General features: G+C 37.9%; 51 protein-coding genes, 1 tRNA gene and 1 pseudogene (1 of these 53 only partly in view). 38 read left to right on the forward strand and 15 right to left on the reverse strand.

The window, feature by feature from the left end; all coding sequences use genetic code 11:
• The 15 genes from C9E89_RS04170 to C9E89_RS04240 all read left to right on the forward strand — a co-directional run.
• On the forward strand, nucleotides 1–986 hold the 3' portion of the coding sequence (locus tag C9E89_RS04170; RefSeq protein ID WP_107008331.1) for an AMP-binding protein. 700 nt of this gene lie to the left of the window's left edge; the window shows 986 of its 1,686 coding nt (coding positions 701–1,686); its start codon lies beyond the left edge, outside the window; the stop codon is at nucleotides 984–986.
• A 9-nt stretch (nucleotides 987–995) separates the two neighbouring features.
• Nucleotides 996–1,745: a glycosyltransferase family 2 protein gene (locus C9E89_RS04175; RefSeq protein WP_107008332.1), complete on the forward strand. Its 750-nt coding sequence runs from the start codon at nucleotides 996–998 to the stop codon at nucleotides 1,743–1,745.
• Nucleotides 1,738–2,664 carry an LpxL/LpxP family acyltransferase gene (locus C9E89_RS04180; protein WP_107008333.1) on the forward strand — a complete coding sequence of 309 codons (927 nt, stop codon included), beginning with the start codon at nucleotides 1,738–1,740 and terminating at the stop codon, nucleotides 2,662–2,664. Before C9E89_RS04175 ends, C9E89_RS04180 begins: the two co-directional genes overlap by 8 nt.
• Before the next feature lie 15 nt (nucleotides 2,665–2,679).
• The gene (locus C9E89_RS04185) at nucleotides 2,680–4,230 is read left to right on the forward strand and encodes an HAL/PAL/TAL family ammonia-lyase (protein WP_107008334.1); all 1,551 of its coding nucleotides are present in this window, start codon (nucleotides 2,680–2,682) and stop codon (nucleotides 4,228–4,230) included.
• A gap of 3 nt (nucleotides 4,231–4,233) precedes the next feature.
• On the forward strand, nucleotides 4,234–4,653 hold the full coding sequence (locus C9E89_RS04190) for an acyl-CoA thioesterase (RefSeq protein WP_107008335.1): 420 nt from the start codon (nucleotides 4,234–4,236) through the stop codon (nucleotides 4,651–4,653).
• 121 nt (nucleotides 4,654–4,774) lie between these two features.
• Complete coding sequence (locus C9E89_RS04195) at nucleotides 4,775–5,371, forward strand: LolA family protein (RefSeq protein ID WP_228198980.1); 597 nt, start codon at nucleotides 4,775–4,777, stop codon at nucleotides 5,369–5,371.
• Complete coding sequence (locus C9E89_RS04200) at nucleotides 5,346–7,670, forward strand: MMPL family transporter (protein ID WP_107008336.1); 2,325 nt, start codon at nucleotides 5,346–5,348, stop codon at nucleotides 7,668–7,670. The genes C9E89_RS04195 and C9E89_RS04200 overlap by 26 nt, the downstream gene beginning before the upstream one ends.
• A 19-nt stretch (nucleotides 7,671–7,689) precedes the next feature.
• Nucleotides 7,690–8,979 (forward strand): NAD(P)/FAD-dependent oxidoreductase, encoded by a 1,290-nt coding sequence (locus C9E89_RS04205; RefSeq protein ID WP_107008337.1) that lies wholly within the window; start codon nucleotides 7,690–7,692, stop codon nucleotides 8,977–8,979.
• Entirely contained in the window at nucleotides 8,979–9,533 is a 555-nt protein-coding gene (locus C9E89_RS04210; RefSeq protein ID WP_107008338.1) for a DUF3261 domain-containing protein, read from the forward strand. The genes C9E89_RS04205 and C9E89_RS04210 overlap by 1 nt, the downstream gene beginning before the upstream one ends.
• A gap of 8 nt (nucleotides 9,534–9,541) precedes the next feature.
• The gene (locus C9E89_RS04215; RefSeq protein ID WP_107008339.1) at nucleotides 9,542–10,741 is read left to right on the forward strand and encodes a beta-ketoacyl-ACP synthase; all 1,200 of its coding nucleotides are present in this window, start codon (nucleotides 9,542–9,544) and stop codon (nucleotides 10,739–10,741) included.
• A 5-nt stretch (nucleotides 10,742–10,746) separates the two neighbouring features.
• Nucleotides 10,747–11,160 (forward strand): ApeP family dehydratase, encoded by a 414-nt coding sequence (locus tag C9E89_RS04220; RefSeq protein ID WP_378227165.1) that lies wholly within the window; start codon nucleotides 10,747–10,749, stop codon nucleotides 11,158–11,160.
• A 31-nt stretch (nucleotides 11,161–11,191) separates the two neighbouring features.
• On the forward strand, nucleotides 11,192–11,917 hold the full coding sequence (locus C9E89_RS04225) for a 3-ketoacyl-ACP reductase FabG2 (RefSeq protein WP_107008341.1): 726 nt from the start codon (nucleotides 11,192–11,194) through the stop codon (nucleotides 11,915–11,917).
• Entirely contained in the window at nucleotides 11,917–13,146 is a 1,230-nt protein-coding gene (locus C9E89_RS04230) for a beta-ketoacyl-ACP synthase (RefSeq protein WP_107008342.1), read from the forward strand. The genes C9E89_RS04225 and C9E89_RS04230 overlap by 1 nt, the downstream gene beginning before the upstream one ends.
• 10 nt (nucleotides 13,147–13,156) lie before the next feature.
• Entirely contained in the window at nucleotides 13,157–13,591 is a 435-nt protein-coding gene (locus C9E89_RS04235) for an excinuclease (RefSeq protein ID WP_107008343.1), read from the forward strand.
• 18 nt (nucleotides 13,592–13,609) lie between these two features.
• A complete protein-coding gene (locus C9E89_RS04240; RefSeq protein WP_107008344.1) occupies nucleotides 13,610–14,275 on the forward strand; it encodes a 4'-phosphopantetheinyl transferase family protein in 666 nt (221 codons plus the stop codon).
• 68 nt (nucleotides 14,276–14,343) lie between these two features.
• On the opposite strand, the gene secF is transcribed toward C9E89_RS04240, so the two are convergent.
• The 6 genes from secF to queA all read right to left on the reverse strand — a co-directional run bounded on the left by secF (nucleotide 14,344) and on the right by queA (nucleotide 21,645).
• On the reverse strand, nucleotides 14,344–15,327 hold the full coding sequence (secF, locus tag C9E89_RS04245) for a protein translocase subunit SecF (protein ID WP_107008345.1): 984 nt from the start codon (nucleotides 15,325–15,327) through the stop codon (nucleotides 14,344–14,346).
• A gap of 7 nt (nucleotides 15,328–15,334) precedes the next feature.
• Complete coding sequence (gene secD, locus C9E89_RS04250) at nucleotides 15,335–17,233, reverse strand: protein translocase subunit SecD (RefSeq protein WP_107008346.1); 1,899 nt, start codon at nucleotides 17,231–17,233, stop codon at nucleotides 15,335–15,337.
• 53 nt (nucleotides 17,234–17,286) lie between these two features.
• On the reverse strand, nucleotides 17,287–17,616 hold the full coding sequence (yajC, locus tag C9E89_RS04255; protein WP_107008347.1) for a preprotein translocase subunit YajC: 330 nt from the start codon (nucleotides 17,614–17,616) through the stop codon (nucleotides 17,287–17,289).
• Between the two features lie 128 nt (nucleotides 17,617–17,744).
• Nucleotides 17,745–18,875: a tRNA guanosine(34) transglycosylase Tgt gene (gene tgt, locus C9E89_RS04260; protein ID WP_107008348.1), complete on the reverse strand. Its 1,131-nt coding sequence runs from the start codon at nucleotides 18,873–18,875 to the stop codon at nucleotides 17,745–17,747.
• A 215-nt stretch (nucleotides 18,876–19,090) separates the two neighbouring features.
• Nucleotides 19,091–20,515 (reverse strand): SMI1/KNR4 family protein, encoded by a 1,425-nt coding sequence (locus C9E89_RS04265; RefSeq protein WP_171405073.1) that lies wholly within the window; start codon nucleotides 20,513–20,515, stop codon nucleotides 19,091–19,093.
• 92 nt (nucleotides 20,516–20,607) lie between these two features.
• The gene (gene queA / locus C9E89_RS04270; RefSeq protein ID WP_107008350.1) at nucleotides 20,608–21,645 is read right to left on the reverse strand and encodes a tRNA preQ1(34) S-adenosylmethionine ribosyltransferase-isomerase QueA; all 1,038 of its coding nucleotides are present in this window, start codon (nucleotides 21,643–21,645) and stop codon (nucleotides 20,608–20,610) included.
• 175 nt (nucleotides 21,646–21,820) lie between these two features.
• On the opposite strand from queA, the gene C9E89_RS04275 reads away from it, so the two are divergent.
• The 13 genes and pseudogenes from C9E89_RS04275 to C9E89_RS04335 all read left to right on the forward strand — a co-directional run bounded on the left by C9E89_RS04275 (nucleotide 21,821) and on the right by C9E89_RS04335 (nucleotide 32,694).
• A tRNA-Leu gene (locus C9E89_RS04275) sits at nucleotides 21,821–21,907 on the forward strand.
• A gap of 188 nt (nucleotides 21,908–22,095) precedes the next feature.
• The gene (locus C9E89_RS04280; RefSeq protein ID WP_107008351.1) at nucleotides 22,096–23,466 is read left to right on the forward strand and encodes a tyrosine-type recombinase/integrase; all 1,371 of its coding nucleotides are present in this window, start codon (nucleotides 22,096–22,098) and stop codon (nucleotides 23,464–23,466) included.
• 595 nt (nucleotides 23,467–24,061) lie between these two features.
• Nucleotides 24,062–24,874, forward strand: coding sequence for a hypothetical protein (locus C9E89_RS04285; protein WP_107008352.1), 813 nt, complete (start codon nucleotides 24,062–24,064; stop codon nucleotides 24,872–24,874).
• A 131-nt stretch (nucleotides 24,875–25,005) separates the two neighbouring features.
• Complete coding sequence (locus tag C9E89_RS04290) at nucleotides 25,006–25,242, forward strand: transcriptional regulator (protein ID WP_107008353.1); 237 nt, start codon at nucleotides 25,006–25,008, stop codon at nucleotides 25,240–25,242.
• Between the two features lie 14 nt (nucleotides 25,243–25,256).
• Nucleotides 25,257–25,574: a helix-turn-helix transcriptional regulator gene (locus C9E89_RS04295; protein ID WP_107008354.1), complete on the forward strand. Its 318-nt coding sequence runs from the start codon at nucleotides 25,257–25,259 to the stop codon at nucleotides 25,572–25,574.
• A complete protein-coding gene (locus C9E89_RS04300; protein WP_107008355.1) occupies nucleotides 25,571–26,215 on the forward strand; it encodes a hypothetical protein in 645 nt (214 codons plus the stop codon). The genes C9E89_RS04295 and C9E89_RS04300 overlap by 4 nt, the downstream gene beginning before the upstream one ends.
• A gap of 8 nt (nucleotides 26,216–26,223) precedes the next feature.
• Nucleotides 26,224–26,496 (forward strand): annotated as a pseudogene (locus C9E89_RS04305) (hypothetical protein); the annotation flags it as partial.
• A gap of 300 nt (nucleotides 26,497–26,796) precedes the next feature.
• Nucleotides 26,797–27,132, forward strand: coding sequence for a CHC2 zinc finger domain-containing protein (locus C9E89_RS04310; protein WP_107008356.1), 336 nt, complete (start codon nucleotides 26,797–26,799; stop codon nucleotides 27,130–27,132).
• Nucleotides 27,129–29,666, forward strand: coding sequence for a DUF927 domain-containing protein (locus C9E89_RS04315; RefSeq protein WP_107008357.1), 2,538 nt, complete (start codon nucleotides 27,129–27,131; stop codon nucleotides 29,664–29,666). The genes C9E89_RS04310 and C9E89_RS04315 overlap by 4 nt, the downstream gene beginning before the upstream one ends.
• A 62-nt stretch (nucleotides 29,667–29,728) precedes the next feature.
• Nucleotides 29,729–30,385 carry a hypothetical protein gene (locus tag C9E89_RS04320; protein ID WP_107008358.1) on the forward strand — a complete coding sequence of 219 codons (657 nt, stop codon included), beginning with the start codon at nucleotides 29,729–29,731 and terminating at the stop codon, nucleotides 30,383–30,385.
• A 696-nt stretch (nucleotides 30,386–31,081) separates the two neighbouring features.
• The gene (locus C9E89_RS04325; protein ID WP_171405074.1) at nucleotides 31,082–31,372 is read left to right on the forward strand and encodes a hypothetical protein; all 291 of its coding nucleotides are present in this window, start codon (nucleotides 31,082–31,084) and stop codon (nucleotides 31,370–31,372) included.
• An 83-nt stretch (nucleotides 31,373–31,455) separates the two neighbouring features.
• The gene (locus C9E89_RS04330) at nucleotides 31,456–31,953 is read left to right on the forward strand and encodes a hypothetical protein (protein WP_107008090.1); all 498 of its coding nucleotides are present in this window, start codon (nucleotides 31,456–31,458) and stop codon (nucleotides 31,951–31,953) included.
• A 144-nt stretch (nucleotides 31,954–32,097) separates the two neighbouring features.
• Nucleotides 32,098–32,694 carry a recombinase family protein gene (locus C9E89_RS04335; protein ID WP_107008085.1) on the forward strand — a complete coding sequence of 199 codons (597 nt, stop codon included), beginning with the start codon at nucleotides 32,098–32,100 and terminating at the stop codon, nucleotides 32,692–32,694.
• Between the two features lie 532 nt (nucleotides 32,695–33,226).
• On the opposite strand, the gene C9E89_RS04340 is transcribed toward C9E89_RS04335, so the two are convergent.
• Nucleotides 33,227–35,458 (reverse strand): NADP-dependent isocitrate dehydrogenase, encoded by a 2,232-nt coding sequence (locus C9E89_RS04340; protein WP_107008084.1) that lies wholly within the window; start codon nucleotides 35,456–35,458, stop codon nucleotides 33,227–33,229.
• Nucleotides 35,459–36,486: 1,028 nt separating this feature from the next.
• Between C9E89_RS04340 and C9E89_RS04345 the strand changes: the two genes are divergently transcribed.
• The 5 genes from C9E89_RS04345 (at nucleotide 36,487) to C9E89_RS04365 (ending at nucleotide 43,353) form a co-directional block, all read left to right on the forward strand.
• On the forward strand, nucleotides 36,487–37,761 hold the full coding sequence (locus tag C9E89_RS04345) for a sensor histidine kinase (RefSeq protein ID WP_107008083.1): 1,275 nt from the start codon (nucleotides 36,487–36,489) through the stop codon (nucleotides 37,759–37,761).
• A gap of 99 nt (nucleotides 37,762–37,860) precedes the next feature.
• Nucleotides 37,861–40,611 carry a bifunctional [glutamate--ammonia ligase]-adenylyl-L-tyrosine phosphorylase/[glutamate--ammonia-ligase] adenylyltransferase gene (gene glnE, locus C9E89_RS04350; RefSeq protein WP_107008082.1) on the forward strand — a complete coding sequence of 917 codons (2,751 nt, stop codon included), beginning with the start codon at nucleotides 37,861–37,863 and terminating at the stop codon, nucleotides 40,609–40,611.
• Between the two features lie 26 nt (nucleotides 40,612–40,637).
• Complete coding sequence (locus C9E89_RS04355; protein WP_107008081.1) at nucleotides 40,638–41,564, forward strand: branched-chain amino acid transaminase; 927 nt, start codon at nucleotides 40,638–40,640, stop codon at nucleotides 41,562–41,564.
• 79 nt (nucleotides 41,565–41,643) lie between these two features.
• Nucleotides 41,644–42,534 carry an ELM1/GtrOC1 family putative glycosyltransferase gene (locus C9E89_RS04360; protein WP_107008080.1) on the forward strand — a complete coding sequence of 297 codons (891 nt, stop codon included), beginning with the start codon at nucleotides 41,644–41,646 and terminating at the stop codon, nucleotides 42,532–42,534.
• Nucleotides 42,535–42,546: 12 nt separating this feature from the next.
• A complete protein-coding gene (locus C9E89_RS04365; RefSeq protein ID WP_107008089.1) occupies nucleotides 42,547–43,353 on the forward strand; it encodes a polysaccharide deacetylase family protein in 807 nt (268 codons plus the stop codon).
• Between the two features lie 13 nt (nucleotides 43,354–43,366).
• Here C9E89_RS04365 and C9E89_RS04370 read toward each other — a convergent pair whose 3' ends face one another.
• The 3 genes from C9E89_RS04370 to C9E89_RS04380 are packed head-to-tail and all read right to left on the reverse strand — an operon-like array spanning nucleotide 43,367 to nucleotide 45,849.
• On the reverse strand, nucleotides 43,367–44,164 hold the full coding sequence (locus tag C9E89_RS04370; protein ID WP_107008079.1) for a glycosyltransferase family 32 protein: 798 nt from the start codon (nucleotides 44,162–44,164) through the stop codon (nucleotides 43,367–43,369).
• 54 nt (nucleotides 44,165–44,218) lie between these two features.
• On the reverse strand, nucleotides 44,219–45,154 hold the full coding sequence (locus C9E89_RS04375; RefSeq protein WP_107008078.1) for a glycosyltransferase family 2 protein: 936 nt from the start codon (nucleotides 45,152–45,154) through the stop codon (nucleotides 44,219–44,221).
• Between the two features lie 2 nt (nucleotides 45,155–45,156).
• Nucleotides 45,157–45,849, reverse strand: coding sequence for a hypothetical protein (locus C9E89_RS04380; protein ID WP_107008077.1), 693 nt, complete (start codon nucleotides 45,847–45,849; stop codon nucleotides 45,157–45,159).
• Nucleotides 45,850–45,993: 144 nt separating this feature from the next.
• Between C9E89_RS04380 and C9E89_RS04385 the strand changes: the two genes are divergently transcribed.
• From C9E89_RS04385 to C9E89_RS04395, 3 genes are read left to right on the forward strand one after another with little or no spacing between them, the layout of a single operon-like run.
• Nucleotides 45,994–46,767: a glycosyltransferase family 25 protein gene (locus C9E89_RS04385; RefSeq protein ID WP_107008076.1), complete on the forward strand. Its 774-nt coding sequence runs from the start codon at nucleotides 45,994–45,996 to the stop codon at nucleotides 46,765–46,767.
• A gap of 9 nt (nucleotides 46,768–46,776) precedes the next feature.
• Nucleotides 46,777–47,619 carry a WlaTC/HtrL family glycosyltransferase gene (locus C9E89_RS04390; RefSeq protein ID WP_107008075.1) on the forward strand — a complete coding sequence of 281 codons (843 nt, stop codon included), beginning with the start codon at nucleotides 46,777–46,779 and terminating at the stop codon, nucleotides 47,617–47,619.
• Nucleotides 47,619–48,659, forward strand: coding sequence for a capsular polysaccharide synthesis protein (locus tag C9E89_RS04395; protein WP_107008074.1), 1,041 nt, complete (start codon nucleotides 47,619–47,621; stop codon nucleotides 48,657–48,659). Before C9E89_RS04390 ends, C9E89_RS04395 begins: the two co-directional genes overlap by 1 nt.
• A gap of 59 nt (nucleotides 48,660–48,718) precedes the next feature.
• Here C9E89_RS04395 and C9E89_RS04400 read toward each other — a convergent pair whose 3' ends face one another.
• From C9E89_RS04400 to C9E89_RS04415, 4 genes are all read right to left on the reverse strand, one after another.
• Entirely contained in the window at nucleotides 48,719–48,937 is a 219-nt protein-coding gene (locus C9E89_RS04400) for a hypothetical protein (RefSeq protein WP_107008073.1), read from the reverse strand.
• Between the two features lie 120 nt (nucleotides 48,938–49,057).
• The gene (locus tag C9E89_RS04405; protein ID WP_107008072.1) at nucleotides 49,058–49,933 is read right to left on the reverse strand and encodes a lysophospholipid acyltransferase family protein; all 876 of its coding nucleotides are present in this window, start codon (nucleotides 49,931–49,933) and stop codon (nucleotides 49,058–49,060) included.
• Between the two features lie 258 nt (nucleotides 49,934–50,191).
• Complete coding sequence (gene aspS, locus C9E89_RS04410; protein WP_107008071.1) at nucleotides 50,192–51,979, reverse strand: aspartate--tRNA ligase; 1,788 nt, start codon at nucleotides 51,977–51,979, stop codon at nucleotides 50,192–50,194.
• A 494-nt stretch (nucleotides 51,980–52,473) separates the two neighbouring features.
• Nucleotides 52,474–53,250 carry a DUF4184 family protein gene (locus tag C9E89_RS04415; RefSeq protein ID WP_107008088.1) on the reverse strand — a complete coding sequence of 259 codons (777 nt, stop codon included), beginning with the start codon at nucleotides 53,248–53,250 and terminating at the stop codon, nucleotides 52,474–52,476.
• A 132-nt stretch (nucleotides 53,251–53,382) separates the two neighbouring features.
• Between C9E89_RS04415 and znuD the strand changes: the two genes are divergently transcribed.
• Both znuD and C9E89_RS04425 read left to right on the forward strand, forming a co-directional pair.
• Complete coding sequence (gene znuD, locus C9E89_RS04420) at nucleotides 53,383–55,509, forward strand: zinc piracy TonB-dependent receptor ZnuD (protein ID WP_107008070.1); 2,127 nt, start codon at nucleotides 53,383–53,385, stop codon at nucleotides 55,507–55,509.
• Between the two features lie 84 nt (nucleotides 55,510–55,593).
• Nucleotides 55,594–57,057 carry a phospholipase D family protein gene (locus tag C9E89_RS04425; protein ID WP_107008069.1) on the forward strand — a complete coding sequence of 488 codons (1,464 nt, stop codon included), beginning with the start codon at nucleotides 55,594–55,596 and terminating at the stop codon, nucleotides 57,055–57,057.
• A 108-nt stretch (nucleotides 57,058–57,165) separates the two neighbouring features.
• Here the strand turns inward: C9E89_RS04425 and C9E89_RS04430 are convergent, their stop codons facing one another.
• The gene (locus C9E89_RS04430; protein WP_107008068.1) at nucleotides 57,166–57,618 is read right to left on the reverse strand and encodes a hypothetical protein; all 453 of its coding nucleotides are present in this window, start codon (nucleotides 57,616–57,618) and stop codon (nucleotides 57,166–57,168) included.
• Between the last annotated feature and the right edge of the window lie 53 nt (nucleotides 57,619–57,671).

The following is a 57,671-nucleotide window of genomic DNA, read 5'->3' on the forward strand; positions in this document are numbered from 1 at the left end:
AAGATTGTCAGTCTGTATATTCTTCGGGTGGAAAATTAGAGTCAGGCATACGTCCCCATCTGAATCGTCCTGTTGTTGAGGTTTTAGGCAGCTCTGAAACAGGTGGCATTGCCCATCGTCAGCAGGATGATGCCTTGTGGACACCCTTTGCCAATGTCAACATTCGTATGGCTGAACATGAAGAACTGGCAGTGCAAACAAATCACGCATTTACCGAAGACTGGATTTTAACGGGCGACCGTGTCAGTGTGCGTGATGCGACGTGTTTAAAAACCCTATTTCAATTGTCAGGGCGTTTGGATCGTTTAATTAAACTGGAAGAAAAACGCCTAAGTCTGGATGCGATTGAACATAAAATTTTGACTTTGGATGAGATCGCAGAATGTCATGTCCTTGTCACCCAAAAGGATCATCGGCAAATTTTAGCTTGTGTGGCTGTGTTGACGGCATCTGCTCAGCACGTTCTTATGCAGCAAAATAAAGCCCAATTTGTGGCAAAGCTCAAACAACAGTTGACTGAACAATTGGAAACGATTGCCATTCCAAGGCAGTGGCGCTTTTTATCACAGTTGCCACGTAACAGCCAATCCAAACTGAATAAACAGATGATGCAATCTTTGTTTCAGCCTTTATTAACCCCCGTTGTACTGAGTCAGACCTATACTGAAGAATCTGCACAATATTTATTGGAATTTCCACCTGAGTTGGCGTGTTTTAAAGGGCATTTTCCAAACTTGCCGATTTATGCAGGCGTGGGTCAAATTGGTTTTATTCAGCATTTTGCCAAACAACTTTGGACAGCGTTGGATTGGTGTAATGGCTATGAACAATTGAAGTTTCAGGACTTAATCAAGCCCTATGCTGTTGTGCAATTAAAACTGCAACGTCAGTTGCATAAAGTGCATTTTGAACTCTATACACAGGATAAAACGCTGGCTTCAGGGCGATTATTATTTATGCTTCAACAGCAAACAGATACGGTCTAGGGGATGGATATGGCGCAGTATGGATTTGTCATTCCTGTATATAATCATCCGCATTATATTCAGGCATTGCTTGAGCATCTGAATGTTTTTGCTTCGCCCATCATTGTGGTCAATGATGGCAGTGATGAACAGTGTACGCAGTTGCTTCAAGATTTAAAACATCAGTTTGCACAGATGATTTTGCTTGAACATGAAGTAAATCAAGGCAAGGGACAGGCAGTGATCACAGGGCTGAATCATGCATTTGAGCTGGGTTTAAGTCATGCCTTACAAATTGATTCAGATGGTCAGCATGATTGGCAGGATATCGCTAAGTTTTTACAGATCTCACAGCAGCACCCAAAAGCGATGGTGATCGGTCAGCCCATTTTTGATGAAACTGTACCGAAAAAGCGTTTATATGGACGTTATGCGACGCATATTTGGGTATGGATCAATAGCCTGTCTTTTGAAATTAAAGACAGTATGTGTGGCTTTCGGGTTTATCCATTGGCAGTCACCCATCGCATTTTAAATACTGCAAAATTTCAACCGCGCATGGGTTTTGACAGTGAAATTTTAGTCCGTTTAAAATGGGAAAATGTGTCTTTTATCAATGTTCCAACCCATGTGATTTATCCTGAACAGGGCATTTCACATTTTAATGTCTGGCGTGACAATGTCGGTATGAGTACAGCCCATTCGAGACTGTTTGCAGGAATGTTGCTGCGATTACCTAAGCTGTTAAAACAGAAATATACAGGTTCAACGGATGTCTGAGTCAACCCGTCCACAATGGAGTGAACTCAGAGAAAAAGGGGGAATGTTCCCCCTGATGCTGATGCTTTGGTTTTACCGTTTGGGTGGGCGTTTTTTATGCCGTATCGTCTTGTACTTTGTCATTATGTGGTATTGGTTATTTTCCAAAACTGCTAAACAAGCTTCTTTGCAATATCTCAGTAAGTTGCATCAATTTGCGGGCGAACAGTCACCTTTTCCCCATGCACCCACGCTTGCAAATAGTTATAGCCATCTCATGCAATTTGGGGAATGTCTGCTTGATAAAATTGAAGGATGGCTTGGGCATATTCCTGAACAAAAGTTGAACTTGCATGGACATGAACACTTTCGGGCACATTATCAAAAAGGTGCAATTATCATGGTATCGCACTTTGGTAATATCGAATTGTTACGTGCCATTAAGTCGGAACATGCCCAAAAAATTAATGTCTTGGTCTATCAGAAGCATGCCACCAAATTTAATGATTTTTTAAAAAAAATGAACGACAAGGCAGATGTTCATTTGATTTCTGTCGATGAACTGGGCATTGAAACAGCGATGTTGTTGCAAGATAAACTCGATCAGGGTGAGTGGGTGATTTTAGCCGCAGACCGAGTGCCTGTGCAGTCAGAACGAATACAGCAAGTTTGCTTTTTGGGAGAAGATGCGCCATGGCCACAAGGTGCATGGATTTTGGCAAGTTTACTGAAAGTCCCTTTATTGGCGGTGTTTTGTTACCGACAACACGATCATTTTGATGTGCACATTCATTTGCTGGCAGAAAAGTTACATCTGCCACGTGCTGATCGTTTGGCTGCCATGCAGGTCGTGACCCGAAAATATGTCGCCATTTTGGAGCAACATTGTCTGCGTGCCCCTTATCAATGGTTTAATTTTTATCAATTTTGGAACAAATAATTGGAAAATAATAAGATGCAAGTTTTAGTGATTGGGGAGCAGGCATTAACAATCGAACAGATTGTGGCTGTGGCGCAGTATCGTTGCCATGTGGCATTGCCTGCAACGGCAGAATGGCGTCAGTTGATTCAACATGGTGCTGATTTTCTGGATCAGTTGCTTGAAGATGAAGGCGTGATTTATGGCGTGACCACAGGTTATGGCGACTCGTGTCTGGTAGAAATTCCAACGCATCAGGTACACGAATTACCCCTGCATTTGTCACGCTTTCATGGCTGTGGTTTGGGGCAAAATCTTGATTTAATCACTGCACGTGCTGTGGTGGTAACACGTTTGTGTTCTTTGGCACGTGGTTATTCAGGTGTGTCTTTGGCATTGTTGGAACGTCTGGTTTGGATGCTCAATGAAAATATTATTCCTGTGATTCCATCTGAAGGTTCTGTCGGGGCAAGTGGTGATTTAACCCCTTTGTCTTATATTGCAGGTGCTTTGGTTGGTGAGCGTGATGTGTATTTGCAGTCACAGCAAAAAATCGTTCCCATTGCAGAAGTCTATGCTGAACAGAAAATTGAGGCTTTGGTACTGCGTCCAAAAGAAGGTTTGGCACTGATGAATGGCACTGCGGTCATGACTGCCATCGCATGCCTGAACTATAAAAAAGCGGAACAGATTTCACTCAGCAGTACCTTGGTCACAGCCATGAATGTCTTGGCTTTAGAGGGCAATCCGAGCCATTTTGATGAAGTTTTATTTGCACAAAAACCGCATCAGGGGCAACAACAGATTGCAGCGCAATTACGCCATTGGTTAAACAGCGAAGTACAGACAGCGCACCAAAGCCCACGTTTACAAGACCGTTATTCACTACGCTGTGCACCGCACGTGATTGGGGTATTTGAAGACTCTAAAGTATGGCTGCGTCAGTTTATTGAAAATGAATTAAATTCAAGCAATGACAATCCTTTGATTGATCCTATCAATTTACGGGTATTACATGGTGGGCATTTTTATGGTGGACACATTGCCCAAGCCATGGACAGTTTAAAAATCATGATCGCTAATATTGCCGATTTAATGGATCGACAGCTTGCACAATTGGTCGATCACAAAATGAACCATGGTTTGCCGCGTAATTTAACAGGTTCAAGCCTTGAACGTTTGCCACTCAATCATGGCTTTAAAGCTGTGCAAATTGGGGTATCTGCATGGACTGCGGAAGCCTTAAAACAAACCGTTGCTGCTTCAATTTTTTCACGTTCGACCGAATGTCACAATCAAGACAAAGTCAGTATGGGCACCATTGCTGCACGTGATGCAAGCCGAGTGATCCTATTGACCGAGCAAGTGATGGCAGCACTCAGTTGTGCCGCAGTACAAGCAATTCAACTCAAAGGGTTGAATACACAATTGGGGCAGGTGTTAACGCAGTTCCAACAGTGGGTGCTTGAAAGCTTCACCTTTGTAGAGGAAGATCGCCCTTTACAACAGGATTTACAGCATTTGGTTGACCGTTTTGAACAGTTTGATTTACTCAATGATCACGATCAACAGTTGAAACGGAGCTGAGTTATGCATGCTGATGTAATCATTGAAATTCCATTTCATGATGTTGATACCATGAACATTGTGTGGCATGGGCACTACATTAAATATTTTGAAATCGCACGTTGTAAATTACTCGATGCATTTGAATATAACTATGTGCAAATGAAACAATCAGGTTATGCATGGCCGGTCATTGAAAGCTATGTACGTTATGTGCAAGGCATCGAGTTTCAACAAAAAATACGTGTGCGTGCCATTTTAAAAGAATGGGAAAATCGTTTGAAAATTGAATATCAGATTTTTGATGCAGACTCAGGCAAGCGTTTGACCAAAGGCTTTACCTCACAGGTTGCCGTTCATATTGAAACGCGTGAAATGTGTTTTCAATCGCCACCTGTCCTGTTTGAACGTTTAAATGCATGGTCGGCTTTTCAGCCTGCTTAGTGTGAATTTAGAGGAAATTGTCATGCAAAATATGAAAGTCGCATCGCAAGCATTGGCGCTACAGCAGACGAAATTTACATCTGCGCTGCTATTGAAGTTGTTGTGGATGTGCTTGTGTGCGATGGTGTTGAGTATGGCATTTTCCACGACAAGTTTTGCGCAAAATACTCAGGTCACACAGATCTTTAAACAATTGTCAGCCACACCAACAGTGCGTGCGAATTTTCAACAGCAAAAGAAATTGGTATCTTTGAATAAAACCTTTGTGTCCAATGGTGAGGTTCTATTTTCCAAACAAAATGGTGTGTTGTGGCAAATTCAACGTCCTGTACAAGCCAACTTGATTGTGACCCCAAAAAAACTGGTACAAAAAACTCAGCGAACCTATAGTCAGATTGAAATTGATAAATCACCCTATGGTTCTGTAGCCACCATGTTTTTACAGTTGATGTCAGGCAATGAAACAGCGCTCAGTAAAAACTTTAATATTGTGTCTGCAAACTATTCGGCAACGCAGTGGAATATCAGCCTGACACCAAAAAGTGGCTTGTTTAAAAAGCTGTTTGATCGTGTCGATGCACAGGGTCAACGCTATGTCGATCGCATTGTGATTACCGAAAAGGGCAATAACATGACGACTATTCAGTTCAGCCAACACACCACTCAACCCGTCCAATTAACGGCGACTGAAGATGCACTTTTCAAACTGGCAAAATAAACTGACCGCACTGTGGTTAACCGTTTTACTGATGGTGGCAGCAAGTCTTGTCACGGCATGGCTGAAACAGGATATTCATGTTCAGACCAATATTTTTGCGCTGCTACCCAAAGAACATCAGGATCCACGACTGGAAAAGACGCAGGACTATGTCAGTCAGCAACTGAACAATCAAGTCTTTTTGGTGGTGGATGCAGACAGCAATCAGCGTTTGGCACAAGCCACTCAATTGCTTCGGCAGCACATGGCTGCATCGACCTTGTGGCAACCGTTAAAACCGCAGTTGGATACAGAAAAATTTGCTCAGGTGCTCTATCAGCATCATGCTGGGCTATTGAGTCTGGATGATATTCAATTACTGAAAAATCAGGATTATACGGGATTGACAGAGCAGTCTCTGTTACAGGTGATGAGTCCGGGCATGCCCTTAAGTGCTGAATTATTCCAAAAAGATCCCTTATTGTTATTTCCACGTTTTGCTGTCGGTTTATCCAGTCAAAATAATCATCAAAATATTGAAATGGAACAGGGCTTTGCCACCATTCATGATGAAAAAGGCAGTTCACGATTTTTTAGCCTGAATTTGACAGAAAGTCCTTATAACATTGACTATCAACAGCGTACAGCCGAATGGATGCAACAGCTGGATGCTGACCTGAAAAAAATAGGTGTGCAAAGCCATTGGACAGGTACCTTATTATTCACCGCTTTTGGAACTCAGTCTGCGGAAAAGGAAATCTCAACCATTGGGCTTGGCTCAAGTCTAGGCGTTTTGTTATTGGTGTGGTTTGGTTTTCGCTCATTGCGTCCTATGCTGACCGAATTTATTGCTGTCAGTAGTGGGAGTTTGGTGGCATTTGCAGTTACACATTGGTTATTTGGTGAAATCCATCTGATGACCTTGGTATTTGGTGCCAGTCTGGTCGGTGTATGTGTCGATTTTTCGTTTTATTTTATGGCATTGCAATCACAGCATCGACAGGTGGATGGTTTTAAGGTTCTAAAACCTGTGCTACCAAGCTTATTTATGGGTTTAATGACCACCTTGGTGGCTTATGTGTTTTTGACCTTTACACCATTTCCGGGCTTTAAGCAGATTGCGGTTTTCTCCATTGTGGGGTTAAGTGCTGCATGGATCACCAGTATTTTGCTATTGCCCCGTTTAAAGGCACTCAATGCACAGCCTGCAATTGATACCTTGCGCTTTATTGGGCGTGCACGAGACTTTATGCTTAGTCACAATACCTTGCGTTTTGGCATGGTTGCGGTGATTGCGCTTGTGTCCATGAGTAGTCTTTATTTTCTAAAAAGTAATGATGATATTCGTAATCTGCAAAGTATGGATCAACGGCTGAAACAAGAAGATCAATATGTACGGCAACGCTTTGGACAGCAGCAAAGCAGTGATTATTTTGTGGTGCATGGACAAAATCAGCAGCAATTGGAGCAACAGGAACAGCAACTCCTTGCCCAGCTACAGATATTACAAGTACAGGGAAAATTGCAAAGTATTCAAGCCATTGGACAGTCGATTCCTTCCATGCAGACACAGCATGAAAATATTCAGTTGCTACATCAGATTCCTGTCAGTGCGCTGACAGATTATGCAGCAGCCATGCAGTTAAATCTTCAGGATGTATTGAAATGGCAACAACAACTTGCCATGCAAAAACCATTAACATTGGCCGATTTTTCGCAACACCCATTGGCATTTTTACAGCCAAATGCCCATGAACGCTTGGTGATGGTTCAAGGTACAATTCCAGCGCAACAACTGAAATTGTTGGAAAATAGTCAGGTTCATTTTGTTCAGCCAGTTCAGCGTTTATCGCAACTGTTTCAGCAACATCGGATTCAGGCGCAGTATTTATTGCTGTATGCCTTGCTTGCGCTGAGTATTGGCTTAGCCTTGATTTATGGTTTGAAGTCAGTTGTTGCTTTGGTTTTACCGGTCAGTCTGGCATTGCTCAGTACCTTTGCAGTACAAGCATGGCTTGGTGTAGAAATCAATTTGTTCAGTATTATGGGCACATTCTTGATTATTGGGATCGGGGTGGATTATGCGATTTTTTATCGACATGGGCATGATCATCCGCATGTAGTAGGTATGGCATTATTTTTATGTATGATGTCGACTTTATTGGGATTTGGATTATTGTCCTTTAGTCAAACCTATGCCATTCACTGTTTTGGTCTCACGGTTTTATTGGGTGTTATTTTTTCATTCATTTATGCAACGCTTTTAACTAAAGCAGATCATCAATATAATATTATTTTAAAAAATCAGCAAGATAGCTGAAGAAATTAGGGGGAATTCAATGCAATATACAGATATATTAATTATTGGTGCTGGACCATCAGGAAGCTCAGCCGCTGCATTATTACGTCAAAAAGGCTATGCTGTTACGATTATTGAAAAACAATATTTTCCTCGTTTTACGATAGGAGAATCTTTACTCCCCCAATCTATGGTTTTTTTAGAGGAAGCAGGATTACTCGATTGTATTAAAAATCATGTAGATGAATATGCATTTCAATTTAAAAATGGCGCAGCTTTTTTAAAAGGTCAACAGCGTAGTTTTTATGATTTTACTGAAAAATTTAGTGATGGACCGGGCACAACTTGGCAAGTAAGACGCGCGCATTTTGACCATTTGTTGGCGAAACAAGCTGAGCAATATGGTGCAGAAGTTCGTTTTGGGCATGAGGTGATTGCAGTTGATGTCGAGTCAAAACATCCGATTTTAACAGTTAAAAATGAACACGCTGAACAGTATCAGATTCAAGCCAAGTTTTTACTCGATGCCAGTGGTTTTGGTCGTATTTTACCTAAATTTTTAGATCTTGAAAGTCCATCAAATTTCCCTGTACGTCGTGCTGTATTTACACACATTGAAGATGGTATTTTGGATGATCCTGATTTTGATCGTGAAAAGATTTTAATCACCGTACATGAAAAAGACCCACGTGCTTGGTATTGGCTGATTCCATTTGCCGATGGTCGTGCATCATTTGGTGTAGTTGCAGAGCAAAATTTTTTTGATCATTATCAAATTGATGATACAAGCCCTGAAACTTTACAAGCAACTTTTGCACGTATTTTAGCGGATGATCCTGCTTTATCACATGTATTAAGAAATAAAAAGTTTGATACACCTGTACGAACTTTGGTTGGCTATTCTGCTAACGTAAAGCATTTGGCGGGTCAAAATTATGCGTTATTGGGCAATGCTGGTGAGTTTTTAGATCCTGTATTTTCTTCAGGAGTGACGATTGCTTTAAAATCATCGAGTTTGGCTGTACCTTTGATTGAGCGTGTCATTCAAGGAGCATCAGTAGATTGGATGAAAGAGTATGAACAGCCTTTACGTAAAGGGATTAAAGTCTTTCGTGCTTATGTTGAGTCTTGGTATGAAGGTGAATTTCAGGATGTGGTATTTTCTAAAAACCAAAATGATAAAATTCGTCGTATGATCGCATCGCTTTTAGCAGGCTATGCATGGGATGATCAGAATCCGATTCATAAAAATGCGAAGCAACGTTTAAGCACTTTAGCCGAATACTGTCGTGAAGGTCAGTCACAAACGGTTGTAGTTGGAATTAAGTAATGCTAAATCAATGGACAAAATATGCTTTTATTCTCTTGTTAATGTTGAATTTAAGCGCATGTCAGCAGATGTTACCTAAAGCACAGGGCTTAGTCGGTTCGCAATGGTCTGCACAGCAGTATCAACGTCAAGATCAGGTTGAAGTGCAATGGAAAGAACATAGCTTTAGCTTCTTGTTATATCAACAACAGCAAGACCAAAACTTAGATGTGCTAGCATTAAGCCTTACAGGACAGCAATTATTTAAGTTACATTTTGATGGGCAAAAAGTGACTGTAGAGCAACGTATTGAGCAAATGAAATTATTACCTTTTGATTTTTTAATGCGAGATATTTTATTTGCGACTTATCCTGATTTTATTCAGCATCCTCCTGAAAAAGTAAGTATCAAGTCAGGACAACAAGGTGAAATTCAGACACAAGACGTTGAAATTAACCAACAAAAAGTATTAACCATACAGCGAAGTACTGCTTATATTGAACTGAATAACTTGCAAGTTCCTTACCAAATGGTATTCAGCACTGTACCCAATACGCTGGAAAATAATGAGTAAAAATCAAAATGCCTGAAATGATTGATTTAAAAAATCCTACGGTTGGTATTCAGTTAAGTGCGGCTTTATCTGCTTTAGGTGCAAATGCAGAACAACTACAGCATGCATTGACTCACACAGAAAATACACTCAGTTTAAGTTCAGATTTTATTGCTGAAAAAAAAGTGTGGGTCGGGGCTTGTTCAGTACCTTTACTGGTGCATGTACCTGAAATTTTAAAAACAGTTGAAACTCGAAATTTACGTTTTGCTTTAACCGCTCTGCAACAGATTGAAGCTGAACTTAAAGCTTATGTTGCACAGATCCCCGTAAAACGTTTAGCAATTATTATTGGTACATCAACTTCAGGAATTGCAGATAATGAAGACCAGCTTCAGGGCTATATGCAAGGGCATACAACTGCTCAAGTGATACAGAAAAAACAAGAAATGGACTGTTTAGCCAAAGCATTGCAAATTTATTTAGGTTGGGAAGGTATTGCTTATACGATTTCTACAGCTTGTTCATCCAGTGCAAAAGCTTTAGCAGCAGGACAACGTTTACTCAATGCTGGATTAGCAGATGTGGTTTTAGTTGGTGGTGTCGATACATTATGTAAGCTTACATTAAATGGTTTTAATAGCCTTGAAAGTTTATCTCAAGGTATTTGTCAGCCTTGTGGGCAACAACGAGATGGTATCAATATTGGTGAGGCAGCCGCTTTATTTTTATTATCAAAACAAACAGCGCCAACCTTGTTGATATCAGCTGGAGAGTCTATGGATGCGTGGCATATTTCAGCACCACATCCTGAAGGGCAAGGTGCAGCCAAAGCCATGCAAGCTGCTTTGGATTTAGCACAGCTAAAAGCACAAGATATCGGTTATTTAAATCTGCATGGCACAGCAACCCCACAGAATGATGCTATGGAAATTAAAGCTGTACAGCAGGTATTTCAAAACTATCCTGTGCCTTTGAGTAGTACCAAACATAAAACAGGACATTGTTTAGGTGCAGCAGGTGCCATAGAAGCATTTATTTGTCAGCAAATATTAAAAGCACAAACATGGTTGCCTTTACATCAAGCGAGTCTTTTAGATGCAGAATTAGACACACAAAACTATGTAGAGCATGCTGAATTATCTCATAAAATTCATTATGTAATGTCCAATTCATTTGCCTTTGGAGGCAGTAATATCAGCTTGATTTTTGGAACATCATCAACATGACAGCTATGCAAGCAATACCTGCCATTCATGTCATTCCACATGAAAAACCCATGGTTTTTATTGATCATGTCGTAACGATCGGTGAGCAATTTGTTGTTGCAGAACTTAAAATATCGCCTGAACTGATGTTTTGCGAAGCTCAAGGGCTACCCACATGGACCAGTATTGAGTTGATGGCACAAACCATTAGTGCCTATGCAGGTATGCAAGGTCAACAATCAGGTCAGGCACCCAAAATTGGCTTTTTATTGGGAACACGCAAATTACAGTTGCCGATTGCTTATTTTGAAATGGGTCAAATCGTCACAATCCGTGCAGAACGACAGTATCTACATGAAGGATTGGGACAATTTGCCTGTGAAATTCTTTATCAGCAGCATACAATTTCAGCCATGCTGAGTGTCTATGAGCCTGAATAACAACAGCAAATTTAAAAATTAGGATGTAAATGTGACAAAAAGAATTTTGGTAACGGGGTCAAGTCGAGGTATTGGAAAAGCCATTGCTTTACAATTGGCGGCAGCGGGTTTTGATGTGACTGTACATGCACGTTCCAAGCGGGCAGAAGCAGAACAGGTGGCAGCACAAATTCAGGCATTGGGTCAACGCAGTCATGTATTGCTCTTTGATGTGACTGAACGTGAAAATGTACAACAACAACTCGAACAGGATGTTGCTGAACATGGTGCATTTTATGGTGTAGTTCTCAATGCAGGCTTAACCCATGACGCTGCATTTCCAGCCTTGACTGACAATGATTGGGATGAGGTGATCTCCACTTCACTTGATGGTTTTTATAATGTTTTAAAACCGTTAATTATGCCTATGATTCGTCTGAAAAAAGGCGGGCGCATTGTGACAATGTCTTCTGTTTCTGGTGTGATGGGCAACCGTGGGCAGGTGAACTACAGTGCTGCTAAAGCGGGACTCATTGGTGCGACCAAAGCATTGGCACTGGAATTGGCAAAACGTAAAATTACCGTCAACTGTGTTGCGCCCGGCTTGATTGAAACAGAAATGGTCAGTGAAGAAGTGCAGGAACATGCACTGAAAATGATCCCTATGCAGCGCATGGGGCAAGTCGAGGAAGTGGCAAAAGTGGTTAAATTTCTGTGCAGTGATGATGCCAGTTATATCACCCGACAAGTCATTTCAGTCAATGGAGGTTTGATCTGATGAAACGTGTCGTGGTGACAGGAATGGCAGGTATTACCTCATTAGGTGAGACAGCAGACTCTATTTTTGAACAGTTTGCGGCAGCAAAAAGTGGCATTCGCTACATGCCTGAATGGGAAATATTTACCGATTTACGCTGCAAGATTGCAGGACCTGTGGAGTCTTTTGAAGTTCCAAAACACTTTAACCGCAAAGTGACACGTGGCATGGGGCGTGTCGCTCTAATGTCCGTGATCTGTGCAGAAAAAGCCTTGATGGATGCCAATTTGCTACACGATCCGATTTTACAAAGCGGTGATACAGGTGTGGCATTTGGCTCATCTGCGGGCAGTGTTGATGCGGTCGCTGAGTTTGGTTCCATGTTGTTGGAAAATAACATGAACAAAATGAATGCAACCACCTATATACGCATGATGTCACATACCAGCGCAGTCAATATGACTGTGTATTTCGGTTTAAAAGGGCTGACATTGCCAACATCAAGTGCTTGTACTTCAGGCTCTATGGCCATAGGGCAAGCCTATGAAGCCATTAAATATGGCAAGCAAAAGGTCATGCTGGCAGGCGGAGCAGAAGAGTTGAGTGCAGCAGGCTGTGCAGTTTTTGATGTATTGCTTGCCACCAGTGGTATGAATGATCAAGCTGAAAAATCACCACGTCCCTTTGACCAAAAACGAGATGGTTTAGTCGTGGGTGAGGGTGCGGGCTGTTTAATTTTAGAAGAATATGAACATGCCAAAGCACGTGGCGCCACCATATATGCGGAAATTATCAGTTATGGCAGCAATACCGATGGGCAGCATGTGACCCGTCCTGACTCAGAGATGATGGGGCGTTGTATACAATTGGCATTGAAGGATGCCAATATTGATGCTGATCAGATTGATTATGTTAACGCGCATGGAACTTCAACAGATCAGGGTGATATTGCTGAAACACAGGCAACTGCACGTGTGTTGGGGCATAAGCCAATCAGTTCGCTGAAAAGTTATTTTGGACATACATTAGGGGCTTGTGGTGCAATTGAAGCATGGCTAAGCTTAGAAATGATGCAAAGACAGCAATTTATTCCAACATTAAATTTAGAAAATATTGATCCACTTTGTGGAGATTTAGATTATATTGTGGGGAAAGCTCGAACAATAAATGCCGAAATATTGATGAGTAATAATTTCGCTTTTGGAGGTATTAATACTTCCATTATTTTCAAAAAAATAGATCACAAATAAGGGTAACCACATGTCTATTAAAAATATCTGTATCGCTTTAGCATTAGGTGTGAGTGGCATTGCTTCTGTACAAGCAGCTGATACAATACATCAATTTAATTTTAAAGAGGCTGTCGATCGTGCAGTTGCTGATGGTGTCTTAGATGGCACTGTAAAATTTTATTTGGCAGGCACTCAAGCAGGAGGACAGGTCTTACAAAAAGGTTTGGTGACCAATAAAAAGACCAATGGATTTGGTAAAACAGCAGAAAATGCCTGTGATCATGTTTTACGTTCAGCATTGATTCAATTTGAAAAAACTGCAAAATCTCGTGGTGCAAATGCAGTGACAAATATTACAAGTTTCTATAAATCGAATGAAACACGTAGCACAACAACGTATGATTGTGCGAAGGGAACTGCTGTAGCAGGTGTTGCGTTGAAAGGTGACATCACTAAATTCTAATTTTTATTTGATATGAGTATGATTGAGCCAGTGAAAAACAGAACAATTCAAATCCACGTTCAGCCATTGGCTCAATTTATTGAAGGTACTCAAACAGACTTTACTTCTTTGCCAGAATTTAATTACTATAAAAAAAATAAAATTTATCAACAACGTAATCAATATCTTTCCGATTTTATAAAACAGCCCATTCAAGATACAGATATTGTAAAAACGGAATTTGGTAAACCCCATTTAGTGCACTTTAAACATGTCGCTTTTAATCATTCCCATAGTCAAAATCATTATGCTTTAGCAATTTCTCAGCAAATACAAGATATTGGTGTAGATATTGAAGATTTAAAGCGGAAAGTACGTTTTGATGCATTGGCAAAGCATGCTTTTCATCAAGATGAATATCAGAAATGGCAAGATTTAGACGGTGATATCGAATATTGGTTTAAGGTATGGACAACCAAAGAGGCGGTATTAAAAGCATCAGGTTTAGGCATTCGTTTAAGTTTAAATGAGTTAAATACTCATGCTCATCCTTTAGAAAATGGTGGAATGTGTTCACATCCATTGATTGGTGTTTTTGCCTATCAAAACTTTCAGTTAGCACAGAGTATGTTAAGTATTGCTTGGCGTTCAGAATACTCTTGTAAAGGTTTTGCATTTCCAATGATTGATATTATTCAGCATTAATTTTTTCTTTTTTTCAATTGAGCAATAAAAAAGCCCATCCGAAGATGAGCCATTTTCAAAACTTTGTATTAGTGGGGAATTTGTTCTTCATCTTCAAATTCAGGTTTAACTTGAACAACAAAGTCCTGACGGCTCAGACCGCGCCATAAAGCGAAGGCTGTACCAATATAGATAGAAGAATATGTACCTACAAATACACCAATGAACATTGCAACAGAGAACCAATGTAAACCATCACCGCCTAAGAACATCATTGCCATAACAACAAGCAAAAGCGTCATAGAGGTATGGATGGTACGACGTAGTGTTTCCGTCAATGCAGAGTTCACAACTTCAAGTGGTGTTGCACCACGAATCTTACGGAAGTTTTCACGAATACGGTCTGAAACAACAATGTTATCGTTGAGTGAGAAACCAATTAACGCAAGAATTGCCGCGAGAACTGTTAAGTCAAACGGCCACTGCATCATGGCAAAAATACCCACGGTCACAATAACATCATGAAGTAAAGATAAAACTGCACCCAGTGCGAGTTTAAACTCAAAACGAATAGTGACATAAACGAGCATGAGCAGCATTGCGAGCGCAACAGCACCCGCAGAGCGGATATAAAGCTCATTACCGACTTGACCACCAACAGAGTCAACTTTATGTACTTTAGCTGGGTTATCTGGTAACTGTACTGCTTTAGTTAATGCATTATTAAGATCTTCAACATTAATGTCTTGTACTGGCATACGTACAATTAAATCTTTGTTAGAACCTAAAGTTTGCACAACCGCATCTTTAAAGCCTGCTTTATCTAATGTTTTGATTACATCAGTAGTTTTTGCTTCATGTTGATAGTTAAGTTCAGCAGAAACTCCACCCGTAAAGTCCAAACCTAAATTTAGACCTTTGGTGACAATAAAGAAAATACTGGCAATGGTGAGAATGATCGAAAGGATTGCTGCAGGTTTTGCAATCTTCATAAAGTTGATGATTTTTTCATCATCAGGGCGACCATACTTTTTGGCTTTTTGCTCTTGAGGTTGAGTCACATCAGTCATCATAGATCTCCTATATGCTCAACTTTTTCAAGTTGCGTTTTTTACCATAAATGATCTGTACGATAGCGCGAGTAACTGTAATCGCAGTAAACATTGAGCAAACAATACCAATCATCAATGTCACAGCGAAGCCTTTAATCGGACCTGTACCAATCGCAAATAAGATAAATGCAACCAAAAAGGTGGTTAAGTTGGAGTCAAAGATTGTGTTATAAGCACGATCATAACCTGCCACAATCGCCTGTTTAGGGGAGGCGCCCCATCGCATTTCTTCTCGTATTCGTTCACAAATCAGAACGTTCGCATCGACTGCCATCCCGATGGTGATGACGATACCCGCAATACCAGGTAAAGTGAGCGAAGCACCAATCCAAGACATCACTGTTAAGAGCATTGCAAGGTTAATCACTAATGCTAAATCTGCAATAACACCAAAGACACGGAAGAATACAACCATCCAAATTGCGACAAGAATGAAACCAACTTGAGTTGAAAGTACACCTTTATCAATGTTTTCTTGACCAAGGCTTGGACCCACAACACGTTCTTCAACAAAGTACATTGGGGCAGCTAAAGCACCTGCACGTAACATCAAGGCAAGTTCAGCCGCTTCTTGTGGTGAATCTAGACCTGTAATACGGAACTGAGCACCTAGCACAGCTTGAATCGTTGCTGCGTTGATGACGACAGATTCGGTAAATGGCGTACGAACTTCTGTTTGAACACCTGTAGTTGGGTCGGTTATATATTCAATTTTTTGTTTATTTTCAATAAACAATACCGCCATACGTTTACCAACAGCATTACGTGTCGCATCTGCCATGAGCTTACCACCAGCGTTGTCTAAAGTAATATTTACTTCAGCTCCGCCAGTATCTTGGCTAAAACCACTCGATGCATTTTGAACACGTTCACCTGTTAAAATACGGTTACGGTTTAATAATAACTGTTTGCCACTGTCTAAAGTTTCATAAGCAAATAGCTCTGTTCCTGGTGGAACAGGTTGACCATTAGACTGACCATAAGGTGTTACATATTGATCATTCAAATCAGAAACTAAGCGGAATTCTAAGTTAGCAGTACGCCCCAAAACACGTTTTGCTTCGGCTGTATCTTGTACACCAGGCAATTCCACAACAATACGATTACTACCTTGGCTTTGTACTAAAGCTTCAGCTACACCTAACTCATTGATACGGTTACGTAAAGTGGTCAAGTTTTGATTTAAAGCATAAGACTGAATCTCTTGCTTTGTTGTATCATTATAGGTGAGTTTTAAAGTAGAACCTGTATCGGTTGCAAGTGCTTGCTGAGTATATTTATTGCCATCACGACGTAGAAAATCCATAGCAGCAGCACGATCATCATTATTTGCAAATAACAAAGTAATCGTATTGTTGTTTAGCGTTAAGCTATTGAATTTAATTTTTTGCTCACGTAAATCACGACGTAAATCTGTTGCTGAGGTTTCCATACGTTGTGCAATTGCTTTGTCCATATCTACTTCAAGTAGAAAATGAACACCACCACGTAAGTCCAGACCTAGTTTCATTGGCTTAGCACCAATTTTTTGTAACCATTCTGGTGTGGTTGGCGCAAGGTTTAATGCAACAACATAATTATCACCTAAACCTTTGCGTAAAGCTTCTTGTGCTTTAAGTTGGGCATCAGATGAACTTACACGCAACAATGCAGCATTGTTGGTAAAAGTATTATCATGAGTGGCAATATTGTCACTTTTTAATATTTGCTCTGCTTTTTGTATGACAGACTGATCAATCTGAGTACCAGCCTTGGCACCAGAAATTTGAACAGCAGGCTCATCAGGATACAAACTTGGCAGTGCGTATAATGTACTGACCACGAGAACAACGAGGATCAGTAGATATTTCCATGCAGGGTAACGCATTCGCTTTCTTCTTAAAATGAAAAAGTCGTGCGAGGAGCACGACTGCTTTATGATTAAAGGTTATTTAATGTGCCTTCAGGAAGTACTGAAATGACACTAGCACGTTGTATTTTTACTTCATTACCGCGATTTAGCTCAATAACAGCAAAGTCACCTTCAAGTTTGATGACACGTCCCATTAGACCGCCAGCAAAAACAACTTCACTACCAACGCCTAAACTGTCAATCAGTGTACGGTGTTCTTTGGCACGTTTAGCTTGAGGACGCCAGATGAGAAAATAGAAGATTGCAACAAAAACAGCAATCATCAATAAGTTAGCCATCATGCTTGGACCTTGTGCAGGTGCCTCAGCTGCATGAGCAGCAGAAATAAATAAACTCATTTTAGTTTCCTAAAGTTAAATAACTGGTGTCAAAAACATGACATTTAAATTGACTTGTTCTGCAATTTACCTTGTCTTGTGGTTCAGCGCAAATCCTGTTGAATGAAAAAACATTCCTATTTTAGTGATTAGTCTTCTGGACAAGGTGGAACGTCTAAACCACGGCGTTGATAGAAATCTGTTACGAATTCATCAAAAGTGCCATTGTCTAAAGCATCACGAATATCTTGGGTAAAACGTTGGTAATAGCGTAAATTGTGAATCGTACCTAACATTGAACCGAGCATTTCACCACATTTTTCTAAATGGAATAAATAAGCACGAGTAAAATTGCTACATGTGTAACAATCACAATGTGGGTCGAGTGGACTTTGGTCATGGCGATATTTTGCGTTACGAATACGCACCAAACCATCAGTCACAAAATAATGCCCATTACGTGCATTACGGGTTGGCATAACGCAGTCAAACATATCAACACCACGACGAATGGCTTCAACGATATCTTCAGGTTTACCAACGCCCATCAAGTAACGTGGCTTATCTTCTGGCATTTTTGCAGGCAAATAATCCAAGACTTTAATCATTTCTTCTTTTGGTTCACCAACAGATAGACCGCCAATGGCAAAACCATCAAAATCAATTTCTTTCAAACCATTGAGTGATTCTTCACGCAGGTCTTCGTACATTCCACCTTGAATAATGCCAAATAATGCATTTTTATTTTTTAATACGTCATGGTGCTGAGTTTTACAACGTTTCGCCCAACGTAATGAAAGTTGTAATGATTTTTGTGCTTCTTCATGTGTTGCAGGGTAGGGCGTACATTCGTCAAAAATCATCACGATGTCTGAGTTCAATGTATGTTGAATATCCATTGAAATTTCAGGTGATAAAAAGACTTTTGAACCGTCGATAGGCGAGCGGAAAGTAACACCTTCTTCTTTAATTTTACGCATTGCGCCTAAACTAAAGACTTGGAAGCCACCTGAGTCAGTGAGAATAGGTTTTCCCCATTTCATAAACTCATGCAAGCCACCATGCTCACGAATGACATCTAAGCCCGGACGTAAGTAAAGATGAAAAGTATTGCCCAAAATAATCTGAGCTTGAATATCTTCAATATCACGCGGTAGCATACCTTTCACTGTACCGTATGTACCTACAGGCATAAATACAGGCGTTTCAACCACACCGTGCTCTAAGGTTAAACGACCACGACGAGCACGTCCCGACTGACCTAATCTTTCAAATTTCATAAATGACCTAAATCTGGCGAAAAAACAGTTCGCTGATTGATTGTTGCAAAAGGTGACTATTTTCCCATGTTTTTATGGTGAATTGCTAGTCATCATAAAGACTAAATATGAATTGAAAATGAAGGCAATCAACGGCCTTGATCAAAGCTGAATGACAGCAAGCGCACTTGCTGTATTTTAGAGGATGCGTTTAGTAAATTGATGAGTTTGAAAAATTATGGATTAAATTCAAATGTCTCTGGGTTTATATGCTGAATAGAATCATGATTTAAGTTGTATTCTTTGAGTACATTGCTGATATTACTGCTGATATAGACCAAATCATCGGTGTCAGCCGAATAATAACGAAGACCATTTTCATCAGGTTCAATGTCTTGATAGGGAAATTTTACAACTAAAGCTTGTAATTTTTTCAAAATAGCACGTGTTTTTAAACCTTGCATGGCTTGTAAAACTTGAATGAGTAGAGAAGGTTCATTACTGTCTAAACCATGTAAAAACTCAGTCTCATAGGGTTTTTTATCATTTAAAAAAGAAAAGGTGTAAAAAGTACTTTTCCTTATTTCAAAATCAGGATGCTGTACAAATGGTTTTAGCTGCTGAAATTGCTGTTGTTCATCTTTTTGTAAAATGTAGCATGCAAAGCGAAAAGTTTCTTCATCCTGAACATGAGGCAGATATTCATAAATGCGTGAAATCCAATGTGGTAGGTCTTCTTCAATATACCAATGAATCAGTTTAACCGCAGTATTGAGTTGGGTTTTGAGTAACTCTTCCAAATAAGGCACAGCACGTTGAGCATCATGCTTTGAAACTAAAGACAAAATCATGATTTGATTTTCATTATTTTCATCAGGACAATATGCTAAAAGCTGTTGCAATGTATCTTGAGTTAAACTTTTCTTGAAATTTAAACCTTCTAAAATTTGATACTTCAACTGATGGTCTTGTGTATTTTTATATCTTTGCATTAAATCGGATTCTGTTCCTCCCATTTGATAGCCAAACCACGCATGCGTATTTTGTAAATTGCCATCAATGACCTCATCTAACCAACGCTCATACCAGTCTAAAAAATGAGCTTCATCGCTAAATTTTGGTTTGTCATGATCAATGCTTATATTGACCACTTTGCCTGTATATATCCCATTGAGAATAAGGGCATGAGAATAACCACAGCCTTGAGAACCAATCACAAATAAACCACCAAAAATTTTGGCTTCTTGCTGCTCATACTCATAATCACTTAAATTTTCTGCATATAATTCTTGGATTTGAGCTTGCCATATTTCATGGGGGGTATCGGGTGTGAGCAAGGTTGGATTGGTCAGTAACGCTTGGTCAAAATCATTAGAAAATAACTGATATTGTTCCCCAAAAGGGTAGATCCCATAAAAAGGACCTGCCGCAGAATTTGAAAAAGATTCACCTGCATGACCAATTTCAGTTAAAAAAAGCTTATATTCAATTGGAAGTTGAATGCCATGTTGTTGTTCAAAATCAATAATTTTTTGCATGGGAATGGGCGCATTCAATTGATATTGATGTGCATCAGCACCAAAGACTTCTAAATCTGGATCGGCATGTTGAGCAGCGATTAATTTTGTTTTTATACGTTGAATTTGTGTTTGATAAGGCATCATTGTTATAAATGGGTGTGATTGAAAAAATCACACCCATTCTAAAGTTAAAATTTAAAAGTACGCAAGCATGAGCTGCAAAATTTAACCAATTAAATGGCAGCTTTTTCAATCAACATCGCATCACCATAACTAAAGAAACGATATTTACTTGCAACAGCATGCTGATAAGCATTGAGAATATTTTCTTTATTTGAAAGTGCAGAAACTAACATCAGCAAAGTCGATTCTGGTAAATGGAAATTTGTAATTAAACGATCAACTGCACAAAACTGATAACCTGGATAAATAAAAATTTGTGTATCACCTGTCCAAGCGCCAATTTTTCCGCCACACGCTTGTGCAGCACTTTCAATTGCCCGTGTCGCAGTTGTACCAATCGCAATCACTTTATTGCCACGCGCTCGTGTTTCTTGAATCATTTGAGCAGCATGTTCTGACACTTCGCACCATTCACTGTGCATAATGTGATTTTCAATATCTGTGGTACGCACAGGTAAAAATGTTCCTGCGCCGACATGTAAAGTCACAAAGGTTTTTTGAATGCCTTTTTGTGCTAACTTTTCTAATAAATTTTGATCAAAATGCAAACTTGCTGTTGGCGCAGCGACACTTGCCAGTTTTGTTGGATCATTAAATACAGTTTGATAGCGCTCAGTGTCAATTGCTTCAGCCTCACGATTAAAATAAGGTGGAATAGGTAACTGACCATATAAATCTAAAACTTGTAAAATTGGTTGAGAAAATTCAACAACAAATAAGTTTTCATGTCGACCTGTGACAGTCACTTTGACTTCATCTTTTCCAATAAATAGTTCTGCACCTGCTTTTGGTGAATTACTGGCTTTGATATGACAATGCGCTGTTGTTTGATCAAAGATACGTTCAACCAAAATTTCAACAGCACCTCCAGTTGCACGTTTGCCTTTTAATCGTGCTTTCATCACTTTGGTGTCATTTAACACCATTAAGTCACCTTCTTCAAAGAGATCAAGAATGTCTGCGAAATGGTGATCTTGATATGTGCCATCAGCATTTAAATGAAGTAAGCGAGATGCGCTACGAGTTTCTAATGGATAGCGTGCAATAAGTTCATCAGGGAGATCAAATTTAAAGTCAGAGAGTTGCATAAGTACAATAAAATATAGGCAGTAAAACTGGATGTAGTATAGTCTTTTTTAAAATAAATCGTTCGGATTGAGTTTTTTTTAATCTAAAAAAATAAAAATGAATTAAAAATATACAAATAAAAAGCTTGTCGATTGACAACATTCAGAAAAACGCTATTATAGCCACACAACCTTTCCCGAGGTGGTGAAATTGGTAGACGCGGTGGATTCAAAATCCACTATCAGAGATGATGTGTCGGTTCGAGTCCGACCCTCGGGACCACAGATATAAAATTATATGCCAACATACAGCATATAAGCTTCGAAAGCCCTGATAATTCAGGGCTTTGTTGTTTTTAAATGCTGAAACATACAAACATATACCACTATACAGCGTAAAATAATAAGGATACATTTGAGGATATATCCACTGCGGTCAACTTCCGTATCCTCATTCGGAGTGAAATCCTTATGGCTAAACAGATTAAGCCACTTTCTTCTACTCAATGTGATAGCGCAAAACCTAAAGAAAAAGATTACAGCTTGTATGATGGGCAAGGGTTGATTTTATTCGTCCGTAAAAATGGCTCGAAAGTTTGGCGATTCAAATATAAAAGACCTAATGGTAAAGATGGATTAATGACATTGGGCAACTACCCAGCCCTTACGTTAAAAGAAGCTCGGGAACGTAGAGCCATTTATTTAAATCAATTAGCCAATAATGTTGACCCCATAAATCAAATAAAAATTGAAGAAGCCAAAAATAGTGATGAGTTTAGCTTTGAACGAATTGCACGAGATTGGCATGAAGCTTATGTGGCGACTGGTAAGTGGAATCAAGCCACGGCAAGAAAAGCCCTAAGCAATTTCGAAATGTACGTTTTCCCTGTTATTGGTAGTAAACAGATAGACACGATTAAAACCCGAGATTTATATAGCGTCCTGAGTAAAATTGAGGAAAAGGGCTATTTAGAAATCGTGAGTAAAACACGCCAAAGATTTTCAGGCATTTTCGCCTATGCCATCACTAAGGGTTATATCGACCTTAGCCCAGCCGTGGCATTGAGTGATGCAATTACGATTACAAGAAAGACAAAGCACTATCCTAAATTGCCATTGGTACGATTGCCTGAATTTTTCAGCCGTTTAAGGAATGACGGAGGCAACCCAATTACCAAGCTGTGCTTAGAATTTGCCTTGCATACTTTTGCCCGATCTAGTGAGCTACGATTTGCACGCTGGAATGAGTTTGATTTTGATAAAAAGATATGGACCATACCGCCCACTAGGGAATTGATTACAGGATATAAAGATTCTCACAGAGGCGCAAAGATGAAAGAAAAGCATCTTATCCCTTTATCCCCGCAAGCATTGAAACTCATTAAAGAAACACAGGTTTATAGCGGTATTTCCTTAAATGTATTTCCTAATAGCGTAGATATGGGTGGTTTTCTGAGTGAAAACACAGTCAATGACATGATTAGGCGTATGGGTTACAGCACCCAAGATGATGTATGTATTCATGGCTTTAGGGGCATGGCATGTGGTGCATTGATTGAAAGCACTTTATTTACTGAGGATGCCGTAGAGAAGCAAATGAGTCATCAAGAACGAAATGGCGTTAGATTGGCTTATATGCACCATGCTGAATTTATGGAAGAACGCAGAATGATGCTTTGTTGGTGGAGTGATTACCTAGAAGCCAACCAAGAGAAATTTATTAGCCCGATGGAGTTTAGCCTTTCATTGATGGAGCAGGCAAAGCAGGGCGTAATTAACATTAAATATGCGAAGTTGATTAAGCTTAAATTGGCTGAAATGACAAATTCTTTCATTGCTTAATTAGGCGTAAATGGCATACGCAAAAACAGCCTTTAAATTGTGAATTTTGCCAAAACTCTAATTCTTATGTTTTACGGATATGGTGTTTTTTTGAGTGTTACAGGTGTTACTAGGTTACATTATTGTTTTATAAGGAATTAATTATAAATAGCTGTAACACTTTTTATTTAATAGGTTACACATTTGTTTTTATTGAATTATTTTAAATTTTAAAACCTTTTTTTTGTGGCTGTAACCTACTTTTAAACAGGATTTTACGTCATAAAATGAATGTTTTTCATTACATAAATTACTGTTTTATAAGTGTTAAATTTAAAATCTAGGCTGTAACCACTTTTGTAACCTATTTTTTGCTGAATTTTGCATATGGTGAATGGATTACATAATGGGGAATTGCCAGCCATATGAGTGCTGGAAAGTCTGAATACTTGGATGGAGGCTTATTTTATTGACCCAAATGACAACCTTTAAAACAGTCCTTTGTATCTTGGATAGGCAAGATGAATGATTTAATTTTTTGTGGAATGTATCTAATATATGCCACTATATCGAAACTAATTTATTATTTTTATTGATAAAACAGGCGGTAAGACTGATGAATTTTCAAGAAAGGGAAGACCAAAACAATTTTATTGAAAGTTTACCTGATGGGTTGTGGTTGTATTTATTACAGTTATGTAGAACAACATTGGATTTTTATTCATCAAAAAAGCCTGAATATAACACTGATAGCGATGTTGGCTTTTTTTTGGATTTATTAAAAGGTAAAGAAAAAAGTATTGATGAGTTTAGAGATAAATTTAAGGTTTATATTGAAAATAATGGTGGAAAATTTAAAGAATTAACGCTATTTCCTGAATATTTTCATCCTAGAGATAAAAAAATAAATAATTTTGAAGCTGATAAGATTAGAACAACCTTGTATTTTGAAAAAGATAAAACAAAGCGAGCTGAATTAATTGAGGAATTAAACAAAATAAAAGAAGAAGATAATCCAAATTATCAAACCTTAACTAAAATTGAAGAAGCTGAACATTGTCTATTTTGGGCTATTCAGTCATGTAGATTTGAATTTAAAAATGATAATTTGACAGATTTTTTAGGTTTACCAAAAGCAACTCTTCTTTATGGTTATGCTTGTGGATTATTGGGATTGGATATATTTGGTACTTATTACAAGCTTAACGAAGAAAGTAGCAAAGGTGGAAAAATAAAAGCTCAAAATGACAGAGAAAGAAAAGACCCTATTTATAAGAAGTTAGAACAACATTGGGATAAGGATGGTTGGACTAATCAGAAAAAGAAATATGCTCGTTTTGCTGAGTGGGCAATCCATAGTGAGGAAAATGGCTGCCTAGGATATGAAGCAATAAGGAAATACATGAGTAAATATGATAAAGCAAAGTAAATCAAAAAAAGGTTTATGCTAGCAGAATCCCAAAATTGCTAGCATTGAAAAAGGTTGTACTAGCATACAATATTTTGATCATCATAAATCAATAACAAAATAGCCTCATAAACCGATATGAGGGCTTATAAATGCAAATTCATGCTTTACCTACTCATGCACAACCGCTACGAGTATCTCAAAAAACCACTTGTCAAATGTTAGACCTCACTGCCGAGGGACTACGCAAACTTATAGCTAAAGACCCAACATTCCCTAAGCCTTACAAAGCTGGAACTACACGCCAAGCCCCTGTTTATTTTGATTATGCGGAATTGGTGCAATGGCATAACAGCCAAAAACAAACCAATACGATGCAATCGGCTTAATCGGGAGAATTGTCATGTATGAATCAAATCAGCCAATTCAAAACCAACACGGTACAGGGTGTTATTACCGTATGAAAGATCTTGCCAACATTCCCGAACGCCCAGCACGTATCCATCAATATAAGTCAGGCATTAACAAGGGCAAAACCCGAGTAATTGGCGAACGTAGAGCCAGTAAAGGTCTAATTGGTGTATCTGAAAAAACACTATGGGAGTGGGTGCGTAAAGGTGAATTTCCACAGCCATTGAAACTTAGCCCAACTATCACCGTATGGCGTGCGACAGATATAGCTGAATGGATGAAATCCAAAGAAACTGAGGCTAAATCATGAAAAATGAAACGCCAAAAGAAATTAAATACAGTCATATCAATATCGGAGATAAATTTCAGGCACAAGCCTATATTTATTTAACAAAGGCTATTTCACACATTGCCAGTATTGGGAGGAAATCTGAATTTTGTTGGTTGGTCAGTTATAAAGCCTTGCCTGATGAATCCCACTCTGCCTTTGCGCACCAAGAGTACGCTGTGTTTAATCCTGAGTTAAATTATATTCAAGATGGTTTTATTTTTTCTAATGGAAAGCAGATAGCCATAGAAATAACGGCTTATGTACCTATCTATAATGCAGAAACTCTAATCGATTGGCGTAACAATCAAGGGTTTCACCAACTTGAAAAAGCTCTTATTTTGCCATTAGGGGTGATTAAAACTGTCATCAACTATGCTGAGCTTGCACAAGACCGCCATGATTATATTCACTTAGGGCATACGCTAAATAAAAATCCGCAGCATAACAGCCCTTGTATTGGTGTGGATGGTTGTTTGTTCAACTTAATCACCCATAGCATGCGAGCAGATGCACGGAAATATCATATTCAAGGGCAAGACAGCATTGCTTTACATTTAAGAGCCATCAAACGATTAAATCAAGCGGTAAAAGCCCATGCAGAAAATGGAGGGCTTTTTTAATGCTTACCATGCCATTACTGCAAAATCACATTGCAAACAACAGTAAAGCTTTATATCCTAAATATGCCCAACAAAAAGCAGTTGGGTTAGCTTTGGTCGGCTATTTTGTAAAAGGCGCACAGTCCGCTTATCGGGCTTTTTTTGTGCGTACTATCTCTATGCGTTCGCATTTTATGGTGAGGCTGGAGAGGGACACGTTTACGTGTGCAGGTTTCCTTTTACGCCTGTCGACCAACCCTTTTCAGCTTTGCCACCCTCATTTGGTCGTGAATGGTAAAGCTCCAAAAAAATGTAAAAGGAGCGCATTAAACATGCCTAATCAAAAAACAATTTTAGAAGATCATTCAATAGATTTATCTGACTTGGCAACTCAAGCCAAAGGCAATATTGCCCACCTTGCTTTTTTATTTGATGAAGTACAAGAGCGTATTTATCAACTCAAAAGCCATATTAAAAATGGTTACTCCCTAAAGCTTGAACATTTTGATGAACTGGACAAACTCATGAATATTTCTATTGAGCTAGCCCATGTTTATGAAACCCGCTTTCGTGATTTAGAAAAAGAATACGAGGGCGAATAAATGAAAAAAGCGCACCCTACGCTAGGGAAATACCGAAACACCAATACCGATAAGCCAAAGAAATTTGGCTTAAATCGGGCATTACTTCCTGATCCTATCGAATATTTAACCGCTAGAGGCTACGCCGTCAAAGGTCGTGGCGAATGGCGAGAAATGATTTGTCCTTTTCATAATGACAGTACCCCAAGCCTACGCATAAACAGCCGTAAAGGTTGCTTTAAGTGTATGGCTTGTGAAGCCAAAGGTGGTGATTTGATTGCATTTCACCAGTTGCTAACAGGCAAGTCTTTTATTGAAGCATGTAAAGACTTGGGTGCATGGGAGAATGACAAATGACTGAATTTTTAGATTATCAGGAAGTCCAGGAACAAGCTTTTATCCATGCTCAAAAGTTGGCGGAACGGGAGGTTAAAAACGGCTATCAGTTTGAGTACCTATTCAGCTATACCGATGGTCACGGCATGCCAGTGTATTGGAAAGTGAGAGCCAAAAACTACCATACTGGTGATAAATGGATACGTGTATTCTCAAGTGGTGAACGTGGTTTTAAGTTTGGTGATCCTGATTTCAATGAGCTGTATCCAATTGGCCAAGGTAAAAAGCCGTTGTATGCCCTTGAGCAGGTATTAAATCTTGCTGAAAAACAGCCGATTTATATCGTTGAAGGTGAGCAGAAAGCTGATTTTCTTAATTCAATGGGTTTAATAGCGACAACATGCGGAGGCAGTGGCAATACGGATAAAACCGACATAAAACCATTGGCCAAGCATGACATTGTGATATGGGCAGATAACGACAAGGCAGGGACCAAGTTTTTTAATGAAATTGCTCAGCAACTCGATGTATTGGGTTGTGATATTCGATATATCGTCTTGGATGGGCTTAATTTGCCTGAAAAAGGCGATGTAATGGATTGGGCAGACCTACGCAAACAACAAGGGTTAAACACGACAGCAAGCGATATTACAGCGTTAATCACAGCACAGTATCAGCCACCATCACCAAGCGATAATTTACCTGATGGCATGCTTGCAGAGCCAATGGAATGGGAAAACGGCAGTTTTGAGGTACACGATAAAGGCGTGTTCTACATCGAGAAGCTAAAAAATGGTGAATATCGGGAACGCTTTATCTCCAGCCCAATTTTAGTAACAGCTAAAACGAGGGATAACACCAGTAATAACTGGGGGCGTTTATTGCAGTGGCAAGATGATGCTTTTATTCACCATAACTGGGCTGTACCGAATGAGCTATTTCAGGGTGATGGAACCGAGTCACGAAAAGCCCTATCCAATCAAGGCGTGATCATTACCCCTGACCGCAGAGGCAGAGAGCTTTTTCAAATCTATTTAATGAGCTATCCAGTCGATAAATTTGCCTTATGTGTGGATAGTGTCGGATGGCATGGTCATCGTTATGTATTGCCGACTGAAACCTATAGCAATCCAGCCACTAAACATGACGAGGTTATTGTCTATCAGCGTACAGATGGGCTAGATAACCGCTTTCAATTCAAAGGTGAGCTAGAAACGTGGAAAAATGGCGTAAGTTTATTGCTAGAAAGTCATTCAAAGCTGGTATTTAGTGTGGCGTGTGCCTTTGCTGGGCAATTACTTGAACCATTAAACCAGCAAGGTGGTGGCTTCCATATTAATGGCACATCATCAAAAGGCAAAAGTACTGCTATTTATCTCGCTTGTAGTGTATGGGGACACCCGAAAGAGTACTACCGTACTTGGCGATCTACAGGCAATGCCCTAGAGCAAACCGCCTTTATGCACAATGATGGCTTCTTAGTGCTGGATGAGATTGGCGAAGCCAGTGCTAAAGATATTGGGCAAACCGTGTATATGCTTGCCAATGGTCAAGGTAAGGCACGTATGGCAAGAACAGCGATAACCAAAGCCCCACAGCAATGGCGTGTCTTATTCTTATCCAGTGGCGAAAAGACCTTTAAAGAGATTCTGAACGAAATAGGGCAAACGGCTAAACTTGGGCAAGAAATCCGATTACCTGAAATTAGCTTAGACGCTTGCGAGTATGGTGTATTTGATCTTGTGGACTTTGCCCCTGATGCTTCACAGCAAGCCAATATGCTGTATGAAAATTCAATCAATGCTTATGGTGTGGCTGGTAAAGCATGGCTTGAATATTTGACCAATGATAAGGGGCAAATTACTGAAACAGCCTTAAAAATGTATCAGCAGTTTAAAGCCAAAATTACCCCAGACAATGCACAAGGGCACATTGCCCGAGTAGCTTCACGTTTTGCCGTTGTCGCCGTGGCTGGCGAGCTGGCAACACAAGCCAATATTACAGGCTGGAAAAAGGGCAGGGCTTTAGAAGCTGTAATCAGCGTATTTAAGACATGGTTAAATAGCTTTGAAATGGTCGGGGACTTTGAAGATCGGCAGATACTCCAGCAAGTCAGAGCATTTTTTGAGGCGAACGGAAATAGCCGTTTTGATACCTTAATTGAGGGCAATAAGCGTGCAAGCTATGGCAATTCAGATCATGCCGATGATGCAAATACCGATACCAAGAGCTTTAGAGAAAAAACCATGTATCGAGTGGGCTATAAAGTGGTAAATGCCCAACAGCGTGAAACCTTGCGTTATTTGTTCTTTAAAGAGCAATTTAAACAGGAACTTTGCACAGGTTTTGACCCTAAGAAAGTAGCGAAGGTGCTTAAAAAACATGGCTGGTTAGACTGTGCTAATGGCAAAACCACCAAACAGGAACGTACTCCCGAAAGTAAAAATCCAGTTTGGCTATATGTGTTCAACACTTCAATGTTTAGCTATGACATTGAGAAAGCCACCAATCCATATACGGATGACGTAAACACAGGCACAACCATAGATATTTAACTCAATTACAGGCTGTACGAGTGTTTAACGCCGTGCAGTCTTTTTATTGGTGATCTTAAATAATGAATATTGCACAGTTAATTAGCCAAGTTTTACAGCACTATGGCGCAAGTCTTGAGTTAATCAACAATCAAGTTTTACGCTTACATCATTCTGATGATATCCCCCAGCAAAGCACAGACCTTGTACGTAAATACAAACCACAGCTAATACGCCGTTTACGGCTTCAATCATGTTATGAGCTATTAGAGCATATCCAGCAAGAGGGTGTAGAAATAGAACTAATAGACAGCCAAACCGTGCGTTTACATCATGCAGAGCGCATCACAGATATTGAAATACAGAAAGTTAAGCAGTCTAAAGCAGAAATCATCGAAATACTAAGTAATGCAACTGCATCAAATGCCGAAAGACTGGATCAAGATATACAGCAAGAAGTGATGCAGACTTATTTTGATCGGCTGGAGCGACACCGTAGCAACTTGCGTAAAATTAATAATCCTGTAGAAAATGCCCTAGTAAAACCTGAGCATATACGGCAAGACCTGATACATAAATTTTTACTGAATCAAGAGCAAGCCCAGTATTTGATTAATGCCCTAATTGAGCAGAACATCTTTTATTACGACAGCAATTTTAGATTCTATTTATTCCCTAATTTTACCCATCCAGCGATGAAAGCTTTTCAGCACTACAATAGCTTTGCCCCAGCTCATTAAATCGATCAGATTTTGAATTTTCGCCGTAGGGTGGCAAGGGCGAGGATATTCATTCCGAATTTTTGGCACTGTTTTGTAATGTAGGTGAGAATCCTAGATAAGCCACAAATAGAAACTCATAAAATTTATTCAAAACTGCCAAAAGATAAATAATCTTGCCCTAATTGTCCCAATGTTTATTTACTTTAATCGAAATTGGAAATTTTTTTATACGTGAGAAAGAGGGGCGGTGTCCGCTTAAGGCGAATTGAGATATTTTTCATGCCCCCCTGACCCTAAAACGTACCCCATGTAACATGATTCAAAGGCTCAAAGTGTTACAGATAAATTTATATAAAACAGTCTTGTAACCTGTGTAACACTTGTAACACCTCAAAAATAATAGATATGTGTAGCAGAGTAGATATAACTATAATCAATTGAATGAAAACCAATTAAGATATTGATATATAAGTAATTTTATAAATAAAAGTAAGTTTATATATGTATGTGTATTCATCACTATTTAGATAGGTGAATTGAAAAATCTATATAAAACAGTCTTGTAACCTATGTAACACCTGTAACACATAGAAAATATAGATATTTAATTATTGGCAAAACCTACCATATTCTTAGTGTTTCTCTATTTTTGCACCAATATGAACCGCAAAAATGATACCCCCTCCCTCCGACTTTTGACCAAGAGAAAATTTCATGGGGGGACGGTCTTTTAAAGGGGCAGGCTGGCGACTTTTGACCCCATATCCCCCTTGCAATGTGAGTAGGTCCGACCATGCTTGTGGTCAGGTGGTCAGGTGGTCAGGTGGTCAGGTGGTCAGGTGGTCAGGTGGTCAGGTGGTCAGGTGGTCAGGTGGTCAGGTGGTCAGGTGGTCAGGTGGTCAGGTGGTCAGGTGGTCAGGTGATTGCATCACAGTCGAAAATTTTGGAAAGGTATTTCCCCTTGCCAAAGGGCACACCACGGCAAAACCATCAATGTGGTTTTAAGAGTGAACATAGGCAGTTACGGCAACAATCTTCATCGACTATACTTAATGATTATCCCTTATTTTCAAAGAAGAGCATTTGATATGGATGGACTTCAATTACTTATTGAACAACAAAATGAATTTGAAGCCTATAAAAGCGAGAAAGCTAGACAGTTGGAAGAGCATGTAAACCATCTAAAGTATTTGATTACAACAGAGTTCCTTTCTACCTGTCCCGATTTCGATCATGAGATTAAAGAAGATAATGTTTTATCCTTTAAGTACAAGGAATTAATCCTTTTAATTCAGATTGTTAATCCTATAACGGAGAAGCGTAATGAGAAAGAATATAATTTTGCTGAGCGTGCTACTAAAAGATTAAAAGTTAAAGTAACTATGAAAAGAAAAAAGGAAGCGCATCCAGAAATCTTTGAAATATTAGATGTAACTCAGTATAAAAAGAATGGACCTTACACATATAAATATGATGATAAGACCACTGAAGATTTTCTCGAATTACTTGATTTATTCTTTAAGTACTTTGTTGTTAAAAAAGTTGAATTCAATCAAAGTGAATTTACAGGGGGCTTTGGTTTGTAGACCTTTACCTATCATTAGACTATACCCAAAAGATAAATTGATAATTATCTATCACAAACTATCATTTAACTAATTTACTTTATTAAATGATAGTATTATCATAATTCTTATTAATTGATAGTTAAATGATAAAGGCTTGATGATATGACTATTCGTATTTATGTGAGAGCGAGCACCAAGGATCAGGATGCAGAAAGAGCGCTGAGTGATTTGATTGCATTCAGCCAAAGCTATGGCGATCAATACAGCACGTATATAGAAAACTATTCAGGTACTAAGCTTGAGCGTCCAGAATTAAGCAAATTACTATTGGAGGCAAACAAGGGCGACATTCTACTGGTGGAGAGTGTGGATAGATTAAGTAGATTATCCCAAGATGATTTTGCAACCCTAAAGGAAAAGATCAAGGCTAAGGGATTGCGTTTGATAGTTGCTGATCTGCCGACCACACACACAACCAATGACGGAATGACAGGCGAAATATTAAATGTGATTAATGCCATGCTGATTGATCTATTGGCAACAATGGCCAAGCTGGATAATGACAAACGCAAAGAACGTATCAAGCAAGGACTGGCTCGTTCAGGATATGTGCCTAGTGGAAAGAAAGCCAATACTGTAAAGCATGATCGTATTACTGAGCTTTTAAAGGCTGGCAATATGACTAAAGAGGAAATAGCCAAAGCTGTAGGCGTAGGAATTGCAACAGTATATAGAGTGGCTAAGGGGCAAAATAAGTAATAAGGATACGTTTAAGGATATAAATTTACAGATATGAATATAATTTATTTATATCAATATCTTATTGATATAACCGAGTCTGACCCTCGGACCAGATATATGGAAAAGCCTTCAAGCATATAAGACTTGGAGGCTTTTTTTATTGTCTAAAAAATTAAATTATATAATTTTTAATCCATATGCTTGAACTACTTTAGTTACATCATCCTCAGATGAAACGTATCTTTTATGGCTAAATAAAGTTCCATATTGATGAAGATAGACATTATTTTAAGGCTAAAAAAGATTTTAATCATAAGGAAAATAGAATGAAAAATATCACAATATTGGGTGTATGGACGCTAGTGCTGATATTTGCTGTGATTCATCCTGCACAGGCTTAAAACATCAGCAAAATTTGATCATTCAGCTATTTATTCAAAAATTTGGTTATAAGGTGCAAGAAGATTGAAAAAGCGTATAGCGTAAATAAAAAAACCGATGCCTTAGCATCGGTTTTTTATATCTCTGTATATTGAGATAAGTTTTTTACTTAAGCAGAAGCAAGTGCTGCATTAAGCGTTGCACTTGGGCGCATTACCGCATCAACTTTTGCTGTATCTACTGCGTAGTAACCACCGATATCAGCAGCTTTACCTTGCACTGCAGCAAGTTCAGCAACGATTTTATCTTCGTTGTCAGCAAGTGTTTTAGCAAGTGGTGCAAACTTCGCTTTAAGTTCAGCATCTTCATCTTGCGCAGCCAAAGCTTCAGCCCAGAATTTAGCAAGATAGAAATGGCTGCCACGGTTATCAAGTTCACCCGTACGACGTGATGGAGATTTATCGTTGTCGAGAAGTTTACCTGTTGCTTGGTCTAATGTTTTAGCAAGAAGTTTCGCTTTCGCGTTGTCTTCTTTAATGCCCATTTCTTCAAGAGAAACAGCAAGTGCTAAGAACTCACCTAAAGAATCCCAACGTAAGTGGTTTTCTTCTACCAATTGTTGTACGTGTTTAGGCGCAGAACCACCAGCACCAGTTTCGTACATACCACCACCCGCCATTAACGGAACGATCGACAACATTTTCGCAGAAGTACCCAACTCCATGATTGGGAACAAGTCTGTAAGGTAGTCACGTAAAATGTTACCCGTTACAGAAATTGTATCTAGACCACGCGCGACACGTTCAAGTGTATAACGCATTGCACGTACTTGAGACATGATTTGAATGTCTAAACCAGCAGTGTCGTGATCTTTCAAGTAAGTTTGAACTTTCTTGATCAATTCATTTTCGTGTGGACGGTACGGGTCTAACCAGAAGATAGCAGGCATGCCAGAGTTACGCGCACGCGTTACAGCAAGTTTTACCCAGTCACGGATTGGTGCGTCTTTCACCTGACACATACGCCAGATATCACCTTCCTCAACATTTTGAGACATCAACACTTCACCAGTTTCGATGTCAGTGATGTTTGCAACACCAGCAGCAGAAACTTCGAAAGTTTTGTCGTGTGAACCGTATTCTTCAGCTTTTTGCGCCATCAAACCAACGTTAGGTACAGTACCCATGGTACGTGGATCGAAGTTACCATTCCATTTACAGAAGTTGATCATTTCTTGGTAAATACGTGCAAATGTAGACTCAGGCATAACTGCTTTACAGTCGTAAGGTTTGCCGTCAGCACCCCACATTTTACCACCACCACGGATCATTGCAGGCATAGAAGCATCAACAATCACGTCATTTGGTGAATGGAAGTTTGTGATGCCTTTTGCAGAATCTACCATTGCCAAAGCAGGACGGTGTTCTTGACAAGCATGTAAATCTTCGATGATTTCTTCACGTAAAGATGTTGGTAAAGTTGCGATCTTTTCATAAAGACCCGCCATACCGTTGTTTACGTTAATGCCTAATTCAGCGAATAATTTAGCGTGTTTTTCAAACGCTTCTTTATAATAAATTTTCACACAGTGACCGAATACGATCGGGTGTGAAACTTTCATCATGGTTGCTTTAACGTGTAAAGAGAACAAAATGCCCGCTTCTTTACAATCATCTAATTCTTTTTCATAGAAGTCGCAAAGTGCTTTTTTGCTCATGAACATTGAGTCGATGATTTCGCCGTCTTGAAGCGCAACTTTTGGCTTAAGAACGATAGTTTCACCAGACTTAGTGATCAATTCCATTTTGACATTACGCGCACGATCCAAAGTCATTGACTTTTCGCCGTGATAAAAGTCACCTTCATCCATATGAGAAACGTGGGTTTGTGACCACTGTTTCCATTCATTCATAGAGTGTGGATGTTTTTTCGCGTAATTTTTTACAGCAGTTGGCGCACGGCGGTCAGAGTTACCTTCACGTAAAACTGGGTTTACAGCAGAGCCTAAGCATTTGCCATAACGTGCTTTGATTTCTTTCTCTTCATCAGTGGTTGGATTTTCTGGATAATCAGGAATCGCAAAACCTTTAGATTGAAGTTCTTTGATACATGCTGTTAATTGAGCAACAGATGCACTAATATTTGGAAGTTTGATGATATTTGTATCAGGATCTTGAGTAAGACGACCTAATTCTGCAAGGTTGTTCGGTAACTTTTGCTCATCTGTTAGGTAATCTGTAAATTCTGCAAGCACACGAGCAGCGACAGAGATATCTGTTTTTACAATCTCTACGCCAGCGGGCTTAGTAAAGGTCTCAATGATCGGTAGCAGCGAATAGGTCGCTAACAGTGGCGCCTCGTCGGTCAATGTGTAAATGATTGTTGACTTTCCACCAGCCATATATAGCCCCTTGCTTTAGATTATGTTTTTGAGGACCAAACTTTTGGTTCAGTCCCTACGAACCGATTTGCTTAAATAAAAACACTGAAAGTATCAAGGTTCATTGCATTGCAGTCAATGTACGATCGAGTGATAACGACATTTCGCTAGGAAATGATGCTAAAGCGATGTGATGAACCTTTTGTTAAAGATAATTTCTATCTTGGGTTTCACATATTCATTTCTTTCAATGATTGTCATCACGTTTTATTTCAGTGTTCTAGAGGGTTCAAATGAACAATCACTGTACTGTTTTGAAGCATGCGATGATCTACTAAAGTGACTGCATGGGCTTTTAAAAACTTAAAAGAGAATTTCGCAGACTTGCACATGCGTTATAACATTACAAGCATTGGTTATTTCAAACCTAGAACTCAAATCAAAACCTGTTAAACAACAAATTGTTAAGTTGTTTGTTAAGGTCGTGGTGATGTGGGTAGCGTTCTCATTTTATTTAAACAAAACGATGCACGGGGTATTTTAATGAAAAATGTGTTTTTAATCTACTGGTGAGCGGTGGTTATGAGCTTAAATAAGAATTATTGCTTTTTAAAAAAGATATGCGTTTAGTAAATTGAAAATAAATCATCATCGAAATAATAAGATAAATATAGATTATGAATAGATAATATGAATGGAAGTTTTTAAAATATACCGCTGTTTAACTTTAAAAAAAGCTCAGAGAAAAATAAATTTAAGTAAATAAAAAATTAAAATGTAATAAAATATATTTTATCTTCATTGAGTTATTTTTATTTTATCTTTTGGTTTTATTTAGGTGTTTAAAAGGAATTGTTTTAAATGAATTTTATATGCTTTTTAAAAATTATTTTTATTTAAGAAGTTGAAAAATACCTCATTAATATAACTCAATATTATTGACCAGTGACTATATAATTCGCTAAATATTGTTGTTATATTATAAAAGCGTAAAATCATGTAAAACATTGTAGGTCGTTATCTTTTTGTCATCTAAAAACGAGGCAGCCATGAGATTAAAGCTCTTAGAGATGGGTCAGGCTGACAAGCTGAGCGCATGTAAATTATCATTACTACTCGGCGTATTAAGTCAAGAAAACTCTGTTGAGCGGTTTTTAAAAATAGCAAGAAAATTACTAAATGTAGAAAATGCCATTATCTCATTTGCCAATGAACCTTATGTTTGGTATTCAAATCAATCTGAATTTAAAGCTTTTTTAGCAAGTCCAGATGCCAATTTGCATTTTTATTTTGCGGGTCATCAGAAAATAGACCCTACACATCCAAATTATGCGTCATTTTCACAGCATCTTATTGATATTGGTGTAGATCATCATCGAGTTATTTGTTTTGATATTCAAAAAAATGAGCAAGAATCACTGGGTAAAGTGACTTTTTTTGATGATAAAACAGAAAATTTTGATCAAGAAAATGATGTATTTGTGCAGGATTTTATTCAAGGGCTGATTAAAGTCATTGAAATGAACAGAGAACACGAAGAATTAAAAGACTTATATGAACAACAACTTGCATTAAATTTTAGTAAAACTAAATTTTTTCAGATTATTGCTCATGATTTAAGAGCACCATTTCACGGTTTGTTGGGTTTTTCAGAAGTATTAGCACAAGAGCGCGCAAGTTTAGATGAAGAAAGTGTGCATAATATTTCAGAATATTTATATGACACAGCTCAGTCTACATATAATTTATTAGAGAACTTATTAAATTGGGCAATGGCAGAAGGTGGACGTTTTGTTTATCATCCTATTAATTTTAAATTAAAACAAAGTTCTAAAATTGTTTTTGATGTTTTAAATAGTTTGGCTGTAAATAAAAATATTTTGTTAATTGATGATATTCCTGAAGAATTAAAAGTATGTGGCGATATTAATATGATTACGTCATTATTACAAAACTTGGTTTCTAATGCGCTTAAGTTTACCCATGTAGATGGTTCAGGGAAGGTGCGCATGTCTGCAAGAGAAATTTCAAACGGCATCGAAATTCTGATCCAAGATACAGGATTAGGTATGACAGATGCGCAAATAAAAAAGATTTTTGAGCCAGAAATTAATGCAAGTTTTAAAGGGACAGCAGGAGAAAAAGGGACAGGTTTGGGTTTGGTCTTATGTAAAAGATTTGTAGATTTAAACCATGGCGAAATTTCTGTGACTTCCCAACAAGGTAAAGGTACAACATTTAAAGTTGTATTACCCATCGCTAAAAACGCACATCAATCATTGATGAATGAACACGATAGTCCTAAAGAACGAGTGAAAGTTTAAAGCTCAATTTTACTTTGATTTCAAGCGAAAAATATTGACCACAAGAAGGCTGTAACTGATATAAAGATAAAAATAGATTAAGAAATATAGGCTTTTTCGATGAACGCTGAGCAATTGCAAAAAACTTTAGGTGCAAGTCAGTATGCAGAACAGGTTTTAAGTTTACATCAAGCAATTTTACAACAAGATTATGCCTTTGATGCATTTAAACAATCGTTATCAACGGCGCAATTACAGCATCTCGTTCAAGACACGTTAAAAAATTTACAAGAAGAAGCCGAGTGGATGAAAGCCATTCGTATTTTACGTGCTCGGTTGATGTTTCGTTGGATTTGGCAAGATGCTAATCAACTTACAGATGTTGTTACATTGACACGTGAACTTTCTGATTTTGCTGATGCGAGTATTAATGCAGCCAAAGATTTTGCAAGAATTCCATTAATTGCCAAGTATGGAGAGCCGATTGGCTACAATGGCAAAGAGCAAGATCTGATTGTGATTGCGATGGGTAAACTGGGTGCGCAAGAGCTGAATTTATCAAGTGATATTGACCTGATTTTTGCTTTTGATGAACAGGGAGAAACCAACGGTCGCAAATGCGTTGAAGTTCAGCAGTTTTGTATTCATTGGGGACAAAAGCTGATTTATTTGTTGGAGCATATTACCGCAGATGGTTTTGTATTTCGTGTCGATATGCGTTTACGCCCTTGGGGTGATGGTTCAGCACTGGCAATTAGTCACGTCGCATTAGAGAAATATCTCAGTCAGCATGGGCGTGAATGGGAGCGTTATGCATGGATTAAGGCGCGTATCGTGTCTGGTGGGAAAGAAGGGGATGAGCTGTTAGAAATGACGCGACCTTTTGTTTTTCGCAAATATGTAGATTACACCGCTTTTGAAGCGATGCGTGAAATGAAAGCCATGATCGAGCGTGAAGTTGCTCGTCGTAATATTGCAGATGATATTAAGCTAGGTGCAGGTGGAATCCGTGAAGTTGAATTTATTGTTCAAGTATTTCAACTCATTTATGGTGGTTCAAAATTAGAGTTGCAAGATCGTCAATGTTTAGTCAGCCTAAAACATTTGGGTGAAGTTGGGCTATTAGACCCTCAATCAGTTTTAGACCTTGAGGATGCTTATCTTTTCCTTCGTCGTGTTGAACATGCGATACAAGCTTTAAATGATCAACAAACCCAATCTTTACCTACAGAACCTGAACTACGCAAACGAATTTATCAGACTTTAGGTTTTGCAACATGGGAAGCATTTTTAGATTTTCTCAATCAAAAACGTAATAAAGTAATTTATCAATTTGAGCATTTGATTAAAGAAAAAGGTTATGACTCACCTGCTGAAAGTTTTAGTCAGCTCGAAAAAAAATTGGATGAAGTATTAGATGCTGATGCTAAAAATCTCGTACATGAGTTTTGGTTTGGGCATGCGATTAAAAAATTACCAGCAAAAGCGGTACAACGATTAAAAGAGTTTTGGCCACATTTGATTGAAGCGATTTTACAGTCAAATAAACCACAAGTGGCTTTGATGCGTCTCATGCCCTTAGTCGAATCGGTTATGCGCCGTACCGTGTATTTGGTGATGTTGATTGAAAGTAAAGGTGCATTGCAACGTCTTGTGAAAATGGCAACAGTAAGCCCTTGGATCTGTGAGGAATTGACGCATTATCCAGTATTGTTAGATGAATTTTTGTCTATGGATTTTGAATTGCCAAAACGCAAAGATCTGGAAGATTCATTACGTCAACAGTTACTCCGCATAGAAATTGATCAAGTTGAAGATCAAATGCGTGTCTTGCGTTTATTTAAAAAATCCAATGTCTTAACTGTTGCAGCAAGTGATGTGCTGGCGGAAAGTCCACTCATGAAAGTATCGGATGCCTTGACTGATATTGCCGAAGTATCTGTCATTGCAACTTTAAATTTGGCTTATCAAACTGTGGCGAAACGGCATGGTTATCCATTAGACGCAGAAGGGCAGCGTTGTTCACTTGATCACATGGCTTTTGTTGTTGCAGGCTATGGTAAATTGGGTGGAATTGAATTGGGTTATGGTTCGGACTTGGATTTGGTCTTTATTCATTATATGGATGAACAAACCGATACTGATGGTATGAAAGTCATTAGTGGTTTTGAGTTTGCTATGCGCGTTGCACAGAAATTTATGTCTTTAATGACCACACAGACACTCGATGGACGAGTTTATGAAGTTGATACTAGATTGCGTCCATCAGGTGAGGCGGGGCTTTTAGTGACGAGCCTAAAAGCTTTTGAACAATATCAATTAAAAAATGCATGGTTATGGGAGCATCAGGCGATTGTACGAGCGCGTTCTATCGCAGGTGAAGTCACCTTAAGAACCAAGTTTGAACAACTACGTTGTCGGATTTTGACTTTGCCCCGAGAAGAGGAAACTGTCCGCAGAGAAGTCTTGAACATGCGGCAAAAAATGAAAGATTATCTGGGTTCATCTAAAGAACAGAAAAAAGATGGAATTTTTCATTTAAAACAGGATGCAGGTGGTATCGTTGACATCGAATTTATGGCACAGTATGTTGTATTAGCCTGGAGTGGGACGAATCCTGATCTCGCCCATTATTCCGACAATGTACGAATCCTTGAAGATGCAGCCAAGGCAGGTTGCTTATCCAGTGACGATGTATCTGCATTGATTCAAGCCTATCTAAGCGAACGCGCCGAGAGCCATCGCCTTGCACTTGCCAATCATAATATGCAAGTCAATGCTGCGGATTGGCACGATACCCGAGAGGTCGTTTGTAAGTTATGGCAAAGATTAATTGATCCAACTGCGACTTTCGCATTGGAAAGTGAATAATTGTGTAAAAATTTGGAGTGTGCGCCATGAACTTGGCTGATCGTGATGGTTTTATTTGGCAAGATGGACAAATGGTTGACTGGCGTGAGGCGAAAGTCCACGTTTTAACTCATACATTACATTATAGTATGGGTGTGTTTGAAGGTGTCCGTGCCTATGAAACTCCAAATGGAACAGCAATTTTCCGTCTTCAGGACCATACTAAGCGTTTACTGAATTCTGCAAAAATTTATCAAATGAATGTTCCATTTGATCAAGCAACTTTAGAACAAGCTCAGATTGATGTTGTTCGTGAAAATAAATTCGCATCTTGCTATCTGCGACCAATCATTTTTATTGGTTCGGAAAAACTCGGTATTGCTGCAACAGATAACGCCATTCATGCAACAGTTGCTGCATGGGGTTGGGGTGCATATCTGGGTGAAGATGCGATGGCGAAGGGTATTCGTGTAAAAACCTCATCATTTACGCACCACCATCCAAACGTGACCATGTGTAAAGCAAAAGCTGCGGGTAACTATACTTTATCTATTCTTGCACACCAGGAAGTGGCAAAAGCAGGTTATGACGAAGCAATGCTCATGGATCCACAGGGTTATGTATGTCAGGGTTCTGGCGAAAACGTATTCTTGGTCAAAGATGGTGCATTACATACACCTGATATCGCAGGTGGTGCATTGGATGGGATTACCCGTCAAACGATTATTACCATTGCCAAAGATCTTGGTATTGAAGTGGTTGAGCGTCGTATTACACGTGATGAATTCTATATTGGTGATGAGGCGTTCTTCACAGGTACTGCTGCTGAAGTGACACCAATCCGTGAGTATGATGACCGTCAAATCGGTTGTGGTGCACGTGGTCCAATCACTGAAAAAATTCAAAAAGCATTCTTTGATGCAGTTCAGGGCAAAGACCCTAAATATGCGCATTGGTTGACTTACGTAAAATAAGTTGATCGGTTAAGATAAAAAGGCGGAACTTGGTTTCGCCTTTTTTTATGATTTTTATGGCAGTTAAATAAGGGTTTTCATGCATATTGTCTACGTCAGTGATGGAAAAGCAGGACATCGTTCACAGGCAATCGGCTTGTTTAAAGCGATGCAAAGACAATCTACGCAAGCTGTCACTTTTGAAGAGATCTCAATTGCGGAACTTGCGATTTTTCCTTTAATCATGGGAATAATGCAGCATAAAATTCCTCAGCTTCAACAAACACCAGATTATATCTTTGGAGTGGGAAGCCACACTCAATTCAGGGTTTTGTTATTAGGCAAAATCTATAAACAGGCAAAAACAGTCATTTTGATGAAGCCAAATTTTCCATTCTCATGGTTTGATTATGCTGTGATTCCTGAACATGATGGTGTGGCAGAACAGGGCAATGTGATTGTGAGCAGAGGCGCGCTGAATCCCATTGTGGATGAGCAACGGCATATTTCAGGTCGCATTTTGATTGCATTGGGTGGTTCATCAAAACGCCATACATGGAATGATCAAAAAGTTTTAACTGCAATTGAAAATATTGTTCAGCAAAATCCTCATGGCGATATCATTTTAACCACATCAAGACGTACACCCTCAGATTTTTTGAGTCAATTAAAGCAAAAAAAATATGCAGAAACATTGCAAATTTTTCCTGTAGAGCAAACACCACAAGGCTGGATTTTTGAGCAAATGCAACTGGCAGAAGCTGTTTGGGTGACAGAGGACAGTGTTTCAATGATTTTTGAGGCATTGACAGCAGGATGTAAAGTCGGGACGATTTTAATTGATCGCAGCAAGCAAGATCGAATCACGCAATCTATAGATCAGATTTTGACAGCGCATTTAATTTCCACTGCTGAAAACATTGCCGATTTACCACAAGCACAGACTTTTAAAGAAGCAGATCGTGTGGCAACATATCTTTTAGCAAAATAACTGGTCATGACCGTGATTTATATTCTCATTTTACTGTTGGTTTTAATGATTGCATTCAGCATGAAATATGCATGGTGGAAACCTGCTGTAGACTGGAAACGTCCGCGTGTTCTGATGTATCACATGGTACGTGAGCATATAGAGGGTGCGAAGTTCAATAAATTACGGGTCAAGCCTGCTGAGTTTGAAAAGCAAATCGCATGGATGAAAGCACAAGGTTTTCGTTTTGTGACCATGCAGGAATTACAGCAAAATTGGGGCAAACACCCTGAAAAAACGGTTGCCATTACCTTTGATGATGGCTATCTGGATAATCTGGAAAATGCCTATCCTATTTTAGAAAAATATCAAGCCAAAGCTACGATTTATGTGGTGGTTGATCGTCATGATCGTGATTGGTCTACTTATAAAAAAGCCCATCATAATAGTGGTGAATTGGCACGTGAGCCTAAACTTAATGATGAACAAGTCCGCTTTTTGGCACAAGGTGCTTTGGTTGAAATTGGTTCACATACCTTAACTCATGCCAATTTGGATAAATTGACGGATGAGCAGTGTCTGCATGAGTTACAGGACTCAAAAATACAACTGGAGCAACTGACTCAGCAAGCGGTGACAAGTTTTGCTTATCCCTTTGGAATCTATTCACAGCGTGATGTTGATTTGGCAAAACAGGCAGGTTATCACAATGCAGTCACCACCAAAGAAGGCATTGATGGTCTAAGCCCTGACTTTATGCAACTACAACGGATTAAAATCAGCGGTAAGGATTCAATGTTTGCAGTGAAGTTACGTTTGAAGTTAGGTAAACGAGCTTAATCTTACAAAGCAATTATTTATGCTGTTTAAAGGCTTTTCTTGGATGAAGTAAATAAAGCCATAATTTATAAAGTATTTGGTTAAATGTGTTGAGCTTAACCACAGGGTTGATTTGTAGGCGGTAGTGATTTTTATTCACCACAGTTGTATCTGCATTGATATAAATCAGCCCAAACTGACCAGCAAAACGTTCATAACGATATTTATATTGTTGTGTTTGAATTATTTTTTCAATAGCAATGGAGTAGGGCACAGGTCCTGTAGTGTTCAGTACACCTTTACGTCCCACATGATATTTCATTGGGGTATAGTCATGGATACGAAAACTAACTTCATCTATGACTGCTTTTAAAAATGGTGAATGTGGTTTTGCAATAATATTCCATTGTTGATATTCGCCATATTTTAAAAATTTTAGATGTTTGTTAATGCCATAACCTTGATACTGTTGTCCTTCTTCATTTTCCCAACCGCAAATAATAAACTCATCATCTGCACGTAAAATGTCATTAAAAGGCACAGCACATGAACTTTTTAAATCAAGATAAACTCCACCTTCTTGATACATGAGTAAATAACGAAAAAAATCAGAACGAGCAGCAGCATAATTCTCTTGGATCAATAAATAAGTATCTAATGTTTTTTGATCATAATATTGTTGAATATAGTCCACAATTTGTGTTTCATCATAAAGGCGATATTCCCAATCAGGATTACGTTCACGCAATTCAATCACTGATTTTTTGATATTATCAGGAATATTATCTTCACCTTGTAAATAAATCTGGTGAATCACTTTAGGAATGGACATGGAATATATTCTCGAACAGCTCATCAAATAAAAGCAGAAAAATGTATTAATCAGTTATGCACGTGGTTTGCGAACATGATCCAATTGAGAGAAGTAAGATTTAAGCTGCTCAGCACGAGAATTCCACCATTTTTGTGGATTTCTTTTGGCTAAAGCATAATAAAAAAACTCTTTTAAACTTTTTTGATCACGGGATTTTAGACTTTTCCAATACGTTGACAAAGCCTTTTTCTTGAGCAAATTTTGTTGAATTTGATCAAGTGGATAATCGTTTAAAAAATCATAAATAGTAAAAAACATATCATGATGTTGTTGGTTTAAATTTTGAGATAAACGGTTATCACCCCGTTTAGTTTTGGTTTCTTCAGCATCTAAAATTACAAAAACGGTGGCAGTTTCGGTAAATAATAATTTCTGTGCAACTACACCTAATTCTAAAGCCAGAGATTCATCTTGAATAAATAAGCTTGAGTTACAACCTTGAGATTTTTGCCAGACCTCTTTTGAACACATGACACACATTTCCATGATGTTGTGCTGAATCATGTAGGTCAGTGGTTGTTCAATAGTCGAAGTATCCATTGTTGGATAGTTTTGAATTTCTGCTAAATCACGGATTTTGACTTTATTACCATAAAATAAATCGCAGTTTTCAGCTTGCATCAATTCGACAATTTGTTTCAAACGATTGGGTGCAAGCACATCATCAGCATCCATAAAAAATAGATAATCACCTTGTGCTGCGTTGCCTCCTTGATTGAGACGGTTTGCAGGACCTTTATTATCGATATTGTGAATAATTTTAACTTTAGGATATTGTTGTTCTAATTGTTGGGAAAAATTTTTCCAATTTGGATCAGTTGAAGCATCATCAGCTACAATGATTTCTAAAAGTTCAGGCAAGTTAGGTTGCAAAGACTCAATCGTTCTTTGTAAAAGAAGACCTTTATTAAAATGAGTTAAAACAACCGAGATGGAAACTGTTGCCATATCTAGTTCACCTGCTTGTATTTAAGGGTTTTATTTAACCATAAAAAGAAGGTTTTTAAATGCCCTGTAAAACTATTGGTTGCTAAAAATTGTACTTGGACATAAGGAATATTATATTTTCGGCAAAAAAACATACGGTGATGACCTTGATGTAGTTTATCTTTTACACCTAAACCACGGCATAGCATAATTGCCATAGGATGATTTTTATCATAACCATGTTCTTTAAATGAAATATCAATATCGTGGAAACGACTTTGGCGTTGATCTTTAGGCACGCCCCATTTATTGCGATCACTATAATTATAAGCGGTTTCTTCGTTTTTTAAATTACGTTCAAGGTGATTATCAATAATATCACTGAGTGCAATTTCATAGCTTTGTGTTGAAAAGTCTAGATATTTTTTACGAATTGGTTTAAGTAGGGCTAATAATCCAAGTTGTGGTGCTCGTTGTTCAAACATGATCCATGTGGGAAAATGAGTTAAACCTTGTTTTTGTGCTTGAATTAAGATGTCGCGACCTTTAAAGAGCACATCCGAAATATTTTTAGACTCTTGACCAATGAGTAAAATAACATCTTGATTTGTCATTGTTTTAGTATTCGTTGAAGATTCAGTCGGAGCATCATTAAGATTTAATAGTTCTTCAATCTTTATATGATAATACTCAGAAGAAAAACCAAATTGTTCCATATTGCTTAAATCATAAAAAAATAAAAACAGATCATAATCTTCTTACTACAAAAAATCTATTCATACTGGCTATATGGCATTACTATTTGAGTGATGAATGAAATATAATAATGAGGTTCCAAATAGTTATTTTAGGTTTGTGCGGTGAAGAAATATTTAATTAGTATTGAAAAAACAGATAGTCCTCGTTTGGCTGGTTTTTTTGCGCAACCAACTTTTGGAAAATACCAAAATGAATTTAAAAAAATAGGTGTAATTGGTGCCCAATTACCAACAGCAGAATATTTTAAACTTGCTGTTGCAGGACGTAAAAAAGCATTAAGTCCTGCAGAATTAGGCTGTACATTATCACATGTGACTGCATTTAAAGATTTTTTAGCTTCAGATGAAGAATATGCTTGTATTTTTGAAGATGATGCGATTTGTTTACATGATTTAGATTTAAATGATTTAGAAACTCAGGTTAAAAGTTTGAATTTAAATCCATGCTTTTTTTTAAGTATGGGGGGAATACAATTAAAAAGTAGTGCTAAAGTTCGTGGAAATTTTTTAATAGAAAAAATAAATCATACGCCTGTATTAAAGTTACATCCTATTTATTTCGGACGTTTATTTTACACTTATGCTTATATTATTGACCGAAAAATGGCAGAGTTATTAATACGTTATCATGAAGTTCCAAAAGGATGTGATCATTGGTCACAAATCCGTGATTATGATTCAACATGTCAATTTTATGCGACTTTTTTATTTGATCATCCAGAGCTAGATGAAATTTCAACAGGGCAAAGCTATATTGAGCAAGAAAGAAAATTATTAAATAAAGAGGAAAAAGTACAAAAAACGATACTTTATAAATGGAAGGTTTCGATTTTAAAAAGAATTTTTAAAATAATGTTAAGTAAGTACCCAAAATAGGTCAACTCAATGTCAATTACAATTATTACTGCTTTTTTTGATATTGGACGAGGAAGCTGGAGCGTAGAAAATGGGCATCCTTGTTATTTAGAGCGTTCTACAGAAAAATATTTTAAGTATTTTTCTAATTTAGCTCATCTTGAAAACCATATGGTTATTTTTACCAGTACAGATTATGTGGCTAAAATCAAAGCGATTCGAAAAGACAAGCCTACAACGATTATTGATATCTGTTTAGATAAAAAGTTTTATGCATGTAAACAAGCTATTGAAGATATTCAAAAAAGTGAAGATTTTAAAAAAAATATTGGCGCTGAACAATTAAAAAATCCTGAATATTGGTCGGCTGAATATGTTTTAGTGACGAATTTAAAATCATATTTTGTCAAAAAAGCCATTAAGGAAGGGTTTGTGAATTCATCTTTAGCTGCATGGGTGGATTTTGGGTATTGTCGAAATTTAAAAACTTTAAATAAAATTAAAGCATGGAATTTTTCTTTTTCCTTAGAAAAAGTTCACTTTTTTTCGATTAAAAAAGTTTTTGATATTAATCAAGAAAATGTAAATTATGCAATTTTTAATAACCAAGCATTTATTATTGGTGGTGTAATTGTTGCAGCTCCTGAAAAGTGGCTAGCATTTTCAAATTTAGTATATCAATGTCAAATCGATATGCTAAATCAACATATTGTTGATGATGATCAAGGCGTTTATTTAACGACACTATTAAAAGAACCAGAACTTTTTGAAATACACTATTTAGGTGAGGATCAATGGTTTGATGTATTTAAACTTTTTGCAGATCAGCAACTAGATATAATAGATCGTATAAAAAAATGGATGGGTTTTTAATGTCACAGAATAAAATAAATAATCTAGCCAATCAAAGCCTTGATCTAAATATGATTAATTTATTTTCTCAAGATGAAGTTCAGACTGTGCGTTTGAAACGTCTCAAAAAACAGCCTTGGCGAACATTTTATTCAATATTTGTACCTAAAAAAAAGCGAAAATTGCAAAAAAAACAAGCAAATATTTTACAGAAGCAACATGTAGCAAAACTTTGGAATATTTTTTTAGACCAATATTTTGATGGAAAGTTAGATCATTTCCAATTAAAAGCTAAAAAGCAATTTACTGATCAAAAAATCATTTGGCAATACTGGGGGCAAGGCTTGGCTGCCGCACAGCAAAATGATACGGTAAAACTATGTTTTGCTTCTGTTGATCGTTTCAAAGGTGATTATCATGTCATTCGACTGGATGAAAAAAGTGTTCAGGAATATTTAGATTTACCTGACTTTATTTGGGAAAAGAAAAAAAATGCCCAATTTAAACCTGCCTTTTTTGCAGATTTAATTCGTCTGGCATTATTAGATCTTTACGGAGGAATTTGGATTGATGCAACGATTTTATTAACAGCACCAATTGATCCTGTGATTTTAAAACAAGATTTTTTTATGTTTCAGCGTGTTAGTTCTGCAGAAAATCAAGATTTTTGGACAGCTTTTAACACTGATTATTTTGGTTGGGGTGAAGAACATGTTGTAAATGTTCTAAATAGTTTTATTGTTGCTAAAAAAGAGAATAAAGGAGTACATATTTGTTTTGAGATAATGATGAATTTTTGGAAAACTCAACAAGATATTCCACATTATTTTATCTTTCAAATTATGTTTAATGAATTATTAAAGCGTCCTTCGTTTGAACAATCATTTTTACTGATTGATGACACTTTTCCTCATTTATTACAAATTCAACTTAAAGAGGAATATAATGAAAATAATTTCGAGCGTATTTTATTAAAAACCAACATTCATAAAATAAACTATATGCATGGATTAAATGACTCTAGTTATTTTGAGCAATTGAAAAAGAAATATTTAAAATGACTCAATCATCAAAGTAACGTATGAGTAAATAAAACTATTTATTCATACGTTTTAAAAATTTATTTTTGATCTGCATTACCTTTGATCACTAAATAAATCAGCGATCCCATAATAAGGAAACCACCGCCAAAACAGCTTAAGCAGAATAATAAAATACGTTCATATTTATCTAAATCAAATAATTGATGATTTAAAATATATAAGACAAAGCCCCACTGAATTAGTGCAAATGCAATAAGAACAATCGTATGACGACGAACATCGGGACGCATAGCCATTGGAGAATTACCTGTAAAATGAACAGTTGTAGTATGCCATTTTTGAGAACTTATCTCAATTGAATATCAGGTAAAGCATCTTCAATCATTTTTTTAATGTTTATGTTCTAAAATGCAAACTTAATGTGATTTTTGATAAATATTGCATTGGTTAGATAAGCGACGGAAACGTTTATATGACCAAATATATTGTTCAGGTGCTTGGTTAATCATCCTTTCCATTTCTGTATTAAGTGTATCTACAGAAAGTTGAAGATCTTTTGATAGAATTTCATTTGCAATTGGTTGACAATGAACAGAATATTTTTGTGGTTGCTGCTCGTTACGAATGCAGCTTAAGCCTAAAACATTACACTGAGTTTTACTTGCTAATTTAGATACTAAGGTACTACTGAGTGCATGCTGTCCATAAAAATCTGAGAAAATTCCTCCAGATGGTTTTGGTACATGATCAGGTAATATAACGGTTAATCCACCTTGTTTGAGGTGTTTAAAAATGGCACGAATTCCACTTTCATCTGTAGGAACTAAAGTGGCGTTGGCTTTTTGACGGGCTTCGATCAAATAACGATTAATACCTTTATTTTTATTAGGCTTATACATAATCACTGGGGCTGTGTATAAATTGAGCCAAGCATTGAGTAATTCCCAACAGCCAAAATGTGGAACAACAATAATGCTCCCTTTTTTATTGTTCAATGCGTCGAGATAATGCTGTTCACCATGAATTTCACTTAATAAATTTAGGCTATAAGCTGGTGTAGACCCCCAACATTTAATAAATTCTAAGTAAGTCATACACTGACTTTTTAAGCTTCTTTTGACTAAGTCATTGTGCTGTTTTTGTGTTAAATCTGGATATGCAATTTTTAGATTGATTGCAGTGATTCGTTTCATGGAACTATTGATGAGGTTGAGCCACCAAGCCACCCAGCTTGCAAGAAGTTGTAGGAAAGACAACGGAAGTAGGGCGATAATTTTTAAAATAAAATACATAAGTGACTCATCAAGCCTGCTAAAAGTTTATGCAGGAAAAAGGGAAAAAAGAGTCATAAATGAAACTTTGTTCAATATTTTGCATCATATCTGAAAAAGTATATAAAGTGACTGTTTAAAAGTTTCAAATCGAAAATAAAAATTAAAGAGAGTCAGTTATTTATTAAATTTAAGATTTATATCAGACAGTTGAGATCAGGTCATTTATCATTAAAAAAACCCTGCACCAAGGCAGGGTTTTATTACGCAAATAAAGAATTAAGCGTCTTTATTTTCAGCTTTTGGTTTTTCACGTAAGCGAATACCTAAATCACGCAATTGATTTGGTTCAACTGGTGCAGGTGCTTGAGTCAATGGACATTCAGCAGTTTTGGTTTTCGGGAATGCAATCACGTCACGGATCGAAGATGAACCAGTCATCAACATCACCAAACGGTCAAGACCAAATGCTAAACCACCATGAGGAGGCGCACCGAATTTCAATGCATTTAACAAGAAGCTGAATTTTTCTTCGGCTTCTTCTTCACCAATGCCAAGCGCTTCAAAGATTGCTTTTTGCATTTCAAGGTTGAAGATACGCAGAGAACCACCGCCAACTTCAGTACCGTTTAGAACCATGTCATATGCTACTGAAAGAGCAGCACCAGGGTTGTTCTTCACTTCTTCAACACTTGATTTTGGTAGTGTGAATGGGTGATGCACAGAAGTCCATTTACCGTCGTCAGTTTCTTCAAACATTGGGAAATCTACAACCCAAAGTGGTGCCCACTCGCAAGTTGCAAGTTTCATGTCATGACCGACTTTAATACGTAAAGCACCCATTGCATCATTTACAATTTTTGCTTTGTCCGCACCGAAGAATACGATGTCGCCATTTTCAGCACCAACACGTTTCAACAAATCAAGCACGATTGGCTCAATGAATTTAACGATTGGAGATTGAAGACCTTCGATACCTTTCTCAAGTTCGTTGACTTTGATATAAGCCAAGCCTTTCGCACCGTAAATACCCACGAATTTAGTATATTCGTCGATTTGGCTACGTGGTAATGCACCAGCACCTGGTACACGAAGTGCAACAATACGACCTTTAGGATCTTTTGCAGGACCAGCGAATACTTTGAATTCAACGTCTTGCATCATGTCTGCAACGTCAACCAGTTTCAAAGGAATACGCATATCTGGTTTGTCAGATGCATAGTCACGCATTGCGTCTGCATAAGTCATACGTGGGAATTTGTCGAATTCAACATTTAAAAGTTCTTTGAACATTTTAACAGTTAATTTTTCCATCAAATCCATGATGTCATCGTCACTCATGAACGATGTTTCAACGTCGATTTGGGTGAATTCTGGCTGACGGTCTGCACGTAAGTCTTCGTCACGGAAACATTTAGCAATTTGGTAATAACGGTCAATACCACCCACCATCAACAACTGTTTGAACAATTGTGGTGATTGTGGAAGCGCATAGAAGCTACCGTTAGAAACACGACTTGGCACTAAATAGTCACGTGCACCTTCAGGGGTTGCACGTGTTAAAACAGGAGTTTCAACGTCTAAGAAACCATTTTCTTCGAAATAGTTACGAATCAGGTTGGTCAGTTTCGAACGGAAACGTAAACGATCAATCATTTCTGGACGACGGATATCGAGGAAACGATATTTCAAACGAATTTCTTCAGAAATATTTGAGTTTTCATCATTTAATGGGAATGGCGGTGTTTCAGATGCAGCAAGAACTTCAATTTCTTTACCTAAAACTTCGATTTGACCGCTGACCATATTGGCATTTTCTGTGCCTTCATAGCGACGACGTACACGACCTACAATCTTTAATACGAATTCAGAGCGTGCTTTGTCTGCTGTTGCAAATGCTTCAGGTGTATCTGGATCGATTACAACCTGAACAAGACCATCACGGTCACGCATATCTAGGAAAATGACACCACCGTGGTCACGACGACGATGTACCCAACCGCATAGTGTAACGGTTTGGTCAATTTGAGCTTCGGTTAAAGAACCGCAGTAATGAGTTCGCATCATAGCGTTAGAAATCCAACTATATGGGTTAAGTTCAGCGAATACGTAAACAGCGCACCGCTTTTATTCGAATGTAGGATTATGCCTCTTTGGGCATTGAGTCACAAGGACTTACAGTAAAAACTACCACATTGCCTGATTAATTTAAGCGGATACAAGTGAATTTTTAATGACTAACTGATGTTACGCATTGGATTTAAATTAAATAGCTGAAAAAAAGCAAAAGCTAAATTTACACGACGGGATCTTACATCTAAAGTTAAAATTTGGGATTCGCCTTCGGCTCGACCTACTTTTCTTTCGGGAAAAGTAGGCAAAACCATTGTCATCCGCAAAACTCGTTGACCACCGCAAATTGATAAATACATCGCAGAAACATTTCTACCTAAAGTAGTCCTGCCTCAAACACGTTGCGGATGACGTTTCCGTGTATCCACATTTTTCTAGCTCCAAAGTTTAATTTTAGAGTTACTGCGTAACATCAGTGACTAAATAGATTATTCATGCACTGAATCAAAATATTTTCGATATTTAAAATAGTGGAATAAAACACAACCTAAGGTAAAACAAACCATTGCACCTTGAGTAAATGCTTTCATAAAAAAGCCAATAAATATATAAAGATCTGTTTGTTGTGGTACAAAACCCATCTTTTTTGCAAAATAAATGTAATAAGCACAGCCACTAAAGAACGAAATAAAAGCCAAAAGAAAGCAAAATGTTTGGAGCTTCGCATTTGGTTTTTTATGGATACGGTATTTTGAAAAGTAATGCAGACCCATCCACAATAAAAATGGTAAAGCGACAATTGAACAGCCGATTTGTAAGATGCGATGCATTGGATAAGTCTGATGGAAAATATGAATAGGTTGAGCAAGAAAATTTTGAAAAGCAAAGGTTCTAAAATCTAAATGTGTCAGTCCATCCCAAATAATATGGGTTGAAGTACCGATTAAAATCGCGATGACCATCCAAATAAAGAATTTTATAAATGATGAAAATGAGTGAATGTTAAGCGGTTTATCAATCGCTAAATATTGAAAAATCATTGGACGATAAAGGCAATACCAAAGAAAGCAAAACATTAAACCAACAAACAAATCTGGATAGATTAAGCCTTTAAATTGATGATTAAGATGAATTTCAGTTTTGACTAAAACACGATACAGGTCAGGCGTCATCGTTCCGATTGCGAGAGCAGCAACGGGTAAACGATTGCCTGATAATTTTGCCAGTGGAGGTGCTAAAACTGCATGAGAAAGTGTAAAAGGCATATCAAAACAATGAAATATAAAATCCTGTGAGTCTAACGATTTTTTATAAAAGTAATGTTTTTTATTGCAAATTAAGTGAAATGTTATAATATAACAATTATTTTGAAAGTATAATGCTTTGCGAGCAATCACATGTCTTTTTCTAAACATATTTTAGCACTTTCTATTTTAACTACATTTTCATCTATGAGTTGGGCTGAAGATCAACAGGTAGATTCAAAGCCAACGGATAAGATCAATGAAGATGGAGTTCAACTATTAGATGCCGTAACTTGGACAGCACATCCTTTAGAACAAAGTACACAGGATTTTGGTGTTGCCGATCAAACGATTTCACGTGAAAAATTACAGCAGGGAGGAACAACTTTAGGAGAAGCACTCAAATCTGAGCTAGGTGTATATTCTAGTAGTTTTGGTGCAGGTTCGAGTCGACCTGTGATTCGTGGACAAGAGGGCGCACGAGTAAAAGTCACACAAAATGCAACTGAAAACATGGATGTATCCAGTTTGTCACCAGACCATACCGTCACTGTAGACCCACAACTGGCTGAAAAAATAGAAGTGATTCGCGGACCATCAACTTTACTTTATGGCGCAGGCTCTGTCGGTGGTTTAGTCAATGTTGTTGACTCTAAAATTGCGACAAAAATGCCAAAAGACGGTTATGCAGGGGATGTTGGAGTACGTTATAACTCAGGTAATGATGAAAAATTAGCACATGCAGGGGTAACAGTTGGCTTAGGCTCAAATGTCGCTTTACGTGTGGAAGGTTTAAAGCGTGAAGCCAATGATTATATTACACCCAATTATATCGTCACCGAAGATCATGATGATCATACACACAGCACGAAAGAGCGTCGTGTTGGCAATACATTCTCTGAATCAGAGAATATCAATGTAGGTTTATCTTGGATTGGTGAACGAGGTTTTGCAGGCGTGTCTTATAGCAATCGCCAAGATCAATATGGTCTGCCAGGTCATAGTCACGAGTATGAATCATGCCATCCACATGGTGATCATTTACATTGTGGTGGACATGATGATCATGACCATGAAGATGAATCTGCACATGAACATGAAGGACATGATCATGATCACTCAGGTGCGGGTCCATGGATTGATTTAAAAACAGAACGTTATGATTTTCGTTCAGAGTTAAAAGACCCATTTGCAGGTTTTAAAAAATTACGTGCTCAAGCGAGTTATACAGATTATCAACATGATGAAATTGAAGGTGATGAAGCAATGACCACTTTCAAAAGTAAAGGTTACGAAGGGCGTGTTGAGTTAGTCCATAACCCAATTGCACAGTGGGAAGGTGTATGGGGAGTACAAGCCAGTCAGCAAAAACTGGATATTTCAGGTGAAGAAGCGATTTTTGCACCCAATAAAACTCAAAAATATAGTCTATTTGGTTTAGAGCATCGTCAGTTTGGTGATGTGCATTTAGAGTTGGGCACACGTTTGGATCATCAAAAAATAGAGATTGATTCAACTCAAAAAGACTTTGATGGCAATGCTTTTTCTGTTTCAGGTGCAGCAAATTGGGAATTTAAGCCAGATTACACATTATCTTTATCGGCATCACATCAACAGCGTTTGCCTTCTGCGCAAGAGTTATATTCAAATGGTGGGCATTTTGCGACCAATACGTATGAGTTAGGCAATGAAAATTTAGATAAAGAAAAGTCAAATAATGTCGAACTTGGGCTGCATTATGAGGGTGATCAGCTCAGTTATCATGTTCATCTGTATCATAACTGGTTCGATAATTACATTTATGCACGTACACTTGATCGTTATGAAAATTTCCGTCTTATTCAATATAGCCAAGATGAAGCGAAGTTTTATGGCACTGAAGCAGAAGTGGCTTATCAGTGGAATGATATCTATAAAACAACGATTTTTGGTGATTATGTACGTGGCAAAATTGACAATGAAAATGCGCCTCGTGTGCCTGCAGGTCGTTTAGGAACACGTGTAAATGCAACTTTTGACGAAAACTGGTCAGGCTCTGCTGAATATTCACATGTGTTTAATCAAGATAAGTTTGCCGCTTATGAGCAAGAAAGCAGTGGATACAATATGGTTAATGTTGGGGTTGCTTATCAGCATCCATTTGCAAATAAGCAAATTGCCAAAGTGTACTTCAATGCCAATAATTTGCTAGATGAAGAAATTTATGAACATAGTTCATTCTTGGCGAATATTCCACAAATTGGGCGTAATTTTGTGATTGGTGTAGATTATAAGTTTTAGTTGAATTGCTTTTATTCACCAAACCCTTATTGAAAAATAAAGAGATTAGACCTAGGCTGAATACATTAGTCTAGGTTTTTTCTTATGCGTATTTTCAATAAAATTCACAGTAAGCTGAATTGGTCAAAGCGTCGTTATTTCAGCATTCTTTTAGGTGTATTGGCTTTAGGATATTTATCTTCAGCGATTTATCATACCTATAAACCTGTCGTAAAAGGTTTAGATTTTACTGGAACACTGCGTCATGCCAATGTGAAATTTATTGCAGATGAAACCTATATCGATGCACAGGGTAAACAACAGCTTGATCAGTATATTTTTGATCAAGTTTTGGCTTTGATTAAGCAAGCAAAAACGACCATTGTGATTGATATGTTTTTATTTAATCAAGAGTTAGGTGATTCAAAAGCTCAACATCGTCAATTAACTGAACAATTAACTCAAGCATTGATTAACCAGAAAGTCGTTAATCCAACCTTAGAGATTAAATTTATCACAGATCCGATTAATTCTGTTTACGGCGGTATAGTACCTGAGCAGTATCGAAAATTACGTCAGGGCGGAATTGAGGTGATTGAAACGAATCTTACACCACTACGGGCTTCAAATCCGACATGGTCTGGTTTTTGGTATTTATGCTGTCAAGATATAGGCAATAACCCTGAGAAAGGTTGGCTCAATAATCCATTTGGGCAAGAAAAAATTACGGTTCGTAGCTATCTAAACTTACTTAACTTTAAAGCAAATCATCGTAAAACCATTGTAGTTGATACTGATGAGGGTTGGAAAACCATTGTCACTTCAGCAAATCCGCATGATGGTAGCTCGCGTCATTCAAATGTTGCACTCATGGTTGATGGTGCGACAGCAACAGATGTTTTAAAAACTGAACAAGTTGTTGCACATTTATCAGGTGGTGATGCTCCTTTTGTGATTGTGGGTAAACTGCCTGAAAGCCCAGTCAATCCACAAGTACAAGTGCTGACTGAAAAAGCAATTTATGATGCAGTTTTAAAGATGCTAGAAACAGCAAAAGCCAATGACCAGATTGATTTGGCGATGTTCTATTTATCTGAACGTCAAATTATTACAGAACTCATTGCAGCAAAAGATCGTGGCGTAAAGTTACGCATTTTACTTGATCCGAACAAAGATGCGTTTGGTCGTCAGAAAAATGGTATTCCAAACCGTCAAGTGGCTTCTGAACTCAATGATGCTGGCATAGAAGTACGTTGGTGTAATACGCAAGGTGAGCAGTGTCATAGCAAAATGATCATCAAACGTAATGCGCAATCTGCCGAATTGATATTAGGTTCTGCCAATTTTACTGCACGGAATCTGAAAAACTATAATCTGGAAACCGATCTACGTGTTGTTGGTCATCCGCAACAGCAAGTTTTTCTTGATGCAACGCAGTATTTTAATACAGCTTGGTCGAACTTGAATGGTCGCAATATGAGTGTGGATTATTCTAAATATGCTGATGAATCTAAACTGAAATATGGCGTATATCGTTTTATGGAATGGAGTGGCTTATCGACGTTTTAATCATTTTTTCTTTGCAAATTCAAAAGATTTGCTCAGGATTTTGATTTTTATAAGTAGTGAAAACAATCTTCACCTTCTCCTTTTGGGAGAAGGTTGCAGTTTAGATCATTAAGGTTGCGGATTTGGCGGTACGATTTTATCCAAATCTTTATCCGTCATTTTGTCTAACTCTTTAATATCTGTTTTGATTTTCCACTGACTTTCATCTTCGATAGGCTGTGGCAAACGCGCTTCTAACCAGTCACAGATGACATCAGGTGGAAATTCAGCATGATTACACTGAATCACCCAAGCTAGAAATTGTTTTGCTTCACCATTCATATAAGGTGGAGGAGAGACAGGTAAAAACTGAGTTGGGAGACGCTCATTTTTAGAAATATAATTTAAAACGTGCCCAAGTTCTTGTACAGTTTGCCAAGCAAGTGGATGATCAATATTAATCTGAAACTTAAACCACCATGCAGATTTTCCATCTGTACCATAACTGTCTATAAATGCTTCTTGTACACTTGGTACTTTACAAAAAAATTGATGTAAACGGTCAAAACTCAGTTCAGCCACAACATAGCATCCATCAGATTTAAAAATAATATCTTAGCAGATTGTGTGATCAA

Source organism: Acinetobacter sichuanensis, assembly GCF_003024515.2.
GTDB lineage: Bacteria > Pseudomonadota > Gammaproteobacteria > Pseudomonadales > Moraxellaceae > Acinetobacter > Acinetobacter sichuanensis.

Bases quoted from the DNA above. Each gene is read 5' to 3' on its own strand.
- C9E89_RS04175 (WP_107008332.1), top strand. From the start codon at position 996: ATGGCGCAGTATGGATTTGTCATTCCTGTATATAATCATCCGCATTAT.
- C9E89_RS04180 (WP_107008333.1), top strand. From the start codon at position 1,738: ATGTCTGAGTCAACCCGTCCACAATGGAGTGAACTCAGAGAAAAAGGG.
- C9E89_RS04185 (WP_107008334.1), top strand. From the start codon at position 2,680: ATGCAAGTTTTAGTGATTGGGGAGCAGGCATTAACAATCGAACAGATT.
- C9E89_RS04190 (WP_107008335.1), top strand. From the start codon at position 4,234: ATGCATGCTGATGTAATCATTGAAATTCCATTTCATGATGTTGATACC.
- C9E89_RS04195 (WP_228198980.1), top strand. From the start codon at position 4,775: ATGGTGTTGAGTATGGCATTTTCCACGACAAGTTTTGCGCAAAATACT.
- C9E89_RS04200 (WP_107008336.1), top strand. From the start codon at position 5,346: ATGCACTTTTCAAACTGGCAAAATAAACTGACCGCACTGTGGTTAACC.
- C9E89_RS04205 (WP_107008337.1), top strand. From the start codon at position 7,690: ATGCAATATACAGATATATTAATTATTGGTGCTGGACCATCAGGAAGC.
- C9E89_RS04210 (WP_107008338.1), top strand. From the start codon at position 8,979: ATGCTAAATCAATGGACAAAATATGCTTTTATTCTCTTGTTAATGTTG.
- C9E89_RS04215 (WP_107008339.1), top strand. From the start codon at position 9,542: ATGCCTGAAATGATTGATTTAAAAAATCCTACGGTTGGTATTCAGTTA.
- C9E89_RS04220 (WP_378227165.1), top strand. From the start codon at position 10,747: ATGCAAGCAATACCTGCCATTCATGTCATTCCACATGAAAAACCCATG.
- C9E89_RS04230 (WP_107008342.1), top strand. From the start codon at position 11,917: ATGAAACGTGTCGTGGTGACAGGAATGGCAGGTATTACCTCATTAGGT.
- C9E89_RS04235 (WP_107008343.1), top strand. From the start codon at position 13,157: ATGTCTATTAAAAATATCTGTATCGCTTTAGCATTAGGTGTGAGTGGC.
- C9E89_RS04240 (WP_107008344.1), top strand. From the start codon at position 13,610: ATGATTGAGCCAGTGAAAAACAGAACAATTCAAATCCACGTTCAGCCA.
- secF (WP_107008345.1), bottom strand. From the start codon at position 15,327: ATGATGACTGATGTGACTCAACCTCAAGAGCAAAAAGCCAAAAAGTAT.
- secD (WP_107008346.1), bottom strand. From the start codon at position 17,233: ATGCGTTACCCTGCATGGAAATATCTACTGATCCTCGTTGTTCTCGTG.
- yajC (WP_107008347.1), bottom strand. From the start codon at position 17,616: ATGAGTTTATTTATTTCTGCTGCTCATGCAGCTGAGGCACCTGCACAA.
- tgt (WP_107008348.1), bottom strand. From the start codon at position 18,875: ATGAAATTTGAAAGATTAGGTCAGTCGGGACGTGCTCGTCGTGGTCGT.
- C9E89_RS04265 (WP_171405073.1), bottom strand. From the start codon at position 20,515: ATGCCTTATCAAACACAAATTCAACGTATAAAAACAAAATTAATCGCT.
- queA (WP_107008350.1), bottom strand. From the start codon at position 21,645: ATGCAACTCTCTGACTTTAAATTTGATCTCCCTGATGAACTTATTGCA.
- C9E89_RS04280 (WP_107008351.1), top strand. From the start codon at position 22,096: ATGGCTAAACAGATTAAGCCACTTTCTTCTACTCAATGTGATAGCGCA.
- C9E89_RS04285 (WP_107008352.1), top strand. From the start codon at position 24,062: ATGAATTTTCAAGAAAGGGAAGACCAAAACAATTTTATTGAAAGTTTA.
- C9E89_RS04290 (WP_107008353.1), top strand. From the start codon at position 25,006: ATGCAAATTCATGCTTTACCTACTCATGCACAACCGCTACGAGTATCT.
- C9E89_RS04295 (WP_107008354.1), top strand. From the start codon at position 25,257: ATGTATGAATCAAATCAGCCAATTCAAAACCAACACGGTACAGGGTGT.
- C9E89_RS04300 (WP_107008355.1), top strand. From the start codon at position 25,571: ATGAAAAATGAAACGCCAAAAGAAATTAAATACAGTCATATCAATATC.
- C9E89_RS04310 (WP_107008356.1), top strand. From the start codon at position 26,797: ATGAAAAAAGCGCACCCTACGCTAGGGAAATACCGAAACACCAATACC.
- C9E89_RS04315 (WP_107008357.1), top strand. From the start codon at position 27,129: ATGACTGAATTTTTAGATTATCAGGAAGTCCAGGAACAAGCTTTTATC.
- C9E89_RS04320 (WP_107008358.1), top strand. From the start codon at position 29,729: ATGAATATTGCACAGTTAATTAGCCAAGTTTTACAGCACTATGGCGCA.
- C9E89_RS04325 (WP_171405074.1), top strand. From the start codon at position 31,082: ATGGGGGGACGGTCTTTTAAAGGGGCAGGCTGGCGACTTTTGACCCCA.
- C9E89_RS04330 (WP_107008090.1), top strand. From the start codon at position 31,456: ATGGATGGACTTCAATTACTTATTGAACAACAAAATGAATTTGAAGCC.
- C9E89_RS04335 (WP_107008085.1), top strand. From the start codon at position 32,098: ATGACTATTCGTATTTATGTGAGAGCGAGCACCAAGGATCAGGATGCA.
- C9E89_RS04340 (WP_107008084.1), bottom strand. From the start codon at position 35,458: ATGGCTGGTGGAAAGTCAACAATCATTTACACATTGACCGACGAGGCG.
- C9E89_RS04345 (WP_107008083.1), top strand. From the start codon at position 36,487: ATGAGATTAAAGCTCTTAGAGATGGGTCAGGCTGACAAGCTGAGCGCA.
- glnE (WP_107008082.1), top strand. From the start codon at position 37,861: ATGAACGCTGAGCAATTGCAAAAAACTTTAGGTGCAAGTCAGTATGCA.
- C9E89_RS04355 (WP_107008081.1), top strand. From the start codon at position 40,638: ATGAACTTGGCTGATCGTGATGGTTTTATTTGGCAAGATGGACAAATG.
- C9E89_RS04360 (WP_107008080.1), top strand. From the start codon at position 41,644: ATGCATATTGTCTACGTCAGTGATGGAAAAGCAGGACATCGTTCACAG.
- C9E89_RS04370 (WP_107008079.1), bottom strand. From the start codon at position 44,164: ATGTCCATTCCTAAAGTGATTCACCAGATTTATTTACAAGGTGAAGAT.
- C9E89_RS04375 (WP_107008078.1), bottom strand. From the start codon at position 45,154: ATGGCAACAGTTTCCATCTCGGTTGTTTTAACTCATTTTAATAAAGGT.
- C9E89_RS04380 (WP_107008077.1), bottom strand. From the start codon at position 45,849: ATGGAACAATTTGGTTTTTCTTCTGAGTATTATCATATAAAGATTGAA.
- C9E89_RS04390 (WP_107008075.1), top strand. From the start codon at position 46,777: ATGTCAATTACAATTATTACTGCTTTTTTTGATATTGGACGAGGAAGC.
- C9E89_RS04395 (WP_107008074.1), top strand. From the start codon at position 47,619: ATGTCACAGAATAAAATAAATAATCTAGCCAATCAAAGCCTTGATCTA.
- C9E89_RS04400 (WP_107008073.1), bottom strand. From the start codon at position 48,937: ATGGCTATGCGTCCCGATGTTCGTCGTCATACGATTGTTCTTATTGCA.
- C9E89_RS04405 (WP_107008072.1), bottom strand. From the start codon at position 49,933: ATGTATTTTATTTTAAAAATTATCGCCCTACTTCCGTTGTCTTTCCTA.
- aspS (WP_107008071.1), bottom strand. From the start codon at position 51,979: ATGATGCGAACTCATTACTGCGGTTCTTTAACCGAAGCTCAAATTGAC.
- C9E89_RS04415 (WP_107008088.1), bottom strand. From the start codon at position 53,250: ATGCCTTTTACACTTTCTCATGCAGTTTTAGCACCTCCACTGGCAAAA.
- znuD (WP_107008070.1), top strand. From the start codon at position 53,383: ATGTCTTTTTCTAAACATATTTTAGCACTTTCTATTTTAACTACATTT.
- C9E89_RS04425 (WP_107008069.1), top strand. From the start codon at position 55,594: ATGCGTATTTTCAATAAAATTCACAGTAAGCTGAATTGGTCAAAGCGT.